67 protein-coding genes, 1 tRNA gene and 2 pseudogenes (1 of these 70 only partly in view) are annotated in these 53,043 nt (G+C 65.3%); 19 read left to right on the top strand and 51 right to left on the bottom strand.

Annotated elements, in window-relative coordinates; translation table 11 throughout:
- A protein-coding gene (locus K3F48_RS17040; protein ID WP_222576630.1) for a LysR family transcriptional regulator crosses the window boundary here: on the bottom strand, positions 1 to 125 show its 5' portion. Its footprint begins 733 nt before the window's first position; only the first 125 of its 858 coding nucleotides appear in the window; the start codon lies at positions 123 to 125; its stop codon lies beyond the left edge, outside the window.
- 95 nt (positions 126 to 220) lie between these two features.
- Here K3F48_RS17040 and K3F48_RS17035 point away from each other — a divergent pair, with 95 nt between their 5' ends.
- The gene (locus K3F48_RS17035; protein WP_222576629.1) at positions 221 to 619 is read left to right on the top strand and encodes a tautomerase family protein; all 399 of its coding nucleotides are present in this window, start codon (positions 221 to 223) and stop codon (positions 617 to 619) included.
- A 186-nt stretch (positions 620 to 805) separates the two neighbouring features.
- Here K3F48_RS17035 and K3F48_RS17030 read toward each other — a convergent pair.
- Positions 806 to 1,528, bottom strand: a pseudogene (locus K3F48_RS17030) (aldo/keto reductase).
- Between the two features lie 36 nt (positions 1,529 to 1,564).
- Positions 1,565 to 1,867 carry a hypothetical protein gene (locus tag K3F48_RS17025; RefSeq protein WP_222576628.1) on the bottom strand — a complete coding sequence of 101 codons (303 nt, stop codon included), beginning with the start codon at positions 1,865 to 1,867 and terminating at the stop codon, positions 1,565 to 1,567.
- On the opposite strand from K3F48_RS17025, the gene K3F48_RS17020 reads away from it, so the two are divergent.
- Positions 1,866 to 2,771, top strand: coding sequence for a LysR family transcriptional regulator (locus K3F48_RS17020; RefSeq protein ID WP_222576627.1), 906 nt, complete (start codon positions 1,866 to 1,868; stop codon positions 2,769 to 2,771). The genes K3F48_RS17025 and K3F48_RS17020 overlap by 2 nt on opposite strands.
- Positions 2,772 to 2,817: 46 nt before the next feature.
- On the opposite strand, the gene K3F48_RS17015 is transcribed toward K3F48_RS17020, so the two are convergent.
- The 6 genes and pseudogenes from K3F48_RS17015 to K3F48_RS16990 form a co-directional block, all read right to left on the bottom strand.
- On the bottom strand, positions 2,818 to 3,213 hold the full coding sequence (locus K3F48_RS17015; protein ID WP_222576626.1) for a DUF2809 domain-containing protein: 396 nt from the start codon (positions 3,211 to 3,213) through the stop codon (positions 2,818 to 2,820).
- Positions 3,210 to 4,835 (bottom strand): ATP-binding protein, encoded by a 1,626-nt coding sequence (locus K3F48_RS17010; RefSeq protein WP_370631442.1) that lies wholly within the window; start codon positions 4,833 to 4,835, stop codon positions 3,210 to 3,212. The genes K3F48_RS17015 and K3F48_RS17010 overlap by 4 nt, the downstream gene beginning before the upstream one ends.
- Positions 4,832 to 5,526 (bottom strand): annotated as a pseudogene (locus tag K3F48_RS17005) (response regulator). Before K3F48_RS17005 ends, K3F48_RS17010 begins: the two are co-directional and overlap by 4 nt.
- A 10-nt stretch (positions 5,527 to 5,536) precedes the next feature.
- The gene (locus K3F48_RS17000) at positions 5,537 to 7,066 is read right to left on the bottom strand and encodes a DUF4153 domain-containing protein (protein ID WP_222576625.1); all 1,530 of its coding nucleotides are present in this window, start codon (positions 7,064 to 7,066) and stop codon (positions 5,537 to 5,539) included.
- A gap of 463 nt (positions 7,067 to 7,529) precedes the next feature.
- The gene (locus K3F48_RS16995; RefSeq protein WP_222576624.1) at positions 7,530 to 7,772 is read right to left on the bottom strand and encodes a hypothetical protein; all 243 of its coding nucleotides are present in this window, start codon (positions 7,770 to 7,772) and stop codon (positions 7,530 to 7,532) included.
- A gap of 50 nt (positions 7,773 to 7,822) precedes the next feature.
- The gene (locus K3F48_RS16990) at positions 7,823 to 8,512 is read right to left on the bottom strand and encodes a hypothetical protein (protein WP_222576623.1); all 690 of its coding nucleotides are present in this window, start codon (positions 8,510 to 8,512) and stop codon (positions 7,823 to 7,825) included.
- 308 nt (positions 8,513 to 8,820) lie between these two features.
- Here K3F48_RS16990 and K3F48_RS16985 point away from each other — a divergent pair, with 308 nt between their 5' ends.
- The 3 genes from K3F48_RS16985 to K3F48_RS16975 all read left to right on the top strand — a co-directional run bounded on the left by K3F48_RS16985 (position 8,821) and on the right by K3F48_RS16975 (position 11,292).
- Positions 8,821 to 10,476: a recombinase family protein gene (locus K3F48_RS16985; RefSeq protein WP_222576622.1), complete on the top strand. Its 1,656-nt coding sequence runs from the start codon at positions 8,821 to 8,823 to the stop codon at positions 10,474 to 10,476.
- Between the two features lie 179 nt (positions 10,477 to 10,655).
- Entirely contained in the window at positions 10,656 to 10,997 is a 342-nt protein-coding gene (locus tag K3F48_RS16980; protein WP_222576621.1) for a hypothetical protein, read from the top strand.
- Positions 10,998 to 11,064: 67 nt separating this feature from the next.
- A complete protein-coding gene (locus K3F48_RS16975; RefSeq protein ID WP_222576620.1) occupies positions 11,065 to 11,292 on the top strand; it encodes a hypothetical protein in 228 nt (75 codons plus the stop codon).
- Between the two features lie 238 nt (positions 11,293 to 11,530).
- Here the strand turns inward: K3F48_RS16975 and K3F48_RS16970 are convergent, their stop codons facing one another.
- From K3F48_RS16970 to K3F48_RS16780, 39 genes are all read right to left on the bottom strand, one after another.
- Entirely contained in the window at positions 11,531 to 11,719 is a 189-nt protein-coding gene (locus tag K3F48_RS16970; RefSeq protein WP_222576619.1) for a hypothetical protein, read from the bottom strand.
- Positions 11,720 to 11,882: 163 nt separating this feature from the next.
- Positions 11,883 to 12,128, bottom strand: coding sequence for a hypothetical protein (locus tag K3F48_RS16965; RefSeq protein ID WP_222576618.1), 246 nt, complete (start codon positions 12,126 to 12,128; stop codon positions 11,883 to 11,885).
- Between the two features lie 9 nt (positions 12,129 to 12,137).
- Positions 12,138 to 12,446, bottom strand: coding sequence for a hypothetical protein (locus tag K3F48_RS16960; RefSeq protein ID WP_222576617.1), 309 nt, complete (start codon positions 12,444 to 12,446; stop codon positions 12,138 to 12,140).
- Positions 12,447 to 12,492: 46 nt separating this feature from the next.
- Complete coding sequence (locus K3F48_RS16955; RefSeq protein WP_222576616.1) at positions 12,493 to 13,524, bottom strand: glycoside hydrolase family 19 protein; 1,032 nt, start codon at positions 13,522 to 13,524, stop codon at positions 12,493 to 12,495.
- Between the two features lie 97 nt (positions 13,525 to 13,621).
- The gene (locus K3F48_RS16950; RefSeq protein WP_222576615.1) at positions 13,622 to 14,254 is read right to left on the bottom strand and encodes a hypothetical protein; all 633 of its coding nucleotides are present in this window, start codon (positions 14,252 to 14,254) and stop codon (positions 13,622 to 13,624) included.
- Between the two features lie 4 nt (positions 14,255 to 14,258).
- Positions 14,259 to 15,914 carry a DUF2793 domain-containing protein gene (locus tag K3F48_RS16945; protein WP_222576614.1) on the bottom strand — a complete coding sequence of 552 codons (1,656 nt, stop codon included), beginning with the start codon at positions 15,912 to 15,914 and terminating at the stop codon, positions 14,259 to 14,261.
- Entirely contained in the window at positions 15,914 to 20,026 is a 4,113-nt protein-coding gene (locus K3F48_RS16940) for a glycoside hydrolase/phage tail family protein (protein WP_222576613.1), read from the bottom strand. The genes K3F48_RS16945 and K3F48_RS16940 overlap by 1 nt, the downstream gene beginning before the upstream one ends.
- Entirely contained in the window at positions 20,026 to 20,463 is a 438-nt protein-coding gene (locus K3F48_RS16935) for an NlpC/P60 family protein (RefSeq protein WP_370631441.1), read from the bottom strand. The genes K3F48_RS16940 and K3F48_RS16935 overlap by 1 nt, the downstream gene beginning before the upstream one ends.
- A gap of 5 nt (positions 20,464 to 20,468) precedes the next feature.
- Entirely contained in the window at positions 20,469 to 21,362 is an 894-nt protein-coding gene (locus tag K3F48_RS16930; protein ID WP_222576612.1) for a DUF2163 domain-containing protein, read from the bottom strand.
- A gap of 4 nt (positions 21,363 to 21,366) precedes the next feature.
- Positions 21,367 to 22,005: a DUF2460 domain-containing protein gene (locus K3F48_RS16925; RefSeq protein WP_222576611.1), complete on the bottom strand. Its 639-nt coding sequence runs from the start codon at positions 22,003 to 22,005 to the stop codon at positions 21,367 to 21,369.
- A 16-nt stretch (positions 22,006 to 22,021) separates the two neighbouring features.
- Positions 22,022 to 24,172 carry a hypothetical protein gene (locus K3F48_RS16920; RefSeq protein WP_222576610.1) on the bottom strand — a complete coding sequence of 717 codons (2,151 nt, stop codon included), beginning with the start codon at positions 24,170 to 24,172 and terminating at the stop codon, positions 22,022 to 22,024.
- A gap of 10 nt (positions 24,173 to 24,182) precedes the next feature.
- On the bottom strand, positions 24,183 to 24,338 hold the full coding sequence (locus K3F48_RS16915; RefSeq protein WP_222576609.1) for a hypothetical protein: 156 nt from the start codon (positions 24,336 to 24,338) through the stop codon (positions 24,183 to 24,185).
- Complete coding sequence (locus tag K3F48_RS16910; protein WP_222576608.1) at positions 24,335 to 24,727, bottom strand: gene transfer agent family protein; 393 nt, start codon at positions 24,725 to 24,727, stop codon at positions 24,335 to 24,337. The genes K3F48_RS16915 and K3F48_RS16910 overlap by 4 nt, the downstream gene beginning before the upstream one ends.
- Positions 24,728 to 24,746: 19 nt before the next feature.
- Positions 24,747 to 25,208 carry a phage tail tube protein gene (locus tag K3F48_RS16905; protein WP_222576607.1) on the bottom strand — a complete coding sequence of 154 codons (462 nt, stop codon included), beginning with the start codon at positions 25,206 to 25,208 and terminating at the stop codon, positions 24,747 to 24,749.
- A gap of 53 nt (positions 25,209 to 25,261) precedes the next feature.
- The gene (locus K3F48_RS16900; protein ID WP_222576606.1) at positions 25,262 to 25,696 is read right to left on the bottom strand and encodes a DUF3168 domain-containing protein; all 435 of its coding nucleotides are present in this window, start codon (positions 25,694 to 25,696) and stop codon (positions 25,262 to 25,264) included.
- Entirely contained in the window at positions 25,693 to 25,905 is a 213-nt protein-coding gene (locus K3F48_RS16895; RefSeq protein ID WP_222576605.1) for a hypothetical protein, read from the bottom strand. The genes K3F48_RS16900 and K3F48_RS16895 overlap by 4 nt, the downstream gene beginning before the upstream one ends.
- A 2-nt stretch (positions 25,906 to 25,907) precedes the next feature.
- Positions 25,908 to 26,438: an HK97 gp10 family phage protein gene (locus tag K3F48_RS16890; RefSeq protein WP_222576604.1), complete on the bottom strand. Its 531-nt coding sequence runs from the start codon at positions 26,436 to 26,438 to the stop codon at positions 25,908 to 25,910.
- A 9-nt stretch (positions 26,439 to 26,447) separates the two neighbouring features.
- On the bottom strand, positions 26,448 to 26,783 hold the full coding sequence (locus tag K3F48_RS16885) for a head-tail adaptor protein (RefSeq protein WP_222576603.1): 336 nt from the start codon (positions 26,781 to 26,783) through the stop codon (positions 26,448 to 26,450).
- Between the two features lie 9 nt (positions 26,784 to 26,792).
- On the bottom strand, positions 26,793 to 27,434 hold the full coding sequence (locus tag K3F48_RS16880) for a head-tail connector protein (protein WP_222576602.1): 642 nt from the start codon (positions 27,432 to 27,434) through the stop codon (positions 26,793 to 26,795).
- A gap of 3 nt (positions 27,435 to 27,437) precedes the next feature.
- The gene (locus K3F48_RS16875) at positions 27,438 to 27,902 is read right to left on the bottom strand and encodes a hypothetical protein (protein WP_222576601.1); all 465 of its coding nucleotides are present in this window, start codon (positions 27,900 to 27,902) and stop codon (positions 27,438 to 27,440) included.
- Between the two features lie 73 nt (positions 27,903 to 27,975).
- Complete coding sequence (locus tag K3F48_RS16870) at positions 27,976 to 29,265, bottom strand: phage major capsid protein (RefSeq protein ID WP_222576600.1); 1,290 nt, start codon at positions 29,263 to 29,265, stop codon at positions 27,976 to 27,978.
- A 72-nt stretch (positions 29,266 to 29,337) separates the two neighbouring features.
- Positions 29,338 to 30,135 (bottom strand): head maturation protease, ClpP-related, encoded by a 798-nt coding sequence (locus K3F48_RS16865; RefSeq protein WP_222576599.1) that lies wholly within the window; start codon positions 30,133 to 30,135, stop codon positions 29,338 to 29,340.
- 5 nt (positions 30,136 to 30,140) lie between these two features.
- Positions 30,141 to 31,541 (bottom strand): phage portal protein, encoded by a 1,401-nt coding sequence (locus K3F48_RS16860; protein ID WP_222576598.1) that lies wholly within the window; start codon positions 31,539 to 31,541, stop codon positions 30,141 to 30,143.
- A gap of 8 nt (positions 31,542 to 31,549) precedes the next feature.
- The gene (locus K3F48_RS16855; RefSeq protein WP_222576597.1) at positions 31,550 to 33,316 is read right to left on the bottom strand and encodes a terminase large subunit; all 1,767 of its coding nucleotides are present in this window, start codon (positions 33,314 to 33,316) and stop codon (positions 31,550 to 31,552) included.
- Positions 33,316 to 33,912, bottom strand: a complete 597-nt coding sequence (locus K3F48_RS16850; protein ID WP_222576596.1) for a P27 family phage terminase small subunit — start codon at positions 33,910 to 33,912, stop codon at positions 33,316 to 33,318. Before K3F48_RS16850 ends, K3F48_RS16855 begins: the two co-directional genes overlap by 1 nt.
- Before the next feature lie 108 nt (positions 33,913 to 34,020).
- On the bottom strand, positions 34,021 to 34,374 hold the full coding sequence (locus K3F48_RS24460; RefSeq protein WP_255609220.1) for an HNH endonuclease: 354 nt from the start codon (positions 34,372 to 34,374) through the stop codon (positions 34,021 to 34,023).
- 63 nt (positions 34,375 to 34,437) lie between these two features.
- Positions 34,438 to 35,073 (bottom strand): transcription termination/antitermination protein NusG, encoded by a 636-nt coding sequence (locus K3F48_RS16840; RefSeq protein WP_222576595.1) that lies wholly within the window; start codon positions 35,071 to 35,073, stop codon positions 34,438 to 34,440.
- A 35-nt stretch (positions 35,074 to 35,108) separates the two neighbouring features.
- Positions 35,109 to 36,158: a helix-turn-helix domain-containing protein gene (locus tag K3F48_RS16835; protein ID WP_222576594.1), complete on the bottom strand. Its 1,050-nt coding sequence runs from the start codon at positions 36,156 to 36,158 to the stop codon at positions 35,109 to 35,111.
- Positions 36,155 to 36,643 carry a hypothetical protein gene (locus K3F48_RS16830; protein ID WP_222576593.1) on the bottom strand — a complete coding sequence of 163 codons (489 nt, stop codon included), beginning with the start codon at positions 36,641 to 36,643 and terminating at the stop codon, positions 36,155 to 36,157. Before K3F48_RS16830 ends, K3F48_RS16835 begins: the two co-directional genes overlap by 4 nt.
- Positions 36,640 to 37,650, bottom strand: coding sequence for an MT-A70 family methyltransferase (locus tag K3F48_RS16825; RefSeq protein WP_370631440.1), 1,011 nt, complete (start codon positions 37,648 to 37,650; stop codon positions 36,640 to 36,642). The genes K3F48_RS16830 and K3F48_RS16825 overlap by 4 nt, the downstream gene beginning before the upstream one ends.
- The gene (locus K3F48_RS16820) at positions 37,647 to 38,015 is read right to left on the bottom strand and encodes a helix-turn-helix domain-containing protein (protein ID WP_222576591.1); all 369 of its coding nucleotides are present in this window, start codon (positions 38,013 to 38,015) and stop codon (positions 37,647 to 37,649) included. Before K3F48_RS16820 ends, K3F48_RS16825 begins: the two co-directional genes overlap by 4 nt.
- A complete protein-coding gene (locus K3F48_RS16815) occupies positions 38,005 to 38,805 on the bottom strand; it encodes a DUF6551 family protein (RefSeq protein ID WP_222576590.1) in 801 nt (266 codons plus the stop codon). The genes K3F48_RS16820 and K3F48_RS16815 overlap by 11 nt, the downstream gene beginning before the upstream one ends.
- Positions 38,806 to 38,915: 110 nt before the next feature.
- Entirely contained in the window at positions 38,916 to 39,122 is a 207-nt protein-coding gene (locus K3F48_RS16810; protein ID WP_222576589.1) for a hypothetical protein, read from the bottom strand.
- Complete coding sequence (locus tag K3F48_RS16805) at positions 39,122 to 39,289, bottom strand: hypothetical protein (protein WP_222576588.1); 168 nt, start codon at positions 39,287 to 39,289, stop codon at positions 39,122 to 39,124. Before K3F48_RS16805 ends, K3F48_RS16810 begins: the two co-directional genes overlap by 1 nt.
- A gap of 73 nt (positions 39,290 to 39,362) precedes the next feature.
- Entirely contained in the window at positions 39,363 to 39,650 is a 288-nt protein-coding gene (locus K3F48_RS16800; RefSeq protein ID WP_222576587.1) for a DUF2312 domain-containing protein, read from the bottom strand.
- On the bottom strand, positions 39,647 to 39,958 hold the full coding sequence (locus K3F48_RS16795) for a hypothetical protein (protein WP_222576586.1): 312 nt from the start codon (positions 39,956 to 39,958) through the stop codon (positions 39,647 to 39,649). Before K3F48_RS16795 ends, K3F48_RS16800 begins: the two co-directional genes overlap by 4 nt.
- Positions 39,959 to 39,990: 32 nt before the next feature.
- On the bottom strand, positions 39,991 to 40,371 hold the full coding sequence (locus K3F48_RS16790) for a hypothetical protein (RefSeq protein ID WP_222576585.1): 381 nt from the start codon (positions 40,369 to 40,371) through the stop codon (positions 39,991 to 39,993).
- Positions 40,372 to 40,728: 357 nt separating this feature from the next.
- Positions 40,729 to 40,944, bottom strand: coding sequence for a hypothetical protein (locus K3F48_RS16785; RefSeq protein WP_222576584.1), 216 nt, complete (start codon positions 40,942 to 40,944; stop codon positions 40,729 to 40,731).
- Positions 40,941 to 41,282 (bottom strand): hypothetical protein, encoded by a 342-nt coding sequence (locus K3F48_RS16780; RefSeq protein WP_222576583.1) that lies wholly within the window; start codon positions 41,280 to 41,282, stop codon positions 40,941 to 40,943. Before K3F48_RS16780 ends, K3F48_RS16785 begins: the two co-directional genes overlap by 4 nt.
- A gap of 104 nt (positions 41,283 to 41,386) precedes the next feature.
- Between K3F48_RS16780 and K3F48_RS16775 the strand changes: the two genes are divergently transcribed.
- The 11 genes from K3F48_RS16775 to K3F48_RS16725 all read left to right on the top strand — a co-directional run bounded on the left by K3F48_RS16775 (position 41,387) and on the right by K3F48_RS16725 (position 49,513).
- The gene (locus tag K3F48_RS16775) at positions 41,387 to 42,043 is read left to right on the top strand and encodes a S24 family peptidase (protein WP_222576582.1); all 657 of its coding nucleotides are present in this window, start codon (positions 41,387 to 41,389) and stop codon (positions 42,041 to 42,043) included.
- Between the two features lie 7 nt (positions 42,044 to 42,050).
- Positions 42,051 to 42,311 carry a hypothetical protein gene (locus tag K3F48_RS16770; RefSeq protein ID WP_222576581.1) on the top strand — a complete coding sequence of 87 codons (261 nt, stop codon included), beginning with the start codon at positions 42,051 to 42,053 and terminating at the stop codon, positions 42,309 to 42,311.
- Between the two features lie 86 nt (positions 42,312 to 42,397).
- Positions 42,398 to 42,784 (top strand): hypothetical protein, encoded by a 387-nt coding sequence (locus K3F48_RS16765; RefSeq protein WP_222576580.1) that lies wholly within the window; start codon positions 42,398 to 42,400, stop codon positions 42,782 to 42,784.
- The gene (locus K3F48_RS16760) at positions 42,781 to 43,020 is read left to right on the top strand and encodes a hypothetical protein (RefSeq protein WP_222576579.1); all 240 of its coding nucleotides are present in this window, start codon (positions 42,781 to 42,783) and stop codon (positions 43,018 to 43,020) included. Before K3F48_RS16765 ends, K3F48_RS16760 begins: the two co-directional genes overlap by 4 nt.
- On the top strand, positions 43,017 to 45,287 hold the full coding sequence (locus K3F48_RS16755; protein ID WP_222576578.1) for a ParB/RepB/Spo0J family partition protein: 2,271 nt from the start codon (positions 43,017 to 43,019) through the stop codon (positions 45,285 to 45,287). The genes K3F48_RS16760 and K3F48_RS16755 overlap by 4 nt, the downstream gene beginning before the upstream one ends.
- 5 nt (positions 45,288 to 45,292) lie before the next feature.
- The gene (locus K3F48_RS16750) at positions 45,293 to 45,796 is read left to right on the top strand and encodes a hypothetical protein (protein WP_222576577.1); all 504 of its coding nucleotides are present in this window, start codon (positions 45,293 to 45,295) and stop codon (positions 45,794 to 45,796) included.
- Positions 45,789 to 46,856, top strand: coding sequence for a DUF5131 family protein (locus K3F48_RS16745; RefSeq protein WP_222576576.1), 1,068 nt, complete (start codon positions 45,789 to 45,791; stop codon positions 46,854 to 46,856). Before K3F48_RS16750 ends, K3F48_RS16745 begins: the two co-directional genes overlap by 8 nt.
- 1 nt (position 46,857) lies before the next feature.
- Entirely contained in the window at positions 46,858 to 47,244 is a 387-nt protein-coding gene (locus K3F48_RS16740) for a hypothetical protein (protein WP_222576575.1), read from the top strand.
- A gap of 1 nt (position 47,245) precedes the next feature.
- Positions 47,246 to 47,707: a hypothetical protein gene (locus K3F48_RS16735; protein WP_222576574.1), complete on the top strand. Its 462-nt coding sequence runs from the start codon at positions 47,246 to 47,248 to the stop codon at positions 47,705 to 47,707.
- Positions 47,704 to 47,883 (top strand): hypothetical protein, encoded by a 180-nt coding sequence (locus K3F48_RS16730; protein ID WP_222576573.1) that lies wholly within the window; start codon positions 47,704 to 47,706, stop codon positions 47,881 to 47,883. Before K3F48_RS16735 ends, K3F48_RS16730 begins: the two co-directional genes overlap by 4 nt.
- Positions 47,801 to 49,513 (top strand): recombinase family protein, encoded by a 1,713-nt coding sequence (locus K3F48_RS16725; RefSeq protein ID WP_370631445.1) that lies wholly within the window; start codon positions 47,801 to 47,803, stop codon positions 49,511 to 49,513. The genes K3F48_RS16730 and K3F48_RS16725 overlap by 83 nt, the downstream gene beginning before the upstream one ends.
- On the opposite strand, the gene K3F48_RS16720 is transcribed toward K3F48_RS16725, so the two are convergent.
- The 3 genes from K3F48_RS16720 to K3F48_RS16710 all read right to left on the bottom strand — a co-directional run bounded on the left by K3F48_RS16720 (position 49,470) and on the right by K3F48_RS16710 (position 51,382).
- A tRNA-Met gene (locus tag K3F48_RS16720) sits at positions 49,470 to 49,546 on the bottom strand. The genes K3F48_RS16725 and K3F48_RS16720 overlap by 44 nt on opposite strands.
- A gap of 616 nt (positions 49,547 to 50,162) precedes the next feature.
- A complete protein-coding gene (locus tag K3F48_RS16715) occupies positions 50,163 to 50,660 on the bottom strand; it encodes a hypothetical protein (RefSeq protein ID WP_222576572.1) in 498 nt (165 codons plus the stop codon).
- Positions 50,661 to 50,671: 11 nt separating this feature from the next.
- On the bottom strand, positions 50,672 to 51,382 hold the full coding sequence (locus K3F48_RS16710) for a LexA family transcriptional regulator (RefSeq protein ID WP_222576571.1): 711 nt from the start codon (positions 51,380 to 51,382) through the stop codon (positions 50,672 to 50,674).
- A gap of 92 nt (positions 51,383 to 51,474) precedes the next feature.
- On the opposite strand from K3F48_RS16710, the gene K3F48_RS24975 reads away from it, so the two are divergent.
- The 3 genes from K3F48_RS24975 to K3F48_RS16695 all read left to right on the top strand — a co-directional run.
- Positions 51,475 to 51,786: a helix-turn-helix domain-containing protein gene (locus K3F48_RS24975; protein WP_222576570.1), complete on the top strand. Its 312-nt coding sequence runs from the start codon at positions 51,475 to 51,477 to the stop codon at positions 51,784 to 51,786.
- A gap of 113 nt (positions 51,787 to 51,899) precedes the next feature.
- Positions 51,900 to 52,700 carry a ParB N-terminal domain-containing protein gene (locus K3F48_RS16700; RefSeq protein WP_255609208.1) on the top strand — a complete coding sequence of 267 codons (801 nt, stop codon included), beginning with the start codon at positions 51,900 to 51,902 and terminating at the stop codon, positions 52,698 to 52,700.
- Positions 52,700 to 53,043 (top strand): DNA-binding protein (locus tag K3F48_RS16695; protein WP_305080295.1); only part of this gene is annotated, 344 nt, incomplete at its 3' end. The genes K3F48_RS16700 and K3F48_RS16695, both read left to right, overlap by 1 nt.

The raw sequence follows: 53,043 nt of genomic DNA, 5'->3' as shown, positions 1-53,043 counted from the left end.
TTCAGCTTCAAGCTGACCGCAGCCTGCGTCGTCCGCATGGCTTCAGCGGCATGCGTAAAACTGCCGAGCTCGGCGATGCGAATGAAAGCCCGGACGGAATCCAAGTCGAGAGGACGCTCGTTCATTTCTGGCCGTTATCGCTGATATATATATCCATAGCATATCAAAATGTTCAGACGACGTTTAATGTCAAGCCAGGACAAAATGGAAAGGACCCGCAATGCCGCTCACTTCCATTTCACTACGCGCCGGAAAGCCGGAAGCCTACCGGCAGGCGATCTTCGACAGCCTTGCCCGCGCCATGTACGAAACATTCGACGTGCCCGAAGACAACCAGTTCATGACCATTACGGAGCATGACACTACAAATTTCCGCTACGGCGCGTCTTATCTCGGCATCGCCCGGAGCGACGATCTCGTGTTCGTCCAGATCACCGCGAACAACACCCGCACCGTGGAACAGAAGAAAGCGCTGTTCCGGCGGATCGCGGAGCTGCTCGGCAAAAGCCCCGGCGTCCGGCCGGAGGACGTGTTCGTGAGCCTCGTCGAGGTCGCGAAAGAGAATTGGTCCCTCGGCCTCGGCCTCGCGCAATACGCGCGACGCAATGCGAGTCGATGACGCGGCTGCGGCGCAGTCGAATGGCCAACGCTGGTCCATCCTGTTCGAGATGGCGATCGCCTCGCGACGGAGCGACGAGAAAATCGAACATTTCCGCCCAGGGGACCGAGTTGCCTTGTTTCACCAGGATGGCCGGCAGGCCGAACCCTCGCCAAAAGGCGCGCAGCGACAGTTCGGCCGCCTCCATCAGCCGATGATCGGCGGATTGCGACGTGCGAAGCCTTCCTGGATTCGATAGGGGAAATGCGGATACGGCGGCATGACGGCGCTCGCCGCGTCGAGCCGGGCGATCTGCTCTCGCGTGAGCGCCCAGCCGACGGCGCCGAGGTTCTGCCGGAGCTGAGCTTCATTACGCGCGCCGATGATGACGGATGCGACCGTCGGACGATGGATCAGCCAGTTGAGCGCGATCTGCGGCACGGCCTTGCCGGTCTCTTCGGTCTGCTCGTCGAGAACGTCGATGACGCGATAGAGGCGTTCCTCGTCGACCGGCGGTCCGAATCGAGCCGTCTCATGCAGTCGGCTTCCTTCCGGCAAGGGCGCGCCACGCCGGATCTTGCCGGTCAGCCGGCCCCAGCCGAGCGGGCTCCAGACGAGGGCGCCGCGACGTTCCGGCGTCGTTCGGCCCGTCGCCCATCGGCAGGCCGGTCTTGGTCGAGATCAGCACGGCGTCGCGCCGGCCCTCGATCGCCGCGCCGAGCACGTCCTCGGATCCGCCATTGGAATAGACATCGGCCGTGTCGAACAGGTTGACGCCGGCCTCGAGGCAGATGTCGACGAGGCGGCGCGCCTCGATGGCGTCGCTCGTGCCCCAATTGCCGAACAGCGGGCCCGTGCCGCCGAAGGTGGCGACGCCGAAGCCGAGGACCGGACCTTCAGCCCCGAGCGGCCGAGAAAGCGCGTTTCCATGGGGTGTCCTTTCGTGGAGTGGGGGGTGAGGCGGCTTCAGCAGGCGACGCGCTTCACGGCGCGATCCTGGCTGACCGCGAGCCCGGCGACGAGGATCGCCGCGAGCGGGAAGAACGCGGCCAACAGCGGCGCCGCCACGCAAGCAAACGAGCACGACGGCGGCCATGGGCAAGGCGAGGCCGGGCGCCATGCGCCATTAGGACCAAAGGCCCCGGCCGTCAGAACATAAAGCGCCAAAGGCATGATCCGTCCCGCGATGGTGTCGGGCCAGAGATAGAGGTTCGGCTTCAGGCGATATAGAATGCTGACAGGAACATCATTTATGAATTGAAAGACCATGGCGCGACCCGAGATCAACCGCTCCGGCGAGATGGATGTCTTCACCCGCGTGGTCGAACAGGGCGGGTTTTCCGCCGCCGCCCGCGTTTGCCGCATGACCCCCTCGGCCGTGAGCAAGCTCGTCGCCCGGCTCGAGGCGCGGCTCGGCGCGCGCCTCGTCAACCGCTCCACGCGCGCCTTCCAGCTCACGCCGGAGGGCTGCGCCTTCTATGAACGGGCGACCCGCATTCTGGCCGACATCGAGGACGCCGAGCGCAATGCCGGCGCCGGCGAGCAGCCGGCCGGGCGCATCCGGCTCAACGCCAGCGCCTCCTACGCCACGCATATCCTCGCGCCGATCCTGCCCGATTTCCTGGAGCGCTACCCCGGCGTGACGCTCGATCTGGCGCAAACCGATGAGATCGTCGATCTCCTGGCGGAACGCACCGATGTGGGGGTGCGCGCGGGTCCGTTGAAGAGCTCGAGCCTCGTCGCCCGCAAGCTCGGCGACACCGCGATGATGATCGTCGCCGCGCCGTCCTATCTCGCGCGTTTCGGCGAGCCGAAGACGATCGAGGATCTCGCCGGTCACCATCGCCTCGGTTTCTGTTACGTCCGTTCGGTCGATGGCTGGCCGTTTAAGAAGGGGAGCGAGACAGTGGTCGTCCCCGTCGCCGGCCGCGTGCAGGCGAGCGATGGCGAGGCGCTGCGGCATCTCGCGCTCGGCGGCGGCGGACTGGCCCGTCTCGCCGCCTTCACGGTGCGCGACGACATCGCCGCCGGCCGTCTCGCGCCCGTGCTCGAACCTCTCGACCCCGGCGATCGCGAAGCCTTTCACGCCATCCACATCGGTCAGGGCGGCCCGTTACCCTCGCGCGTGCGGGCGCTGCTCGATTTCCTCGCAGAGCGTGGAAAGGTCGAATAGGCGGCCGCTCGCTTCAGGGGCGGGAAGCCGCCGTCGATAGAGGCGATCACGCGCGACGCCATCGGCTCTGGGCCGGTCTCGCGCCGGGATCGCATGCGGTCGCCAGCGCGACGCCGGTGGCGTCGGCGAGAATGTTCCAGGCCGAGAAGATGCGGCCGAGGAGCAGGGCGCCGGGAAGCGTCAGGCGGAAGGCGTCGAGCCAGGGCGTGTGATAGAGCCGGAAGGCTTCCACCGCGATCGCGATCGACATCGCCGCCACTGCGTTCCGCCATCGCGGCCGATCGCCTCGCGACAGGGCGACGATGAAATACACCATCGCCGCCCAGAGGATGGAGCCACCATATTTTACAACGACGGCCGGCAGGCCGAGTGCAAGCCCGAAGGCGCGCAGCGAGAGTCCGGCGAGGATGATCGCGGCGCAGATCGCCAGCCGCTTTCTCATGATCGCGCGGCGTTCGATTCCGCGAGCGGAATCGTCAAAACGAGCGTGGCGCCGGCCGGCGAAGCGTCCTCGGCCAGAGCGATGGTTCCGCCATGGGCTTGCAGCAGGGCGCGCACGATTGCGAGGCCCATGCCGGTGCCGCCGCTGTCGCGCCGCGTCGTGAAGAAGTTGTCGAAGATTTTGTCACGATTGGCAGGTGAGACGCCCGCGCCATTGTCCCGGACCGCGACATGCAGCGCGTCGCTCTGTCTCGCGGCCGTGATCGTCAGAAGCGTTGCGCCGTGGCGCGCCGCATTGTCGGCGAGATGGAAGAGCACGATGCGGGCGCTTTCCGCCGACATGCGGATCGGCAGGTCGATATCGCCATTCGTCTCTATGTCCAGAGTCGAAAAGCCCGAGCGCAGATCGGCGAGCGCGTCGGCGATCCTCGTCTGTCCTTCGGTCGGCGCGGCTTCCGCACGGGCGAGCTCGTGCAGCCGTCTCACTACCGCCGTCAGCCGCTCCGTGTCGGATATGATGTTGTCGAGGAAGCGGCGCCGGTGGTCGGCGCTCATGCCGTGGAGCGACGAATCGAGATCGTCGCGCAGCAGCTCCGCCGCGCCCTGTATCGATGTCAGCGGCGATTTCAATTCGTGCGAGACATGGGCGGCGAAGGTGGCGATGAAGTCCGAGCGATTCTGGAGCGTCGCGGCCATGTCGAGAAAGCTCTGCGACAATTGCGCGATCTCCGTCGCGCCGTGATGGGTGAGCGGTCGCAGCGCGCTGCGGTCGCCGCGACCGATCGCGGCCGTGCGGCGCGTCAGCTCGCGCAGCGGCCGCGTGATGGTTCGCAGGAACACGAAGCCGATCAGCAGAGCGAGGCCCGCAATGGTCAGAGCCGCGAGCGCCACCTTCCCGCGCTCCTCATAAAAGCTCTTGAAAATATTGCTCGGCGTGCGCGAGGCGTAGACGACGCCGGCGACGCGGCCGCGCAGGACGACAGGCATGGCGATGAAGATGCGCACCCCCGTCCCACGGCTCGAGGAATAGAGCGGCGGCGGCGCGTGCTTTGAAATCCGCGCGCGCATGACGCTGCGAAACCGCCCCTGAAGCGCGTCGGCGACCTCCTCGACATGGGCGAGCGACAGTCCAATCTCCTCGCGTCTGGCGATCACGACGCCTCGGGGATCGATGAGACGAAAGCCGGCGAGCGTGACCTGCTGGATCGCGACGAGATCGGGCGTGAGGCGCGCGCCGAGCGCGACGAATCCGGCGGTGGCCGGCGTTGCGGCGGGCAGCGCCTCGGGCCTTTGTCCCAGCATATGGTCTGTGGTCAGATCGAGCGTCGGCATGATCGGCGTGTAGCGCTCATCGGAAACACTCGCTGGCGCGGCGATCTCGGCGCCGAGAACGAAATTCTCCGGCGCGCTTTCGATCTCGCGTCGCATCACCGCGGCGAGGGCCGCGCTCTGTCCGATCAGCTCCGACTCCGTCTGGTGAATGAGCTGGTTCTCATAGATGCGGAAGAAGAACAATCCTGCGAGCGGCAGCGCCAAAGCAGCGACCATCACCATCGCCACGATCAGGCCGACGCTCGGGCGCCATTTGCGCGGGACCTCGATGCTCGACGGCCGATCGATCACGCGCTCGCCTCGCAGCGGCCGATGCGGAAGCCGACGCCATGCACTGTCTCGATCGCATTGTCGCAATGGAGAGCGGCGAATTTCGCGCGAATATTGCGGATGTGGCTGTCGATCGTGCGGTCGGCGACATGGATCGCGCCGCCATAGGCGGCATCGAGAATCTGATCGCGCGTGAACACATGCCGGGGCGCGCGAGCAGGGTCTTCAGAATTGCGAATTCGATCGCCGTCAGGGCGAGCGGCTGCATCCGGAAGCGCGCGGCATGCGCGTTCGGTTCGAGGGTGAGATCGCCGCGCGACAGCGGCGCGGTCTCCGGCGAGGGGCGGGCCTGCGTTCGCTTCAATATCGCATTGACGCGCGCCACCAATTCGCGCGGGCTGAATGGCTTGGTGACGTAATCATCGCCGCCGATCTCGAGGCCGATCACCCGGTCGATCTCCTCGTCGCGCGCGGAGAGGAACAGGATCGGCGCATCCGATGTCTTGCGGATTCGCCGGCACACTTCGAGGCCGTCCATCTCGGGCATGCCGATGTCGAGCACGACGAGATCGGGCGCCGCCTCGCCGAAGCGGCGCAGCGCCTCGGCGCCGTCGCAGGCGGAGACCGTCTTCATGCCGGCCTTCTCCAGCGCGAAACAGATGATGTCGCGGATGTGGGAATCATCGTCGGCGACGAGAATGCGTTTGGCCACGGAAGCGCGCCTATTGGTTTTCCGAGGCGCCGTCGCTCATCGGCGTTGCGCCCTGCGGATATGTATCGAAATATCGCTTCAGGCGCCATCCGCGGAAGGTCCAGCTACGCCAGTCGATATCGGTGACAGAGAACCGGGCGAAGGCGCGGTTCGGCAGCTCGCTCCCCGGCGGAAGGCGTCCGCCGTCGGTCCGCTCGGCGTGGAGACGAAGATATTGGTCATAGGCCGGGATCGCCTGCGGCCCGAGCGAGCGAAGATAGTACAGGTCGAGCGCCGGGCCGGCGCCGCTCGTCTCGGCGCAATGCGCGACATTGTAGCTCGCGACGACATGAGGGAAATTGATAAAGCAGCAGGCGTAGAGTGTCGCGGCCGCGGCGAGCGCATTGGCGTCGAGCAGCCATGTGTTGGATTTCCGCAGGACGATCTGGATGACGATCAGAATGAGGCCCACAGTGACCAGCCCCATCCAGATGATCGCCGAAAGGCGCAGCTCGGTGAGGGAATAGGCGTCGACATAAAGAGCGGTGCGAAAGATCGACGACAGCACGAGCAGGACGTTCTGCGCGACGAAGATCAGCATCAGCGGCTTTATGTATCGCGAATCTTCTGCGGGGCCGCCGGGACGCATCGCCACGAGGACGAATCCCGCGGCGAGCAGGGCGGTCGCGAGCAGCGGATAGGCGCCGCGATGCGCATAGGCCGGATAAGTGAGGCCGGTCGGCAATGTCAGCCCACCCCAGAGATAGGCCATATCCAGCGATGTTTGCAGAGCGAACAGGGCATTGAACAGGACCAGCGACCGCAGCACCGCGTCGCGGCCGAGCAGCGCGCCGACATCGCCGCCCTTCCGGCTGGCGAATGCAGGAGTGGGTCGCTGCGGCATCCTGCGCGAACGGCGCAGGTGAAGGAAGGGCCATGTCAGGCAGGCCATCATCAGCCAGAAGAGAATCCGCATCGGCGAGATCAGGTCGAGATTGCGCAGGGGATCGAGCCGCCGCGTCCACTCTTCGATCACAGGATTGGCGACCGCGAAGAGCGACAGGAACACGAGAAGCAGCCCGATCGGCGCGATCCAGGCGACCAAGCTCGCCGCGCGCCGGATCGTCTTGCGCCCGCGCTGCGACAGTTTTCGCACGCGAAGCGTATCGCCGATGAGCCAGAACGGTCCGAGGAACGGCAGGCTGGACGCGCGGCGCAGCTGCGAGGGCCAGACGCCGGCGCCGAAGGTCATGACCTGCGCGAACAGCAGCGTCGCTCCGACCGCGACGAGAACCGACAGCAGGGAAACGTCCTCGACGATCGCCAGAAGCGCGAGAATGAGCGCCGCGGCGGCGGCGATCCGCAGGCGCATGCTCGCGCGGATCGGATTGGCGACGATCGTCGCCAGACCGCCGGCGCCGAGGAATAGAGCGAGCGACAGGCCGAGGGGGAAAGGATCGAAGAACAGCCAATCGGCCAACGCCACAGCCCCCGCGGCGACGGCGAGCCTGCGCGCCAGCCATTGCATGGGAGAGCGGGGGAACAAAGAAAGTTCAATCATCACTGGCTTTCCTTCGGCGACGAGCGATCGGGAATGGAATGACGTTGCAGAGCTGCCGGTTGCGAGCAGGGAGGGGCCTGACGTGAGCAGACGGATGGCGCGCGAGCCACCAGCCATCGTTCACGAGCCGAGGCGGCAGTGGGTGCGGGCGGAGTGGGAGGGAGATGACGTCGGCCATGCTCGGAACATGCGCTGGAACTTTGCAGCGCAATCGAGAGCCGATCTCAGAATTCAAGGATTATCTTGCAGTTTTCGCGCAGCCCTGCGGGAGGGGGCGGCGACGCCGGAGAAGGCCCCTCGCGAATGCTCGGTGGTCCAATACCGTTCGTATCAACTGCCGAATAGCGAGTCGGAGCCGAGTTACGCACGCCTATAGCGAAATGGCGCCAAGCGGACGCGGACCTGACAGTTCCATATTCGTGGGGTAGGCAATTCCGTGTATTCGCGGTAGGAGAACGGTGCGTTACAGTTCCCGTTCGGCCCTCGCCCACAATGTCCGCTCGAGCATCATCGGGTGCTTGTAGTCAAAAATCAGCGTTGCTTCCATTTCAAAGCCCGCGCAATCTTCTTCCCACAAGATCACCTTGTCGGCGTCCTCGAGACCAAGCTCTTCAATCTGCTCCGTCAGGGCGCGACATTTATATTGCAAGACAAAATAGAACCCGTCACCCGGACTGTCCTGGAAGCCCGTTTCGACCCGCAACATCCTGCATCCTCCAGTTCTTGCGCGCGGTCTCAAGCCTCGAGTAATCAGCGTCATCGTTTAGCGAAGAAGCGAGTGTCTGAATTAAGCTCATGTTTGAAATTCGAGCCGGTGCTCTGCTGAATCACGATTGTAAGAGCTTTCCAAATGTCTCTAGGTCTGGCGCCTCCGGCTTGCATGGAAAGTGTTCCGTAGTTCCAAGCAGCGGAGCTGGCCGCAAAATCGCCGAGGCTGTCCGTTCCCTCAGGAATTGTCTTGGGCAGTATAAACGCGGAAATCACAGCGATGATTGCGGAACCGAGAAGCGGGAGCCCGGAACCTGCCCAAAGGGAGAATGCGACGCCGCACGCGACGATAAGCGTCAAAACCATCGCGCTCGCCGGGTGGAGCACGAGGGGGGGAAGCTTCAGGCCCGTCTCTCTCGATAGGTCGTCGTGCAGGCGCGTGGCCCCGTGCTCACGAAAAACGATTCTCAGATCGGTTTTGGAGCTTGCGTGGCGTGCATGCCCCAAACGGCGTAGCGCGGCCCGCAAACGAACGAATGCGAGAGCGGTGGGGCAACCGAGGCCCCGCGCGTCGGATAAGTTCAGCTTGGAGGAAACGATGTGAAAGAGCTCCCCGATCGTTTCACAACGGAGCGCTTCCGCATCGGAAATTTTGACTCCGAAGGCTTCCTCGACGGCGCGAAGCAGTTCGACATCGTCGTCTCCATCCAAATTCAGGCAGTTGATGGCTTTCGTCATTGGAAGCGTCCAGGCATTTCACGGAAAGATAGCAGCTCATCGGCAGGCTATCGCCGACGATGCGCGCCGGCAAGAGATCGAGTCCAGATCGAGTCAGGTCACGCTTGCGCCGGTCGTGTCCCCACCGGTGGTGTAGCAGTTCGGGAGCAAGCCGCTCGCGACGCGCGCTTTTCATAGCGCCGTAGCGAGCGAGCGGCTTGGCGGCCACCGGCGATTCTCCGGTTAGGGTCGGTTTGCGAATCTCAACGCAACCGAGGATCATCGGAAAGCCCGAGAGGTCGAAGAGACCTTATTGCGGAGGCAGGCCGATGAAGCGCGCAGGGATCTACGCCCGTTTTTCGACGGAACTACAGCACGAGCGCTCGATCGAAGACCAAGTGGCGGTGTGCAGAAACTACGCCGAACGCAATGATCTGGAGATCGTCGGCGTCTACGACGATCGAGCGCGTTCGGGCGCTTCGATGTATGGCCGCGATGGATTGATGCGTCTTCTCGATACGGCCCGCGACGGCGCATTCGATGTCATTTTGATCGAAGCGTTGGATCGTATTTCGCGCGACCAGGAAGATCTTGCAGGAATTTGGAAGCGACGCAATTTCCTGGGAGTCGAGCTGCGCGCTGTTCACGAAGGAGTCGCGGATCAGATTCAGATCGGCGTGCGCGGACTTCTCGGGTCGCTTTTTCTGACAGACTTGGCTCATAAGGTTCGACGCGGAATGCAGGGCGTCGTGAGAGACGGGCGCCACGCCGGTGGTCGGGCCTATGGCTATCGGCCTGTGGCCGGCAAGCCGGGCGAATTGGAGATCGTCGAATCCGAAGCTGCGGTCGTTCGTCGTATTTTCCAGGATTATGTGCGCGGGAAGACTCCGCGAGAAATCGCCCACTCGCTGAACAAGGAAGGCGCGAAGCCACCTCGCGGGGGCAATTGGACGCCATCGACGATCAACGGGAACAAGAAGCGGCATCACGGAATCATTCTCAACGAGCTCTATGCCGGCGCCGTCGTGTGGAACCGTGTCCGAATGATCAAGGACCCGGATACGGGTCGACGTGTTTCACGCTCGAACCCGCCGGAGGAATGGAAGCGGTCAGACGCGCCGCACTTGGCGATCATCGCCAAGGACGTGTTCGAGGCAGCGCAGCAGCGCAAGGCTGAGCGGACCTTTGACGCGCCTCAAAAGCAGCGGAAAGCCAAGTTTCTGCTCTCCGGCCTTCTGAAATGCGGGTGCTGCGGCGGCGGGCTATCGATGAAAGATCGCGATCATGGCCGGGTCAGGGTCCATTGTTCGACAATGCGGGAGGCCGGAACCTGCTCGAACCGGAAGATTTTCTATCTCGACGAAATCGAGAAAGCCGTCCTGGCCGGTCTGCAACTGCATCTCAAGGCGCCGAAGCTGCTGAAGGAGTTTGTGCGAACCTACCAGGAAGAGCGCAAGCGGCTGGCGGCGGACAAAGTCCGGCACCGCGGCAAGCTGGAGAGCAGGCTGGCTGAAGTTCAGCGTTCTCTCGACAGGATGTGGTCGGACTATGAGACCGAGCGAGTGCCGGTCGATGTCCTCGGGCCCAGGATGATGAAGGAGGCTCAGGCGCAAAAGCTGGCGCTGATTGCCGAGCTCGAGACACAGCCGGAACCGGAAAAGATCGTAGGCCTGCACCCGGCCGCGCTACGGCACTACGAGGAGTTGGTCGGGCAGCTGGGCGATGTTTTCGGCCGTGGCGTGACCCCGGACAACGAGGAGGCGGCGGAAAAAATCCGCGAGCTGGTTGCGAAGGTGATCGTCAGGCCCTCCGAGGAGGGGCTCAAGATCGAGCTTCAGGGTCACTTGGCTTTGCTGATGGGCGCACCCAACGTTTACCCCAACATGCGGATCGCGGCGTCGGGGGGATCGGTGGTAGCGGAGGCCCGCTACCTGGAAATCCCCCAGTCAAATTTGCAAATATTTCCAGTGCGTTGGCGCTCGTGAATGTGCAAAAACCCTCGCCGAAGGATGGCGGGGCGTGCTGGCGCGGATGGTGACGGGATGATCCACTCGGCGCGGCGACGTCGAAAATGGAGCTTGACGCTCGCGCCGCTGCGTCCTAATATTAGGACATTCGGAAGGGGATGGCCCCGCCGATAACTGGGCAAGGAGGCCCGACGAAAATGACCACGATCATACTTGTCAACGACATCGATACCGTCCACCTCGCCGAGGTCAAAGCCGAGATGGCGAATCTCGGCTCGCCGAAAATTCGCGCCATTGACGGTGGTGATTGCCTGATCGCGATCGAGGGATCGCATCGCCTGCGCGCTGCCGAAGAGCTTGGCCTCTCTGTCGAGATCGAGATCGTGGACGAAGACGGCGAGATCGACCTCGACACGCTCGATTGGGACGACAACAACTGGTTTGACGAGCGCGTTGTGCCGGCTCGCGATTTCATCGAGCGCTTTACCGACCATCCGTTTCCGATGGGCGCGGCGACTGCCGAAATCGAGGTGGCGTGATGAGCAAACGACTTATTCCGATCCGGCGGGAAAGCCTCCCGCCGGGCTCATACGGGGCGGCCTCAGAATGAGCAGCAAACTCCTCCGCGACGCTGGCGAGGCCCTCTATGGGGCCCGCTGGCAATCCGATCTTGCGCGCGATCTCAATGTCGCCGATCGCACGATGAGACGCTGGCTCGCCGGCGCCGACGATCTGCCGCCAGGTGTGGCTCTCGACCTCCTGCGCCTCTGCGAAGAGCGGGCGCAAGCGCTCGACGATCTCGCCGAGCGTCTGAAGGCGGCTGCGACGCCGTGAGGCCCACGGCCGCTCCGATCATACGGCGCCGAGACTTTTTAGGGCCTTTCATGTCCTTTTTTCGCGCGGTGCCCCCGAGCCTATGCCAAATGATTTGTCGCGGAGTGCCATTTGACTGGCGCGCTACAAGACGGGAGGCGCTAGCGCTGGCGCGACTGGTGACGGGCTGACGAAACGCAAAAAGCCCCGCCGGCTTGGAGCTGGCGGGGCTGCGATCTGGCGGACGGCGAAGGATCAGCTACCCGCCGCGCCGCTCATCGACGTCGCGCACGGCCTCGACGAGCGTCTCCCGCGCCATTCGCAAGAAATATTCAGCGAGCGGCGATATCTCGCCGACCTCCGGAAGCATGTAATCTATCATTCCGATGAGCGATCCGCTCGCAGCGGATGGCGATATTGCCGGATTGGCCTCCTTCGAACGCCGCATTTGGTTACCTCACTCGTTTACGAGAAAAACAAACTGCGCATCGGCATTATGTCAGCAGCTCTCACTTCATCCGGCAACGTAGAATTGCTTACGTAGATTCACTGAGACGAAAAACCCCGCCGGCGGAGCCGACGGGCCTGATTGGGTGAGCGCGGTCATCGGCTCAGGCGCGGCCGCGCGCCTCCTCGATGAGCGTCAGGCGCCGGTCCAGTCCATCCATTCGCGCTTCGCCGGCGGAGAGCTGCGCGAGGATGGCCGTCTGTTTGGCGAGTTCGGCCTCGCTCTTGTCGAGCCGCACATTGACGCTGCGCAGGTCGGCGCGCATCTGCGCGAAGACGATGAGGCCGCCGGCGGCGATGGTGACGACTTGGAGCAGGTCGCCGAGGCGCACGCTGAGATCGATCGGCATAGCTCCCCCTTACCGGCACTGGCGCGCGGCGTCGATCGCCGGCTGCAGCAGCCCGCGCCGCCAGTCCCGCTCCGGCGTATCGTCGAGCATAGCTGCTGCGGCGAGATAGGTCGCGAGAGCATCGGACAACGCCGGCGGACGCTCGCGCAGCGCCGGCGCGTGATCGGCGAGCGCGATGCCGGCGACGCTGGCGACAAGACGCCCCGCCGGCGACAGCGGCGCCCAGCCGCCGGTCGCGATCTCCACGATAAGAGGGGTGATGAGCGCGATGGCGACGACGCGCGCCAGCGCGCCGACCGCGAGAGCGGACAGAGTCATGAGGCACCTATTTTCAGTGATGGCCGGGTTCCGCCCGGCGCGGGGATCAGCGGCCGATATTGAGGCCGGAGACGGCGTCGTCGACGCGCGCCGCGGCGACGAGCGAGGCGCCGCGCCAGATGCGCCAGGCCGCGAGCAGCGCGACCAGGATGAGCGCGGCGACAATCAGCGTCGGCGCATGGCCGCGCGTCCAGGCCAGCGCGCCGGCGGCGCTCTGCAAACTGTCCACCGCGCTTTGCGCCTGCCCCGCGACCTCATGGATCTGGGTCGCCATCGCGCTCGCCGCAGTCGCCGCCGTGGCGAGCGTCGCGACGCCCTGCTTGACCTGATCGGCGCCGGCGATCGTGCGCGAGCCGGCGGCACGCAACTCGGCCAGCGTCGCTTGCATAGGCAGCGGCTCGGCGTCGGCGGGCGCCGCTTCGATCGCGGCGACACGCGCCTTGGCGACCTCGGCCGAGAGCGCCTTGATGGCGCGCGACCATGCCGCCTTGCGCTCGTCGAGCGCATTCTTGCCGCCGTTGACGCGCAGCGTCTGCGCCACGACATCACCCGCGTCCGCCGCCGCGCGGACGCCGAGCAGGTTGAAGAGCGCACAGGCACACTCGAGCGCATGATCGGGGTGGACCAACCAAGCCGACGCAACATCGATGGAGACTTTGAGCGCTGCGGCGAGCTTCTCGACGTTCTCGCGCCCCGTGCATTGCCACAGGCCCTTACCGCGGTTGAGCCAGCCGTCATCCGTTCCCGCCCGGTTGCCCATGCGCCCGTTGTAGACCTTGTTCGCAAGCGCGCGCGGATTGTGATCGTAAGGCTGCGCCGATGCGACCGTGGGGAATCGCTTTGGCCACACAACATGCAGCCGTTCGGCCGAATAGTTGAGATTTTCCTCGAGCGTCGTGAAGTTTCCCATCTCGACGCACGCATGCGCGAGGATGCAGGCCTGCCGGCGAATCGTCGTGATTCCGTATCGCGCGAACACGTCGTCCGCGTGATCCGCAATCATCGCGACGATCGCTGGGTCCGGTCGTTTGCCGCGCGGGTCTGCCACCGCGCGGACGATCTTCGTCCAATCGGTCATTTGTCACACCTTCCTGAGAATGCGCGCACGCGCGCGAAAGCGCCCGCCAAGTCGGCGGGCGCTAAATGTCGATCTCGAATGTAGACTGGCTTGGAGTTTAGCCGCCGATCGTGGCGTCACGCTCGGCGAGCGTGGCGAAGATGGCGGATTCGGGCCAGTGGCCGACGCCGCCTTCGGCATAAGCGAGGCGATACACCGTCTCGCCGTCGATCTCTTCGATGGCGAGGACAGTCGCCGCGTTGTCGCCGGAGTCGTGGCGATAGACCGTGTCGCCCATCGAAAAGCGGGGCGTCATTTCGGGCGTCCCCGTCATCGCGGCAAATATCTCGACGACCATGCGGTCATGGTCCCAGGGGCCGTATGTCTTTCCACCGCCCAGCCCTCGCACGAGGGCGCTGACGCCGCGCTCATGGGCGTCCTTGGACATCGCCATCTCGCGACCGTCATCGACGTGGACGCGGACCATATCGGCGGGCGCCTCGCGGGGCTTCTTGCAACTGTCGTCTAGCCACATACCCAGCTCTGTGGCCTGAATCACGATCCTGCGAGCCTCGCTCTGCCCGTTCGGGCGATACTCGATGACGAGCCCGCCGCCTTCAAGGTCCAAATAGCGCGGCGATGCGCCGATGCGCAGGATCGTCGCGCCGATCAGGTCCGGCGGCAAATGGTCGGCCTGCTCTGGATGATAGACGTCCGGGAGTCTAAGGTTTGCTGCGATTTCATCTCTCATTGCATCACCTATATGAGTAGCTGTAAGCAGATTTCGACGTCATCACGCGGTTGCCGGCGCCAGATGCCGCCACAGCCCCGAACAGGCCGAGTTCCGGCGCCCAGTCGACGCCATACCACTGATTGGCCGCCGCAGCCGGCCGCGCTGTCCATGTAACGCCGTCGGGAGACGTCATGACGCGGTTGGTCCCGTCGATGGCGACGGCTACGAGCAGGCCGATTTCAGGCGCCCAGGCGACGCCATACCACTGATTGTCTTCGGCGCTCGTCCGCACGGTCCAAGTGACGCCGTCCGGCGACGTCATGACACGATTGCCCGCGCCGTTACTTGCGACCGCCACGAACAGGCCGAGTTCTCGCGCCCAACATACCGCGCGCCACTGATTAGCCGCCGCGGCCGGCCGCGCTGTCCATGTGACGCCATCGGGAGACGTCATGACGCGGTTGGCCCCGTCGCTGGCGACGGCTACGAGCAGGCCCAACTCAGGCGCCCAAGTGACGCTATACCATGAATTGTCTTCGGCGCTCGTCCGCACGGTCCATGTGATGCCGTCCGGCGACGTCATGACACGATTGCCCGATCCGGTCCCGTTGGCGACCGCCACGAACAGGCCGAGCTCTCTCGCCCAACAGACCGACGTCCATCTCGTTCCGGTTCCCGTGTCGGCGCGAAGAGTCCAATTGACGCCGTCCGGCGAGGTCATAACGCGGTTGCTGGTTCCGCTATTCGCGACAGCGACGAGAAGGCGCCGCTCTCGTGACCAGCACACGCTCCACCATGCGCCATTCACCGCCGGATGAGCCGTCCATGTGACGCCATCGGGAGACGTCATCACATTGTTGCTCGTGGTGTCGACAGACACCGCGACCCACAGGCCGAGCTCTCTCGCCCAACAGACCGCGCGCCAAGTGTAATCAGCTGCGCTCGATGAGGAGAGCCACGCTTGGCTCGTCAACCAATTGCGTTGGACGATATTGGGCCGCACGGGCGCAGTAAACGCCTGCGGAAAATCCACCACGCCAGTCGAACAATAGACCTTCAACGCATCTCGCCATGTCGCCCCGTCAGCGGAAATCTTGATATGAAAATTGTCATCGCCGGTCAGGCCCGTCTCGGCGCGGCCAGACCAATTGGACTGATAGAGCTGAGAGACGGTCTTTGCGCCGCTCGCCTTGTTGAGCGTGAAGCGCATGTCGCCTGTGCCGGGCGTGACGTCGTCATGCGTAAACAGCGCGGCATTGGATTTTACCGACAGTCGATTGGTCGCATCAGCCGTCGAGAGAATCCCAACTCCGGCGAGACCGGCGAGCGTTCCGATTGCGGAGACGAGCGGTACCCATGCGCCGCTGACATAGAGATAGGCGAATGATCGGCTTATGATGAAAGCAAAAAAGCCAGTCCTGGGCGTATAGAAGCTCCACGCGCCATCCTGCCATGCAGCGATCTTGCCGGCTTGTCCCGCCCATGCGCCGGTCGGACTCGCGGCGACGATGTAGCGGTCGCCGTCGACCGGCGAGCCGGGCGGCGCCGTCAGCGCGTCGTCGATGACGGAAAGCTGGACGATCGCATCGAGCTCGCGGATCGCGAGGTTATGCGTGACGTGCTTCTGCGATTGGTTTTGGTCGATATAGGGCAGCGCCAGATTGGGCGAAAAGGACATTAGAGCACCACCGTCTTGCTTGCTGCCTGCCCGCGCCCGATCTGTGCCGATCGCTGATAGACGCAGATCGAATAGCTCGATTGCAGTGCGCCAAAATCGGCGCTCTGCGCCGCGGCCGTGTAGAGAAAGCTCGGCGAGGAGAGCGCGCTCACCGTGCGCGCGACGCTCGACCCGTTCATGATCTCGAGGTCGTAAGACTCGCTCTGCTCGTTGAGCGGCGCGTCAGCCGCCTCCCACGCGTCGCCGCCGTATCGCGTGCGGCGCGCCCATGTGAATGTCACGTCGCCGGAGCCGAGATCGCGCGCGCCGGCGAGCTGCGACGGCGACCATGGCCGCAGCCCGACGCCCTGCGGCGTCACGGTGTAATCGTGATAGGTGGCGTCGCCGCGATCATAGATCGCGGGGCCGGCCCGCAGCGTCATGGCCTGCCCGAGCTGATCGACCGTCATGTCGATCGTCGCGAGCGTCGACGCATTGAGCACGATGACGCGCGCGCCAGCGGCGACCGGGTTGGCCATGCCGGCCTCGGTTCCCAGCTGCCCGCGAAGAAGCTTGGTGAGCTTGTAGGCATTGACGCCAACCAGCTCAGCCGTCGCGAATTGGATGACCTCCCATTGGCCGCTCGCGCCATTCTTCACCGCGATCGCATTGGCGCCCGCAAAGACCTGCGACTCCGTCGCCGACAACAGCGTCGTCGCGCCGTAGAATGAGACATAGACCGCATTGCCGTGATCCCACACGGACCGCGGCCCGCTGTAGAGGTCTTCGGTCAGCTCGCCCATTGGCGTCGACACATTGACGGCGCCGACGAGCGTGTGCGAATCGCCCGTCGAGCGATAGATCGCGACGGCGCCCCATGGTGACGAATAGGCTGCGGCACGCAGCGCATAGGGACTCCGCTCGTCTCCCGTCGCGATCGGAATGTCGAGGATTTCGACGACCGGCGCGCCGATCGTCGTCGCCGGCAATCTGTTGCGGCCGGCGCCACCGACCTCTGGGAACACGCGCGCGAGAGACGGATCGAAGCCGGTGAGCGCGAGCGTGCGGAATTCCGCGATGTCGATCGAGTCGACCCGCATCGTCAGCGCCACGCCGTCCACTGCGAGCGCAATGCAATCGCTCGGATCGAGCGCTGCCGCCTTCGAGGGCGGCAGCTTTATTTGCCCTTTCTCGCGCGCGGCCCAGCGCTGTTGCAACAGCGACCGCGCGACCGAGGCGGCGCGCGGCGGCTCCAGCACCGCAGGCGTCGAGACGGATGCGACATTGTTCGAGCTGCCGACGTCCTTGCGTTCGGTCACCTTGCCCGTCGCGTAGTCTGCGTAGGCGTCCAGAAATGAGAGACTGAGAGCGCCGGGCAAGTCCGTCTCTTGCGCGCGGGTCAGGGAATAGCCGACGTCGGATTCGCTTTCCATCACGAGATCGTCAGCGGAAATCGCCACCGATTCGGCGGTGATGCGCGAGGCGAAGACGAGCTTGCCCCCGCTCTCATGAGCGCCAAACTGAAAGGCGTCGTCCAGTCCCTCGATGATATCGCGCGGCGAGACGACGCCATCGGCCGCCGCGCCGAGAACGAGGGAGTCGGGGCCGAGCAGCTTCGTCGTGTCGAGATCGGAGACGCCGACCAAAGCGCACAGCTCGGCGATGATCCATTGCAGCGGCACTTCGGTCAGGCGCCCGGTCAGCCAATGGCCCAACTCGTAATTATAGCCGTCGCGCCATGTCGACCCTTGCGCGGGAAAGTCCGGAAAAGGGCGCGCGTCCCAGCACCAAGCGAACATATTTTTCGGCTCGACCATCTTGATGGAGCCGATCGTCGGCGCATGGTCGCGCCAATAGGAGAGCATCGCCTCGAGATAGGCGCGCTGCACGGCGTCGTCGCGTGCGCCGCTCGAAAAATAGGGCGTGAAGGACTCGCTCGATTTCGGGTCGACGAAGACGTTCGGCTGGTTCGGTCCTTTGTCGATCGCCGGGGAGCCGAATTCCGCGAACCAAATCGGTTTTGATCCCGGAACCCATGCTGTCGACCACGCGTTCGGGACGCCGCCGGGCCGGCTTTGATGCCAATTCGACCACCAGCCTCGAATATCCTTCTGTCTCCACACCCAATGCTGGCCGTAGTAGTCGACGATCGACGTGCGCGTCTGCGCGACGCGTGCGGCGTCGCTCGCATAATACCAGTCGAAATATTCTCCGCCTTCGATATTGCTGCGCAGATAATCCCGATCGTAGATCGAGCTCCACGTCGCGGCGTCGGCATTGGGCTCGTCGTCGCGCCAATCGCTCAATGGCAAGTAGTTGTCGATTCCGACGAAGTCGATATTCGGATCGCCCCACAAGGGATCGAGGTTGAAGATCACCTCGCCGTATACGTCATTCGGCCGGTGGGCGTGATATTCGGACCAATCGGCCGCATAGCCGATCTTGCACCCGCTCCCGACGATCGCGCGCACGCTCGCGGCGAGATTCTTCAGTGCATTGACCGCGGGATAGTTTCCGTCGCCGGCGCTCGAGCGCACGCTCGTCAGGCCGATCAGCTCGCTGCCGATTATGAATGCGTGGACGCCGCCGGCCTGCACGCAAAGATTGGCATAGTGCAGGATCATATTCGAATACTGCGCGAAGAACGCATCGATCTGAGTCGCTGCCGCCGGTGTCTTGTCGACGGTCCCCGCATAGCCCGGCGCCGGCGAACACGTGATGCGGCCGCGCCATGGAAAAGGCGCTTGTCCAACGGCTGCGGAATAGTCGCTGTAGGGATTCGGCAGCGTATTGCCGGCGGGGATGTCCATCATCACGAAGGGATAGAAGACGCAGCGCAGGCCTCTGCGCTTGATCTCCTGAATCGCCTCGATGACGGTGTTGTCGGATGGCGTGCCGCCGAACGCCGGCACAGGCGTGCCGCTGGCGGTAGGATCGATCAATGACGGATCCACATACGACACGACTTGCGCCGGCGACCCCCACAGCAATTCGACGGCGTCGGGCGTGCCGTAAGGCACGGGACCAGTGAACCAAGGCGGATACGGGAGCAGAATAAACCATGCGGTCCCGCGGCGCGTGTAGCCTGCTACTGACCAGTCCGCCGGCGCTGTATCTTTTGCGGTCGTCTCCACTTTGGGGACGATCTGACAGACGCCCGCGCGCAAATCGGTTCCGAACCAGCTCACGACGAGCGAGACGGCGGCGGGCGCCGAGAGCGCGCCCGCAGCCGCGCGCCAATTGCCTCCGGTCGGCTTATCGGGGATTCCGGACCATGGAATTTCCAGCGGCGCAGTGGGCGGAAACCAGCCCGCGTCGGCGCCTGCTCCGGCGAGCTGATCGAGCGAGATCATCAGGTCCGGCCGGGTGGCCTCTGCGTTTCCATTTTGCGGCCGCCAGCTTCCGGCTGCGGCCGCGGCTCGGTAGATTTGCGTCCCATAAACGAACTCGCCAGAGCCCGGAATCAGGCAGACGGACCGCAGGCTGTTGTTGAGGTCGTTTGCGTCGGCGATAGCCGGACGCCGAATGATCTCGGCTGTGATCTGCGGAATCCTGTTCCCGAATTTCGAGACGTCCATGTTCTCGAAGACGAGATAAGCGATGCCGCGATAGGCGGGGACATTTCCGACGCCCTCGATCGACTCGATATGCGTGTCGGCGACCTGTTGGTCGGAGCCATTATAGAAGCGCCACGTGAATTCGGAGAGGTCCAACTCTTTGCCGTCAGCCCAAACGCGGCCGAGCGTCGTGGTTGCGCCGCCCTCGCAAAACGCCACGGCGCAAGAGATGATGTAGTGGTAGTTCACCGTCCAGTTGACAGTGGTTCCACCACCTCCACCACCGCCGCCGCCCTTGCCCGAACTGGCATTAGGCGAATAGCTCGCGTCCCAAGTCTCGTACTCGGTGAAATTGCTGCACCAGATCACATTGCCGCCGAGGCGCATGCGGCCCCAGAGCTTGCGGATGGCAGCGTCTTCCGAGGAGCCGCTTAGATAGACGTCGTCGACGCGCTGGCCGAAGGTGACACTCGACGTATTGCTTTTCGCTCCGCCGCCGCCGATCAGCCTGCCGACCACGCCGAGGCCAGCGCCGACAACCGTCGAGACGACAGTGCCGATCAGCATTGTCGCCATCAGTCCACGACTCCCGGAAGCGCAAAGGCGGCGACGATGTGTCGCCGCCAATAGGGCGCGAGCGAAATCTCGCGCACGCAATCGCCGGACTGCGCATGGATCATCGTCGACGGGCCGGACAAGATCGCCATATGCTTCGCGATGCGGCGTTCGCGCATGCGGAACACGATGACGTCGCCGCCGCGCATGTCGTCGAGCATAATTTCGGTCATGTTTCGGCGAGCCGCGTCGAGGATATGCTCGACCGCGCCGGCCTCGCCCCAATCCGGCGAATAGGGCGGCGGCGCCTCGGGCTCGACGCCATAGACGTCGCGCCAGACGCCGCGCACGAGTCCGAGGCAGTCGCAGCCGGCGCTGCGGCATGACGCCTGATGGCGATAGGGCGTGCTGATCCAGGCGCGCGCCGCAGTGACAATGTCGTCTCGTGCGAGCGTCATCGTCATCATCCGAAGATCGATCCGCCATTCTGATTGGAGGCTCCGCGCTTGGCGGCCGCCATCACATGATCGGATCCGGGAATATGCGGGAAGCCGCGGAAATTGGCTTGATTGCCGAACTTCGTGCGGCAGGCGGCGAAGCTCTTCGCGCAGCCGGCGGTGACAACCGCCGTATCGCCGATAGACAACGCGAAGGGAGGCGCGGTCCAGAGCTCGAACACGTCTTGTCCGGCCGAGCGCAAATGCTTCTTCACCTCGATCGCAAGTCCTGCATTCGCGCCTGTCGAGAAGGCGGCGCGGCCGTGGGTGAACCAATCGGCCGCGAAAGAGCCGATCCCGGTCACGACGACGCGCCGCACGAGCCCTGCGGTCTGCACGGTCGCCGTCCCGCGCAGTTCCGAGCGCGTGAGATCGATGCGGCACTTCGAATCGCCGAGTGTCGCGCTGCATGTGCGCTGATAGGTCCCGCCGATCTTTTGCCCGAGCCTGGAGGCGAGCGATCGAAATTCGGCCGTGAAGGCGAGGCCCGCGCGCTTGATCTCGCCGATATGGCCGCTCGACACGACGATGAATTGCGTCGGGTCGGCCCAATTGACCCAGAGCAGATCGAGCGCCGCATCGTCATAGCGGCCGGCGAGAATGTCGGTTTCGCTGATCGATCCCGACGACAGGGCGCCGGCGGCGGTGAAATTATCGACCGAGAGGCCGAGGCCCGTTTGAATTTGCGAGGCGGCAAAGCCGCTCGATGCGAGAAAGGTCGTTCCGTCGCAAACGATGTCCTCGTCGTGCTCAGTGAAGCCGAGCACGGTCGAGTCGCGCCGCGTCACGCGCCAGCAATAGGCCATGGTCGTCGCGCCACCGGCGAGATGTGCGGCGAGGGCCGACGAGAGCGTCTTCACCGCATCACACCTTGATTTCAACTACCGGAATATTTGGAATCTGTCCGGCCTTCCATGTCGTGTAGTCGATTTCGAGATAATCGATATCGAAGCGCACCGGCACGTCGAACTGAAAGCCGGCCTTCACGATCGCACCGCTCGCCGGCGCGGCGGCGAATGTGACGATCCCCGTCGTCGTGTCGACGGTCCATCCGCTCGCCTGCGTCACGCCATTCAGCGCGACGACGACAGTTCCCGCGACCGGCTTGCGGATCGGCCGCGCATAGGGCGCGAAGCTCGCGCCATAGGTCTTGACGAGCTGAAACGTCTTCAGCGCGCCGGTCCCCGTGCCGATCTGCTGATCGAGCGGCGTCACGGCGAGGCCGGGCGTCGCGGCCGAGGAGAGGTCGAAGCGATCGCGCCAGCGAAAGCCATAGAGGCGGCCGCGCCGCTCCTCGAAGAATTGCACAACCGCCGCGAATTTGGCGTCGTCTTTATCCCGAAGCCCATAGCCGGCATTATATTTCCGCCTCGAATGCGCCCAGATCGAATTTCGTTCTTCATAACCCGACCGCAGAGTCACGATATCCGTGCGGCGTTCGGGCCCGCCACGGCTCCCGAGCGCGATGTCGAACGGAAAGAGGACTTCGTGGAAGGCGGTCATGCGCGCGCGCGATCGGTCAAAGGTTGCGCTGGCCGCGCGTCAGCGCACGCGACAGCGCCGCGCCGACCTGCGCTTCGGACCGCTGGAAGGATGCGGCGTCCGGCGTCGTGACGTTGAGATTGAGATAATTATGCGTCGTCGACGACGCGCCGCCGCCGCGCGCCGCCGGCGTGGAGCCGAGGACCGAGCGCGCCAGATTGTTCGGCATGACCGAGACCGGCATGGAGCCGGCATAGACCGGCTCGGGCCCGTTCTCGCCGACGATGCCCCAGCCTCCCGCCGGAATCGTGCCGCCCTCGGCGAACAGGCCGGAAAAGAGGCTCGAAATAGCGCTGATGATCGACGAACCGCCCGAGCTGCTCGACGAGCCGCCGCTGACCAGAGATCCGATGAGTCCGCCGACCTGCCCGTCCGAGCCTTTTGTGCCGAACAAAGACGCTAGCGACCCTTCGCCGAGCAGCGCCGCCTTCAGCGCCGCCTGCGCGAGCGACGACACGATCGAGCGCAACACGTCATTGAACGAGGAGCCGGACTCGGTCAGCCGCGTCAAGGCGTCGATCGCGGTGTTGCCGAAGAACTGCATTTGCTCGCGCGCCTCCGCCTCCGCCGTCTTGGTGGCGTCGATCTTCTTGCGCAGATTCGCATGCGCCGCAGCGAGCGCCTCGACCTCGGCGCGCTCCTGTTCCGTGAGCGGCGTTCCGCGCTCGCGCGCCGCCGCCTCCGCCTTGGCGAGATCGACGGCCTTCTCTTTCTCGAGATTGCTCTTGCCCTGCGCGTCGGCCTCGGCCTGCAGCACTTCGACGCTCTTGCGCAGCTGCGCGAGATAACTCTCGACTTGATCGACTTTCGTCGTCGTCGACGACGACGCGGCATGCGACGACTGTGACGGACTGGCGGTCTCCAATTCCGACAGCTTCGGCCGCTTGGGCGGCGCAGGCGCGTGTTGCGCCGCGTCCAGCGCGCCGGCGCTCGGCGTCAGATCATAGCCGTTGAGAATGCTGCGGTTGGGATTGACCAGGGAGAGCGCCGCGCGCCTGTCCGCATCCGTCATCTGGCCGCCGAAGGCGCCAGGATGCGCGAGGCCTGCGCGGGCGATGTTGCCCTCGCGCGTGGCGCGATCCTCGACGATGCCGAGGCGCTCGAGCTGCGGAACGATATAGTTTCCGAAGCTCTCGAGCCCCTTGCCGAGATCGGGAACGAGATCGGCAAGCGATTTGATCGCCTGATAGAGCTTGCCGGCCAGAACGATGACGCGCGCCAGAACTTCCTCGATATCGACCCAGCCGCTTTTGATATCGAGTCCGAGACCGCCGAGGTCCTTGAGGATCGGCAGCATGCCCTCGGCCATGGTCGCCTTGGCCTGGCGCAGACGATCGTCCAGCTCGCCGGCGCGCTGCACCATATTTTCGTCGAAGACGGTTCCGCTGCGCTGCGCCTCGGCCACCAGCTCCGACACGTTCATCTTGCCCGCCCTCACAGCCTCGGTGAGCTTTTCCGCCAGCTCCGGAGCGCCGGTGAGCATTTCGGCGAGATGCAGGGCCTCGATCTCGCGGCCCTTTGCGAGCAGCTCGCGCATCGCCTCGAGAACGGCATTGATCTTCTGCTCATTGCTGTCGGCGGAAAGATAATCGCCGAGCCCCCGGCCTTCGACCCGGCCGCCGCGATAGAGCTCATCGAGATAGCGGCCGATCGAATTGACGCGATCCTTGCCGCTGTCGTCGACGGTCTCGCGCACGGCCTGCTTCGCATGAGTGAGCGCCTGCTCGAGCGTGCGGACCTCGACATTCAGCTCGGCGGCCTGATTGCGCCAGACCTGAAAGAAGGTCGAGGAGACGCCGGCGCCTTCGGAGCCGCGCGCGATATGCTGCAGCTGTTCGACCTGCTCGGCGGCGATTTCGAGCGCGGTTCCGAAGGCGGCGACGCCCGCCGTCGCGGCGAGCATGGCGACCTTATAGACCGCAAAAAACTGCAGGCCTTGCGCCGCCACGCTCGACAGCATCCCGACGCTCTGGCTCGTAGCGTCGAGCGTGCGCGCCGCGCCGATCGCCGAGGTGGCGACGGCCGCGAGCTGCACGCCGGACGTCCGCGCGAGATCCGCGAGCCCGCGCTTGGCGGGCTCGAGATCGGTCGAAAAGCGGAGAACGAGCGCGCGGCTCGGCGAGGCCATGGATCGATCCCTATGCGAGCCCGGCGGCCTGGAATGCCGCCAGAGCTTCGAGATAGTCCGCTTCCGACGGCGCGTCGTCGAGCGAGACGCCACGGGACTTCGCGAAGCCGCGAAGCATAGTGTCGAATTCCGCGAGCGTGAGCCGATCGACCTCGCGCGGACTCATTCGCAGCGCTCCGGCGATTTCGTAGAATGGGGAGAGGTCGCCGGGGCTGCGCTCTCTGCCCCCTCCCCGTGTTCTTTTCCCGGCTCGACGCCCATCACACAGGCGGTGAGCACATCGGCGGCGAGCTGCAGATAGGCGCCCTTGGGCGCCGGATCGAGCGAACGCATGACGATCGCCGTCGCGTCCGGCTCGCTGGCGCCGCCGCCCTGCAGCCCGAGACGGATCGTCTCGCGTATATCGTCATAGCGCCATTGCATGGTCGAAAGGCGCAGCAATATGGCGCCGATCCCCGCCCCGCACAGGCGCTCCAATTCGCCGATCTCGCCGAGCCGCAATTCGAGCTTGCGGCGGCGCCCGGCGAGATCGCGATAGATCGCTGTGTGTCGCATATCCTCGCTCACGAGCGCCTCACGAATTGGCCGTGACGATCGGGATGCCCTGCCCGTGGAACTCGCAGCTGAATTTTACGAGGCCATTGTCCGCCTTCGATTCGGTCCAGTTCGTTACGATGAACGCCTGCTGCTCGATATTGCCGCCAGAAGTTCCCGGAAGATTGCGCATGAGCTGGATATTGAGCGCGTCGCCGTCGCGATAGGCGGCAATGACGCGCTGATAGGGCGTCTTTCGCGGATCGCAGAGGCCCGAGGCGGTCAGATCCCAGGTGAGGCCTTTTACCGAGGACACGCGGCCCGGCAAAATGTCCGGATCGGAGCAGTCCGGCGCCCAGGCGTCTTCGACCTCGGCGCCATGTTTGGAGTCGATCGTCGTCGCGACGCAAAAGAAGGTGAAGGCCTCGGTCGGCGTCGCGCCGTCGCCGACCAGAAGATAGAATTTATTGCCGGGCAATTGTTGCACGGGATTCGCGGTCATGATGTCCTCCTTTGCAGGGGATAGCGAATAGCGAGGCGAAAGCTAATCGCTCGTCATGGATAGGGCGCGGCGTCGCAGAGCTGCGTGCGCAGATCGAGGAAACATTCCTTCGGCGCGAGCCCCGCGATCACATCGCCGCCCGCCATGGCCTTGTAGGGCGTCATCGCGTGGCCGTCCTCGAGGGTGAGCTCGGCGAGGTCGAGAGCGGCGACCATCGCCTCGTGCAGGCGCCAGACCTGCCCGCGGCCGAATGTCGTCGACACGGCATAGATGCGGAGGGCGACGTCATAGCCGGGATTGCAGCCCAGCTCGACGCGGCGCCAGCCGAGCGCGCCGAGATAGACGAAGGGCGCATTGGCGTCCGACGGATCGCCGCGATTGTCGCGTGGCGGCTCGTCATAGATTTTCGCGCCGACGATCGCCGCGACGGCGGCATTGGCCTTCAGCCGTGCGACGGTGGCGACCCGCAGCGCCTCGAATGGGCTCATTGCTCGGCGTCCGTTCGCGGCGTGGACGCCCCGGCGGCCGGAGCCTTCGCCCGCCCGTCGCCGCGCGAGGTGAGCCGCATGCCCTTTCCTTGCCTCACCACATCGACGATATGCGCATCCGGCGCCAGGCGCTCGCCGGGCTGATAGACGATATGCACGCCGGGGCGTGCGACGACGATCGACCTCTCATCGACTCTCATTTTCGGCATGCTCATTGCTCCCAACCGCCGTCTTGCGCCGCATCCGGAATCACATCGTCCATTGCGAGCCCGCGGCGGGCGAGCGCTTCATCGGCGGATGAATAGAAAAAGGGTTGCGGATCGGTTCCCGGATGGCCGCGCCGCGCGCTCTTGCGTCGCCGGGTCGCAAAGGCGCTGGTCGCGCCGGGGCCGGAGTCGTCATGCGGCGCCGTCCCATGCTCGACAAAGACTGCATAATCGGCCGACGGCTTGCCGTTCGCGCGCTCGCGCTGCGCCGAAGCGCGGAATTCGAAATAGGCGTCCGTCTCGAGGCCTTCGATTCCCGCGACGAGCACGCCCGTCCGATTCGGCGCACGCTCTTGCGCGAGCGCGACCATCTCATCGAGAGCGTCGCGGTCGACGCGCTGCGCGTCGAGCGCCATTTTGAGCCCGATGCGCGTGAGAGCGTCGACGACATCGTCGAAGCCGACGACGCCCGTCGCCTGATTCAGCGAATAGAGCGTGAAGGCCGAGCGGGCGATCGTGAAGAGCGGAAGAGCCATGATCTCTCGTCAGCCTCCCATCTTGCGCGCGACGCCGATCTTGATCGAACGCCACATTCGATCCGGGATCGATACCGATTCGATCGACCAGTCGACGCCTTCTATCCGGACGCGATCGGCGACCGTGATGCTGCGATTTTGCGCGCAGTCATAGACAGTGAGCACGCCATGCGCCTGGTCCTCGACGAGACCGGCCTCGGCGGCCTTGAGCGCGGACAATTGCACGAAGGCGGCGCGCGTCGTGAAGGCATCGGCGAAATCGCCGCGCGGGGCGCCGTCGGGATCGTCGGGGAGCAGCTCGCGGCGCCGGATCGTGATGGCATAGCGCATGCGGCCGGCCTGCATTGTCTTTCCTCATGTGTTCGGCGCGCGGAACGGCGCGATGAGCGCCTCGACCCCGAGCGGGGTTTCCTGCAACGCCGCGCCGCCGCCGGTCACCGCCTCGCGATTCTGATAGAGATGCGAGATCATCAGCAGCGCAGCTTGCCGGATCGGCGCCGGCACGAGATCGGGCGTCGCGCCATAGCCCAGCGTCATGGTGATCTTCCACGCCGCCTCATCCGTATCGACACGCGGCCAAGCGACGCCCGTCGCGAGACGCACGAAGGTCAGCTCTTTCGAGATGCGGCGCTTGACCCATTGCCCGGTCGCGAGCGTCTGATAGGCGCCATCCTGCAAATATTCGACGCTGTCGATCGAGACGAGCGGCGCGCGATCGAGCAGGAAGCCGGTCATAGGTGGGAAGCCCCGCAAGCGGGGATCGAAAGGTGGCGCCGATTGCGTCGGCTCGGGCGCCGCATATTCCCAAACCTGAGTGAGCAGCGGCCGGCCGATGATCCCATGCTCGAGGTCGAAATGCATGGTCGCCACATCGAGCAATGCGGTCAGCAACGAATCGTCGTCGACGAAATCGACCGTGTTCGTCTGCTTCTTCGCCTCGGCGAGCGAAATGATCGTCGTCGACGAGCGCGAGACGAGGCTATAGGCGCCGGTCATGACTCAGGCCGCCGCGCCGGCCTTGGCGGCGATCTGCTCCGCCAGGGCCTCGACCTGACGCCGCAGCTCGTCGCGCTCATCCTCGGCGGCTTTGAGCCGCATCGCTGTCGCAACCTTGTGTTTCTCGAAGGTCTCGACGACGGCGTCCGTCTGCTTGCGCGCCGCATCGGCCGCCTTGCGATGGACATCGGCCTCCGCGGTCGCGCCCTGTTTCTCCTTGGAGGCAGCCGCGAGCTTGCCCGAAAGCTCGGTGACCTGCTTGGCAAGGCCGTCACGCTCGGCCGTCGCGCCAGCGAGGGCCTCCGAGAGCTCAGCGACGCGCGCCGAGGCAATATCCGCCTCCGGCGCTTCGATCGCGAGCCCGGCCGCGATCCATTCGCGCGCGACATCATCGGGGCGGTCGACGAGATCGCCCGGGAGATGCGATTCGTTTTCGCCGGCGACGCCGGTCAGCAGCTTTATTCTCATTCGCGTGATTCCTGCGGAAATGGTTGCGCACGGACAATTCGCGCTCGCGCGCACCCGCGCGAGCGCAGGGCCGTCAGGTCGCCGATTGCTGCAGCACGCGGATCGATTCCCACGCCGAGGTGGTGGCGTTCTTCGCGTCGATCATGCGGCCGTCCGCGCGCGCCCAGGCGAGGAACCCGACCTGCGCCTTCTTCGCATAGGCGCTGTCCGTAAAACGCAGGATCAGCACGTCCATCACGTCGCGGATCATATATTTGCTGAAATCGCCGAAGGCGACGCTCTTCGAATTGGCCGCGAGATCGGCCATGTGCTGATTGATGACGATCGGCTTGCCCTCGATCATATAGCCGGTCGCATTGCCGCCGCTGAAGGCAGATTCGAGCGAGGGCAGGAACAGCGGTCGGTTGTTCGCGTCCTTGAGCTTCTTGATCACTTTCCAGGTCTTGTCGTTCATCATCCATGCACAGCTCGCCGAGGCGCGATAGGCCGGATCGACCGAATGATAGAGCTCCTGGAAGAAATCGTAGGAGAGCGAGGTGGTGTTGCCCGCCGGCGCCGTGTAGCCGATTGAGGCCGCGGTGATGACGCCCTGCGGCTGGCCCATGCCCGTGCCGGTCGTGAACTTGCGATTCTGACCGCGGGCGATGCGGGTCGCCAAAGCCCGCAGCACGATCGATTCCACATCGACCGCCGCATCCTGCAGGATCTCCATCGAGACCGGAATCGTCTTCGACGAGAATTTGTAGGCGCCGATGCTGACCGAATCGAAGGCCAGATCGTCGTCGCTCGCCGTGACGCCCTCGGCGACCATCTCGCCTTCGGCGGTCGTGTCGTCGATCGTGCCCCAAGTGAACGGCTGGCCGCCGGCGGTGGCGAGAATCCATGCGACGAGGCGCATTCCGCCATAGGCTTTCAGGAACTCCAGCACGGTCGGCATGACGAGGGTCGGAACAAGCACGCCGCCGGTCGCGGAGGAGCCTTCCGCGACGTTCATGATGCGATGGAGATTCCGCGGATCGGCTGCGGAGACGAGGGCCGCCTCCTCCGGGTTGAGCGCGCCGACGCCGCGCGCCAGCGCCTTCACGAAGGCGGCCCGCGCCTGCTTCACCAGATGCGAATTCTCGTCGACGCTCTTGCCGTTCTCGTTCGCCGCAGCGCGGGCGTTGAATTCGGTGACCTCGTCGGCGGTGAGCCTGGTGAGATTCTGTATTCGGATGATCTGTCCATCGATCAGCTCGATCTCCTTCAGCACATCATCCGCCTTGGCCTCGACCTCCTTGGTGTAATTCGCAGATTCGATGAGCGCCTTATATTCGGTGACCTTGCGGGCGCGATCCTCGCGCAATTGGTTCAATGCGGCCATTGTCAGCTCCTCTTGGGGAGAGTGAACCCCGTGAAGGGGCGAGTTCCCCGAACGGGGAAGGGCGGGAAAGGATCAGGCGCCGAGCTGGAAGAGCTTCAGCATGCGGGCGTGGCGCTCGCGGGAGGCCTGCAGGGCCTCGGCGAAGGGGTCGGATTTCGGAGGCTCCGATTTTGACGGCGATAGCAGCGCTTGCGGCGGACGCTTATAGGCGGAGAAATCGAAGCGCTTGAGATTCTCCGGCTGCGGCGCACGCGCGGCGAGCCGATCGCAGAATTTCATCTCGACGCATTTCTCGGCGTTGAGCCAGGTCTCCGCCCCCATCATGGCGAGCAGCTCATCGACGGCGACGCCCGTCCGCGACGAATATTGCGCCGCGATCGAATCGCGGATGGCGCGCAGCATCTCCGCCGTGCGCACCATCTCCTCATCGTCGCCCCAGGCGAGCGTCGTCGGATTGTGGATCATCACGAAGCCGCCGGGCGCGATCTCGATCTCGTCGCCGGCGAGCATCAGGACCGATGCGGCCGAGCAGGCCTGGCCGTCGACATGGGCGATGACGCGGGCCGGATGCCGCTCGAGCGCCGTCTTGATCGCCTGCGCCTCGAACACCATGCCGCCCGGCGAATGAATGCGCAGGTGAATCGTGCCGACATTCAGCGCGGCAATGCCGCGCACGATGTCCTCGGTCTCCGGCTGATCCCATCCGCCGATGACGCCATAGATGTAGATCGTGGCCTCCTCGCCGTCGCGATCGGGATCGAAGCGCGGGTCGCTGTCGTCGTCGCCATCCCAATCGGGATCGAAGCCCCGGACGATCTTCGGCTTGCGGCCGGGGCCATTGGAGGCGAGCAGTCTCAACAGGCGGCGCATGGGCGTCACGTCCTCGGCTTGCGTTGACGGGAGGGTTTTGCGGGCTTCGCATTCTCAGGCCGCATGTTCTCGGGCTGAGGCTCGGGAGGCGCGCCATCCTCCAGCGGCGGCCCGCCATTCTGTCCCGTCTGCCCCCCGGCGCCGTTCCAACCGACGAGCTCGTCGGCCTTCGGATCGGATGACGGCCCCAGATTGAGCTTTTGTCTCACCTCGTTCGGTGTCATGACGCCGGGGCCGTTGTTCCCGCCGAGCGCGAAGCGGTAGGCCTGCATGCGCGTCGTTAGATCGCCGCGCACGAATCCTTCGCGGTCGAACTCGGCGACCTGGCCGTCTCGGATCAGCTTGTGATTGACCTCGTCCTCGATCGCGCAGAGATGCGGTCCGAGCGTCATGTCGACGAAGGCCTGGGTCTGTTCCTCGAGGCCCTTGCCGAAGCTCGTCGCCTTTTCGGTGAGGCCGACGAGATGCGCCGGCGCGCCGAAGACGCGTGTCGCAATGTCCTCGACCGAGAAGCGGCGCGTATCGAGCAGCTGCGCATCGGCGGCATTAATGCGGATCGATTCGAACTTGCCGCCATTGGTGAACACGGCCGGGCCCGCGAAGCGATTCTCGCCGCCATGCTTCGCCATCCAATGCTTGCGGATTTCGTCGGGCGTGTCCTTGCCCGCGCCGTTCGGAAAAGTGAGATAGCCGTCCGGAGTCGAGCCATTGTCGAAATACGACTTCGCGAAGGCGTCGGCGGAGATGCCGATGCCGACGCTCATCGCGTAGGCGGTGAGCGGCGACATGGCGCGGAAAATTTGCCAAATCGGGCTGCCCGGAATGTGCAGCACGTCGTCTTGCGTCGCGACGACGAGGCGCCCGTCGTCGAGCGTCATCGTGTAGACCTGCATCGCGCGGCCGTCGATGCGATCGAGCCGGATTCCCGTCCTAGCCCAAGGCACATAATGCAGCTCGACCACTTCCAGCGAACGGAATGAGCGGCGCTCGATCCACGCGATGCCATTGCCGTTGAGCAGCATGTCCGACACGATCGAGCGCCAGAACATCGACGCCGAGAGGCGCGAGTTCGGCCGCAGATCGAGCATCTTCGCGAGCGGCGATTTGCGGTCGCGGACGCGATGGCCGTCGGGCTTCTCGTCGAACAGGACAAAGGGCAGCATCGAGATGCAGCCGCCGATGAGCCGGACGCAGGCATAGACGGCGCTGTGTGTGAGCGCTTTGTCGGCCGACACATTATTCGGCTGCGATCCGAACAGCTTCTCGAAAGCCAGCGGATCGGACAACGGATAGGTCGCCGTCGTTCCCGCATTCTGGACGGCGCCGCGCAGCTCCTGCATCTCTTTCTCGAGACGCAAGGTCTCGATCTCACGCTTGAGCCGCGCACGCTTTCCAAAGCCGAACATGAAGGCCTTCAATAGTCGAGGAAGCCGGAGCCGGCGGGTTCGGCGGTGAGTAGCGCCGTGAGGGCGTTCACCGTCGCAGCTATGCCGTCAATCTTGTCTCGGCTGCACTTCTTGTCGGGCACGAAATTCATATTCCGGTCGAAGCGAATGTGCGCGTTCTGCGCCATCCAGCGCAATACAGGATGGCCGCCGTGATCAAAACGGCCGGCGAGCACTTCGACCTCGAGCATCTTGGTCGGCTCGGCGAGCGTGAGGTGGCCCTGGCGCACTTTCAGTAGCCGCTCGGCGCCGAAGCCTTCGTCCTGGAGATCGGCGAGCAGCTTCGTCGCAAACATCGGATCATAGCCGATCATTTTCACGTCGAACATTTCCGCGTCTGCGAGAATGGCGTGCATCACATAATTTTGATCGACCATGTCGCCAGGAGTCGGCGTCAGCGCGCCCATTTTCGCCCAGCGGTCATAGGCGACGCGATCTTCGCGCGAGCGCTGTTCGATCGAATCGGCCGGGCACCAGAATTTCGCAATGACCTCGAATTTTTCTTTCGGCTCGAGCGGCGGGAATAGCCACACCAGGGCCGTGAGGTCCTTGACCGAGGAGAGATCGATCCCGCCATAGCAGGCGCGGCCGCGCAGCCTTTCGGCGCGCGTTTTCCAGCTCTTCTTGTCATCGCAGCAAGCGTCCCAGCGCGCCATGTCGAGCCACTTGACGGCGGCGTCGACATAAATGTTGAGATGATAGCGCTTGAAGACGCTCTCCATGCGCGGATTGCTCTTCGCCTTGGCGTAGACGCCGCGCAAGAACTCAACGGTCGGTGAGATGCCGATATTGGGATTGACCTTCGCCCAGGTCTTTTCATCGCGCCAATCGTCCTCGTCCTCCGCAGCGAATAGCACGGCCAGCGTGCGGGGATCGTAGATCCCTTCGCCGGTGTCGTTCTCTGCGGTCGGCGGATTGATCGGGCCATCAAGAATCTTCTTCGTTTCGAGGAAAAGATTATAGCCGGTCTCTTGCGTTTTGATGCCGGCCGTCGAGGCGTAGAGCTGCACAGGCTGCAACAGCGGGCCCATGCCGCCCTCGAGGAAGTCGGCGAGGTCGCGATCCCGCCACTCATGGATTTCGTCGCCGACGACGACATAGGGCGCGAAGCCGTGCTTGCCCTCGGCCGTGCCGGTGAGGACCTCGAACTTCGCTTGCGCCCGCGCGTTGAACAGAGACAGCGCGAATTGATTGATATCGCGGGCGAGACGCTTGTCGCGCGAGATCATCGCGCGCATTTTGTTGAACACGATCTTCGCTTGCTTGGCGTTGTAGGCGAAGCAATAGCCCTCGCCGCCGGGAAGCGCATCGCCATACCAAAACATTAGCGCGAGCGCGGCGAGGAACTCGGTCTTGCCGTTCTTCCTCGGGATCCAGAGCAGTAAGCGGCGAAACAACCGAACTTCGACTGGTGCGCGCTCCCCCGTCATCGGGTCGTAGGACTGCGCGGGCACGCGCCAGCCGAACAGCATACGCACGATGATCTCTTGCCAGGGCGCAAGACGGAATGGCGCGCCTGCGAATTGCAGATTGGTGAGGCGGAATATTTGCGGCCATCGGGAGACAACAATCTCGGCGAGCGCCTCATCGAACCGCGCGCCAGGGACTGCGGCGGCGCGGCGCCAAGCGACGCTGGCCCAGCGCCACCCGCGGGCCTCGGCCTCGGCGATCCAGCACGGAACGTCGGCTGTTGCCTGCAGGCCGACGGGCCGCGCAAGGGAGACGGCGGCCTGCATCAGTGACGCGCCGACGATCCCCGAGCGACGAATCCCATCAGGTCCTCATCCGCTTCTGTCTCGGTCGGCGCGGGGGTGCCCTGGGTGGGGGCCGCGGGAACGCTGGCATAAGCCGACTGGTAACGGCGCAGATTGAGGCGCGTCAGGGCGGTGAGGCCGTATTCCTTCGCGAAGTCTTTCAGGAAGGCGCCGAGGGTGAGCGCATCCTCGAAGGCCGGGTTACGGATGCGCTTCTTCGCGCCGTGACCTGGCGAGTAATAAATCCAGCGGCCATGGGTTTTGACGTCCTCACGAGCGGCGATCCAATCAGCATAGTGGATGCAGTAGAGCGCGAGCGAATAACGGTCGAGTCGCGAGAGAACGTGCGTCGCATCGAGTTGCGGGGTGAGGTCTCTCCAAATGGCGAGAGCAGCGAGCTCGCCGAGTTGCTCAATGAACATCGGAGGTGCAAGCGGTCCGCCGGACTCCATCGGCGCATCGGCCAGCGCGCGCGCACGAGCCTGTTCTTCGGCCGCGCGACGCGCCGCCTTCGTCATGCGCTTGCTGGGCGCGCCCTTGGCGGCCTGCATTTCTGGACTGTCTTTCAGGCGAGCCATGTCAGAGCCAAAAAAAAATCTTTCCAGAATTTCGCGGAATTTTTGCGCCGATTAAGCAACCGGTCGCGGCGGGGGGCCGGTGAGGTTTTGCCGCCCCCCTGGGGCCCGTCAGAGGCGGCGCGCGGCGGCGGCTTCCTCGCGCTGTTTGGCGCGATTGTGGTGCCACTCGCACAGGCTCTGCAGCGCGCCGTTCCAGAACTTCTCCGGGTCGCCGCGATGCGGTTCGATGTGATCGGCGACGGTCGCCGCCGTCACCACGCCCTCGGCCTGGCACATCCGACACAGCGGCTCGGCTGCCAGCTGCGCCTTGCTCTTGGCGCGCCATCGGCGCAGCCCATACCAGGAGCGCCAGGGCGCGGCGTCGCGGCGGCGGCGCTCATAGTCCGCATCGCTCTGCGGACGCGCGCCTTCGGCGATCGGCGGCGCGCCCGGACGGCGGGCGAGCTTGGGGGCTTTGGCCAAAGGAGTCGAGAGCCTATTGCTGGAAGCTCATAGCTTCGCACTTCCCGTCTTTTGACGGGTCCGTCACGCTTGCCCCTCGGACGCCTGCGGCATAGCACCAGGGCTCGCGTCTCCGGCTTTCATGCGCATGGGCGCCGGAGAACCATCTCGTTCGGATCGTGTCTCCCGCCCCATCGGACGCACGTCGCTCATCGCGCAGCGTTGCACCAGGGGATCGAGATAGCTCGACTCGATCGCCAAGCATCCGAATGAATCGAGTCCTATCTTCACGACGCGCCCGTCGTCAACAGACTTCACGACGCCTTCGCGTCCGGCGAGCGGACCGGCATTGACGCGAACGCGCATGCCGCTCTCGAACGCGAGCCCGCGCCGATCGACGATCGGCTTGCCGAACATCAGGAATTCCATCCATTCGTCGGGCACGATCGCCGGCTCGTCATCGCCCGCGCGCTTCAGAAACCCACGCACGCCGGTCTCTGTGGATATCGCGAAGCGCATGCTCGCCGTGAGTTCGACGCGCAGGAACAAGTAGCGCCCGAAGCGCGGTACGGAACGATAGCGCCGCCCGCGCAGTCCGCCGTCGCGAAGCGTCGTCGTCACCTTCCGCATCGGCCGCCACACGTCATAGCCGACATGGGCGAGCTTGCGGCAAACATCGAAATCCTTTCCCGGATAGCATTCCACGACATACCAGCTCATCGTATCCCCGCCGCTCGCAGCCTCGCCCTCCCCATTCACGCCGCCGCGTCGTCCGGCCCGTCGCGCGCTCCCTCGCCGGCCTCGGCGGCGGCGGACGGCGGGAAGCGCGAGGGCCGCACATAGCCGTGACCCAGCGGAAAGCTTCGCATCTCGCGCCGGCAGTCCACGCCCCGCGCCGTGTCGTAGCGCCGCCACGCCGCGTGCTGGCGCCGCCCCATCTCGCTGTCCGGATAAATGATCACGCCGCCGTATTTCGCCCGTTCGCGCTCGGCGCGCTCGGCGTAGCTCCGCTCGACCCGCTCGCGCGCCGCAGTCGCCTCGCGCTCCTGATCGAGGAACCCGCTCCAATCCCGATCGGCGAGCCAATTGCCCGGATGCTTGCGCCGCTTGCCTTCCGTCGCGGCGAGGTAGCGGGGCGCGAAACGGATAGCGTGCTCACGGTCCTCGGCCGAGAGCGCGAAGAACGCGCTCCGCGCCTTTCCCGGCGAGGCCGCGGGTTCGAAGGGCCAAAGGTCCTTGAACGCCTTCCAGCGCCCCTCGGCCGCCTGCGCCTCTTCCCGAAGCGAAGCGACCTCCACGCCGCCCCGCGCAGCGGGGGTAGGGGTTGGTTGAATGTCGGTTAATTGTTGGTTCTTTTTGGGGGTCGCAACAGTGCGACCACCCCCTTGCAGTTTCGGGAGGGGGTGGTCGCAATCTGCGATCACCCCCTCGCAATCTGCTAGGGGCTCTATTCCGGGCGTTTCCGCGCGATCCGCCTCTTCGCCGGTAGAACCCTCGGCGCTCCAACCGAGCGCTTCGGCATAGGCCCGCGTCTCATCATCCATCAGCAGGATGACGACATCGCTCGATCGCGAGCCGTCGCCGCGCAGCCGTGCGATGCGCGCGACCATGCGCGCATCCTGCAGCTCGCCGAGCCGGCGCCGCACGGAATCGACCGAGACCTGCATGTCGGCGGCGATCTCGGCGAGCGGGTAGAAGCTCTCGCCTTTCTTGCCGGCATAGTTCGCCAGCATGATCAGCAGATATTTCGCGCCGGAGCTCGGCGCGGCGATCTTCTTCGCCCAGGTGAGCGCTTCGAGACTCATGCGGCGGGCCTCGCATCGCCATCGTCCGCGCAGCGCCGCCATGCTTGGAACTCCGCCTCGAGATCGCGCCAGCGCGCCCGCGCCGCGGCGTCGCGATCGAAGTCCTTGCGGCTCGCCACTCCGCAGCGACGGCGCACCGCCTCCGCCGCGCCCTCGGCGGTGTCGGCGCCCAGGAATTTCTGAAACGCGCGTTCGGCACAGCGCATCGCCGCGCGCCGAGCGAGCGGGAACTCGCAAGGCTTGCCCCGCTCGGCTGCGGCCGCCGGCGCCGGCGCGGACGCGCTCCCCGCGACGGCCGTGCGGATCTCGCCTTCATGCTGGCGCACCCAGCGCAGCGTGCGCACGGCCGCGGCGAGAATATCGCCCCCATATTCGCGCTCGGCCGCCCGCGCCGGCGGACGCTCGCGCCCCGTCGCCACGCGCGCCGCCGCCTCGACGCCCCTGATCTGCTCGGCGAGCGAAAACAACCGCACCCGATCGTTCACGGCGCGCCCTCCGCCTCGGCCTCGTTCCCCCAGGCGTCCCAGCCAGTCCGCGGCGGCCCGCGGCGGTTCAATTCGATTTTCGGCAAAGACGGGAAATAGAACTCGATCATTTCGGCGAAGACATCGGGCTTCGCCGAATGCTCGCCGACAGGCGCTTCGATCGACGAGGGAAATTGCAGCCCCATCGCCGGCGCCGGCACATCGCCGCGCACGCCGAGCAGCAACAGCTCGTGCTTGCCCCGCCACCAATAGCCCGTGCCGATCCGATCCTTGATCCATACGCAATGCGATTTATAGCCGAAGCCCCAGGCCGCCAGCGTCGCGAGGCCCTGCGGAAGCATGGGCGCCGTCGCCCAACAGAACAGCACGCAGTCGTCCGCGGCGATCGAGGCCACATCGCGCGCGAGGATCGTCGCGAGATCGGAGGTCGGATAATGATTGTCCGGCGCGCGATCCATTCCCGTCTCGCGCGACCACGCCTCGAAACGCCATTCAGGATCGGCATAGATCACGCCATAGCGCCGATCGGGAAGCGCGCGCTGCTTTGCGCCGAGTTCCGCCTCGCGCCGCTCGCGCGCCTCTTTCTTTGCCGTCTGGCGCTCTTCGCGCGTCGCGACGAGCAACCGCTCGGCCTCGCGCGCGGCGGCGACGACGCGCCTCTCGAAATCATCGCCGTCGAGACGCGCCAATTCCTGCCATCGCATTGATTCCTTGGCGGACACGCCGAGATCGGCGAGCTTCAAAATTCCGTCGCGGCATTTTGATTTCCGATCGCCCCCACGCGCCTCTCTCTCGCCGGCGCGTTCCATCACGATCAGCAGCTCGCCGGCGCGCCGCTCGGCGCGCTTGCGCACTTCGATCGCATGGCCGATCAGCTCGCCATCCTTGGCCTGCCTCGCATAGGCTTCGAGCGCCAGCGCCTTGTCGCGTATCTTCTTCACTTCGTCGATGCGCGCCAGCTCGGCGAGCGCGGCGCCGGCGACGTCATAGAGCGCGAGCGCGGTCACGACGCGCCGCCTTTCCGCCATTCGCCTCGGCTTTTCGCATCGAGCCGATAGCCCTGGCCCCAATCGGTCGCAATCTCGACGCCGAACGGCTTGAGCTTCTTGCGCAGCTTGCAGATGAACACATCGACAATCTTTTCTTCGGCCTCGTCTCGGCCGTCATCGACATAGAGTGCAGCCATCATCGCGTCCTTGGTCGCGAGCTCGCGATTGACGAGCACGCCGAAGATGCGCGCCTCCGATGCGGTGAGGCGCCATTCGAGGGGCAGCACGCGCGTATCCATCAGCGCCGCCTCGAGCATGGCGACGCGCTCGCGCAGCCGATCGCTTTCGGCCTCGATGATCGAGAGCATTCGTTCAGCGTCCATTGCGCGGCTTCCGAGTGGCGCGGAACCAGGTCACGACGAGACCTTTCCAGAGCGGCAAATCATGCTCGGCGCAGAATTTTGCCGCTTCACGCTCGGCTCCCGGCCCCATTGCACGAATTGTCATGGCGATATCCTCCGGCTCGCGCGCGCCGGCATAGGATTCGCCGAAGAGCAATTCCTCGACGGCCTTCAGCGCTGCCGCCGAAATGGGCGCGAGCTGTCCTTTGACGCAGATTTCGAGCACGCGCCGCGCGCCGAGCGCGTGACGCCGCGAGACGAGCCCGGAGAGCGAGCCGACGGCCATCACGTCGCCGGGCTTGTAGCGACCTTGGCTCGGCGGCGCTTTCAGGACGCGCGCGCCCGCCCGTTCGCACACCTCTCTGATCGTCTGCGCCGTCTCATCTCCGGCCGCGAGCAGCGCATAATGCAACTGGTTCGGGGTGACATGAATGCGGTCGCGATTGTGCCGCACGAAGGCGAGCGCACGATCCTCCACCTTTCCGGCGGGCACGATCATCACCGGAATGCAGTCGATCTCCGGATGAGAAGCCGCCGCGATCGCCGTATGCTGCCCATCGATCACATGCAGCGCATCGCCGATCTCGACGCAGATCGGCGGCTTGAACGCGCGCCAGCTCCAGCCGCCGACGATCTTGCGAATCAAGGTGACAGACTTTTCGGCGAGATTGCGCTGATAGCTCTCGTCGACGAGCAGCGTTCGCGGATCGACATCGCGAAATTCTGGCCGGGCAGCATCGATCTGCGCCGGCTCGATTCCGGGAACACTCATCGGCTCTACAGGTCGTAGCCGTGCATCTTCATTGCTCATGCCGCCTCCCAGACGAGCCGCTGAAATGCGTCGAGAAACTCGCGTTCCGCGCGTCGCGGCGACTTCTGCAGTCACAAAGTCCCGGCGAGCTTGCGCAGCCGCCACGCCAGCGAAGTCGGGTCGCGCCCCATGATCTTGCCGATGGCGCCCAGCCCGCCGGCATTCGCGCAATGGACGCCCTTCTCCGGCCTGCAGCCCGGATATCGTCCGCGCAGCTCGAGCAGCCGCGCATCTTCCTCCGGCGTGAACCTGCGATGCGTTCGTGGCTTGCGCATCATCACATCAGCTCCTCGAAATGCGTCTTGCACGCGAAAACGATTTTTCCGCCGCGTAGCAGCGATCCGAAGGCGAGGCCGGTCGACACGCCGCAGCGAAAGCATTTGTGCGCGCGCGGCGATTTGAGATCGACGACGCCGAAGCGCGCGACGATTTCCGCGCGCGTCATCGGCGATGTCGGTTTTTCCGCCCTACTCGGAGGGCGCGAATCTCGACTTGGCGACGCCGGCGCGCCGAAGAGATCAGGCATCGTCGCGCTCCGCCGCCGCGCCGAGCGGCGTATCGAAAAAATCGCCGAGTGCATCGGTATAGAGCCCGAGCAGCTCGGCCTCTTCCTCGCGCTTCTTCTTGTCCTGGCGGCGCAGCGCGACGATCTTGCGCATGATCTTCGGATCGAAGCCCTGCGCCTTGGCCTCGCCATAGACATCCTTGATGTCGTCGCCGATCGCGCCGCGCTCTTCCGCGAGCTTTTCGATCCGCTCGACGAAGGCGCGCAGCGCTTCGCCGTCGACGGTGAGCAGCGCGCTCATTTTCGCGACCGCTCCCGCGCAAGCCACTCCCGCCCTTCAGCGGAGAGATCGATCCCGCAGAACACGCCGCGGACGGCGTGAAACCCGCGCGGCGGCGCCGGCCAGGTGAACGCCCGCCCCCACCATCCGAACATGATATCGCGGAACGGCGCCGTTTCGCCGCGCGCGTGCCGCTCACAAGCGAGCGCGAGCCGATCAAACCCCCGCGCCACGGCAAGGCAGCATGTGCAAACGGCATAGGCGCAGGCAGATAAAAGGTCGCGCGAAAGCGACGCGGCGAGCGCCGCGCGCAGCCAGAACTTGCGCATGAAGCTCTCTTCGTTCGAGTGTCGGAACTCGGCTACCGACTGGACAGAGACTCGAACTCTTCCTCGAGCTTCTTCACGCTCTCGAGGTAACGCGCACGCCGCTCGACGAGCGCCGCCTCGAGCAGACTCTCGGGCGCGTCGCCGATCACAAAGACGAGGAAATCCGCGCCATAGGCGCGAATGAGATGAAGCAGAGCGAAAAAGTCGGGCGCCGCATCGCCGGTGAGCCATTTGCGCACGCGCATGGCGGAGACGGCGCCGCCCGTGCGATCCTCGACCCACTCGCCTGTTTTCAACGGATGCGCCCGGCGCAGGAAATCGCTGACGCGGTCGCGCGCGGCGGAATCGAGCGCCCGGGAAATGCGGCGCGCATTGCGTGAAAACTTTCCACCCCTCGACGAATCTTTTCTCACCGATCTCTCCGATGCTGCATGCATCGGAGGGCTCGCGGAGAGGGTGAAATCGTCGACGAGACGCATGCGTGGAGAGACCCTAGATCGCCGCCGCGGCGTTGGCGCGCCGCATCGGCCTCGATTTGGAACGGGAACGAGATCGGCACGTTGGCGCGCGCCGAGGGAACGCAATGAACGCAGACGCAAAAGACCCCGAGACCGAAGCCTCGGGGAAGTCAGGGAGGAAACGCCCAAGGAGGGCCGCAGCGCGAGAGCGCCGCTTGCCGCTTACGGCGGCCAGTCGCAACGCGCGGCGAAGAGCAGGCGAGCCGCGCGAAGAGGGATGCGCCGAGGCGCGAAGAGAGCGGCGCCGTCATTTCACGCGCCCTCGCTTTCGCGCTTGACGGACGAACGCAGGGCGCGGCCATCGGCGACATGGCCCACGGCCTCGAGCAGGGCGCGCGCATCGGCGATCGAAAGGCGGAGCGCCAGCTTCTCGCCGCCCTCGACACGGAAGGCGAGCAGAACGGATTGCAGAGCGCCGCGCTCGACGGAGACCAATTCGCTACTTAATGGCGACATTTCGGCGATCATGCGTCCCTCTCGGTGGGAAAAGGGGAGACGGCCGACACGTCGACGCGGAGCCTGCGGACGGCGCGAGCGCGCGGGGCGTCATCGCGCGCCCGCGCCGCGCAATCCGCCGCTTCGGCGGCTCGGGCCTGCGGCAGAAAATCGGCGGGCGTCAGCTCTTTGCCGTTCTGGCGTGCGAACTCCAAAAGCGCCGGATGGTGCTTTTGGGGAATGAGGCCGCCCGTGCCGCCCTTGTCGACGGGATGTTGCCAGCGGTAGGGCGCGGTGTAGGCCGTGCCGGTCGCGCGCGACACGGCAGCCTCGCCGCCGAGGCGCTTGATGATCGTGTAAGCCGGTTCCATTCGCGTCTTCATGCCACGAAGTTCTGAAAATCAAAATTTTTTGTCAAGTTATTTTCTGAAAATCGTGATTGCTAGTTTTTTCTGGTTCACAGAAAACGAGAGACATGAACATCATCGAATGGATCGAGAACGGGCTGAAGAAGGAAGGAAAGTCCAGAAAAGGGCTCGCTTCCGCGATCGGCCGCTCGCCTTCGGCCGTGACCGAGCTGCTACGCGGCAAGCGTAAGCTTCAGATTGACGAAATCAGCAAGATTGCCAAATACCTAGAGGAAGCCGTTCCGACGTTTGGAGCGGCGAAGCCCGAGCGGACGTCCATCGTCCATGTCCCCGTGAGGGGAGAAGCGGCCCCGGATTTATGGCGCGGTCCTACGTATATTTATGATGATTCGCCCGCTCAAATTCCTATTGTGCTGGGCGAGTTCACCATGAGCGAACAGTTTGCGTTTCGCGTAATCGGCAACCAGTTGGACAAGCGCAAAATCCATTCTGGCGACTACTTGATTTGCGTCCCCTATTTCCTCGCGCGAGATCGATATTGCACCGGCGATATCGTGGTCGTGGAGCGCCAGGATCACGACCTCATCGAAACGACATGCCGAGAGCTTGTCGTCGCCGGCCGCGGCCTCGAACTTTGGTTTCGCTCGACCGACCCGAGGCTTCAAGACCGGATCGACATTCCAGATTTCGAGACGATGCGCTCGGGCGACGGAACGGAAGTGCGGATCATCGGGAAGGTCATCGCCCGGTTTTCCCCCTTATGAGGCTCGCTTGTTATCGCTTTTCCGCAAATGGCGCCGGGCGCGGCGACTGAGACAGGCCCTCGTCGAATATGATGCGCACGATCTGATCGCGCGTTTCGGCGACGAGGGCGCCCATTTCGAGGCGGTCACGCGCTACATGGACGAAATGCGGAACGTGGCGATCGACGGCAACCGGCCGCCGGATCATTGGTCGGCGGTCGCGGTAGAGATCGCCAAGCTCACAAATCGGCGCCAGCCGAAGGATTGGAGCGGTTACTCGCCCGAATGAAATTCTGAAATTCAAAAATCAAGATTGACAGATTTCTGATTTAAGAAAATTATCAGCTCCGTCTTCGCTTCGCGATGGAGCCCGCAATGCCCCCCCGCCGCCCCTTCCCCTTGGCCGACAATCCCGCCGACATTCTGTTGCATGCCGCCGCGCTGCCCGCGACGGCCGATCTCGACGACGAGCCGCATCTCCTCGAGGAGATGATCCGCAATGGCCTCGCCTGGCGCGACGCGCTGCGGCTCTATCCGCGCATCATCGCCGCGGCCCGCGCGCTGCGCGCCGCCGGGCTCGGCGCGGCGCTGGCCTGCGTCGCCGGCGAGGCCGCCGCCTGGTCGGGCGCCGCCGCCGCGGGCGATGATTCGCTGTCGACCTTCGCGCCCGCCGCATTCGCCGTGTTTTTCGGCCTCGCCTCGGCCTGCGCGGCGCTCGTCGTCGCGACCATCGCCGACCGGATCGACAGGAGCGGACAATGACGACGCGCGACGATTTCACCCGCGCGCCTCGGCGCCAGACGCCGCGCGAGCGTCTCGCCCCGACCCTGCGCCGCGGCCGCGAGCGCGAAACCTCTCACGAGCGCCGCGCCGTCCCGCCGATCGAGTCGATCCGCGTCGAGCGCGTCGACTGCAACTACATGGGCAGCGGCGTCGCGCCGACGATGGTCGCTCTCTCCCTGCCCCGCGTGCGATTTCTGGAAAGGCCGGAGATATGAGCAGCATCAAGGACGCAGAAATCGAGCTGTCGCTGATCACGGCGCTGTCGCCGCTCAATCCGCGCCAGGACATGACGAGCGACGTCTCGACGCTCGCCGCGACCATCCGCGCGCGCGGGCTGTTGCATCCGATCCTCGTCACGCCGGTCTCGCGCGATGACGACGGCCTTTTCGACTATCACGTGCTCGCCGGCGGCCGCCGCTGGCGCGCGCTGCGCTCGCTCGGCGACGATGATCGCGTCATCGAGGTCCGCATTTTCGCCGGCACGGACGCCGAGGCGCGCGAGGCGGCGCTCGCCGAATCGGTGACCCAGGTGCCGCTGCATCCGGTCGACGAATTCGAGGCCTTCGCGGCGCTCGAGCGCGACGGCTTCGACATCGCCACCATCGCCCGCGACTTCGCTCTCTCCGAAAAGCATGTGCGCCAGCGCCTCGCGCTCGGCCGCCTGTCCCCGCGCGTGCGCGAGATGTGGCGCAAGGGCGATATCAATCGCGACATCGCGCAGGCCTTCACGGCGGGCCCGATCGAGGCGCAAGAGGCCGTGCTCGACGAGCATGAGAGGCGCGGCGGCTTCGCGCTGTCGAGCTATGCGATCCACCGCGCCATGCGCCGCGACACCGTCTCCGACAGTGAGGCGCTCGGCAAATTCCTGCTCGGCGACGAGGCGCGCCGCGCCGCCTATGTGGCCGCTGGCGGGCGCGTCGAGGACGATGATCTCTTTTCTGAGCAGATCATCCTGCTCGACGGCGCCATCGCCCGCCGCGTCGCCGATGCGCTGCTGCTCGCCGAGGCCGAGCGCATCGCCGAGGCCGAGGGCTGGGGGCGGGCGTCGATAGCCGACGCCGTCGACGACGAGGAGCCTGAGGACATCACGCCGGACTATACCAAGGCCGAGCGGAAACGGCTCGACGACGCCGATCTGCCCGACGCCGAGCGCGACGAGATCGAAACGCGTGGACTGCTTCGCGCGATCCCGAAGAAGCGGCGCGCCACGCTCGGCGTGACGGCCGATTTCGACAGCACGGGCGCGCTGGTGATCACCCGCGCCGTGCCGCTGGCGCCGCCGAAAGAGGAGCCCGAGGACGCGCCGCCGCCAACACCCGGCAAGAGCGAGCGCAAGCCGGCTCCGGCGCCGCGCGAACCGCGCCAGGAAGAGCCCGAGGAGCCTGCCATTCCGCCGCCTGCCGGCGGGAAGGAGGCGGAGGAAATTCTGGCATGCGCCATCGGCGGGGCGCTCGCCGCGGCGACGGCCCGCAGCCTCAATTTGGCGATGGCGCTCACCGTGGCGACGCTCGGCTGTTCACATGGACAGTTCGGCCTGACGCTCGACGCCGAGACTCTGACCTATGAGCCTCGCTCCGAGTTGCTCGCGCGCATCGATCACATGCGCTTCGAGACAGCGCTGGCGATCGTCGCGACGGCGCCGCTCGCCGATCTCACTGCGGCCTTCGCCGAGCTGATCGGCCACACCATCGATCCGAGCGAGCTGAGGCTCACTCGCGCGCACAATCTCGTCGCGCTCGCCGAGCGTCATGTGTCGCTGCGCGCCGATGTCGCCGCCGCGCTCGACTACAAGGCGCTGTTTCTGGCCTCCCCGCGCGAGGAGGCCGAGGAGGCCATTCGCGCGCTGGACGGCGAGGCGGCGGCGGCCGAGGCCGGCAAGCTGCGCAAGCCGAAGCTGATCGAGCGCGCGGCGCTGCTGGCGAAGGACCGCGCCTGGCTCCCCGAGACGCTGACGGCGCTACTCGCCGCCGCGCCACAGGACACGCGCTCGACCGCCGAGGCGATGGTCGAGGCGATCGAGAGCGATGACCAGAAAAGGAGCAACAGCGATGCGCTGGCATTGGCCGAAGATCGACCCGAGGACGGAACTGCGGCTGAAACAGATCGCGAGGCGATGGACGGCGACGCGCCCGGCGCTGCGCGTGACGCGGCTGGCGAATTTCCTGCGGTCGAAGAAAAAGCCGCAGCGAGCGCCTGGGGCGACAACCTCGAACAGACGTGCATGGCCGCCGGCCATCTCGGCTATGCGACCTTCCTGCGCGCCCATGCGGCGCCCGCGCCCGGCCGCCATGTCGGCGTCGACGCGCTCGATGCGGCCTTCGAAGCCTATCGCGCGCCGCGCGCGCTGAAGAAGGTCTCGAAGGGCTCGCAAGCCGCGATGCTGACCGAGCTCGGCTTCACGAAGAAGAAGATCGACGGCGCCCTCAGCTGGCAGGGCCTCGCCCTGCACGCCGACGCCGAGGCGCGGCTGGCAGCGGAGTGAGCGCGATGAATGATCTTCCCCTCATCGATACGCCGCCCTTTCATCGGCCGATCGAGCCGCATGAAATTGCGCTCGTCGTCAAACCGAATGCAGAGCCTATGCCGCCGACCGCGCTCGAGATCGGTGCCGGATGGGCATTGTCGTTTTTCTCATTCTCGAAACAGCAAGGACGCGCCGCCACCTGGGGATGGGTCAAAGGCGCATTCGCCGTCGACGAAGCCTTTTTCCAATTCGATATGGTGGAGCGGCATGTCTATGCGGCCAGGCTGATCTATCTGCCGAATGGCTGTCGCATCGCAGTGTTCGACACGGCCGAGGATGCGACGGACGCCGCCGCCATCCTGTCGCGTGAGCTCGATTGGTCGGACCAATCGCTGCAGGCCCTGCAAGCGCAGGAAAAGCGCGCCCTGGCGGCGCTGCAATCGCATTTCGACGAACGCGACGACACGCACCCCTTGCGCGTTTGGCGCGCGCGTTTCGACGACGAGCTTGCGAGGGCGCATGGCTGAGACGAGCGCGATCGAATGGACGGATGCGACATGGAATATCGTGACGGGTTGCAGCCTCGTCTCTCCGGCTTGCACGCACTGCTACGCGATGCGCCTCGCCGGCACACGGTTGAAGCACCACCCCTCGCGCGCGGGCCTCACGCGCGAGGTCAATGGCAAGCCGGTATGGACGGGCGAGGTCCGGATCAATTGGGATTGGCTCGAGCAGCCGCTCCAATGGACGCGCGCGCGCAAGATCTTCGTCGCCGCGCATGGCGATCTCTTTCACGAGAAGCTCGCCGCATCCGAGATCGCGACGATCTTCGCCGTGATGATCGCCGCCCATCACCTTCATGACCATATCCTGCAGGTCCTGACGAAGCGCGCGCGGCGCATGCGCGAGCTGTTGAGCGATCCCAGCTTTTGGGAGCAGGTCAACGCCGAGGCCGAAGCTCACGTCATGGAGCGCACGGACCCGCTCGAGCGCCGTCGCGACGATGCACGCGCGACGCTCGGCGAATATGGCGCCGACAATCCGCCGCCGGGAATTTGGATCGGCGTGACGGCCGAACGTCAACCCGAATGGGATGAGCGAACGGAACATCTGCGCCGGACGCCGGCCTCGTTTCGCTTCGTCAGCATCGAGCCGACGCTCGGCGTCATCTCGATGCGCCTTGTCGAGACGCTGATCCTTGCCGGCGAGTCGGGACCAATGCACATCGCGCCGCTTCCGACTTGGCTCGACCTCGTCATCGCAGGCGGCGAGAGCGGCCCAGGCGCGCGGCCGACGCCGATCGCGCTCTTCCGCTCGCTGCGCGACCAATGCGCGGCGGCGGGAGTCGCCTTCGACTTCAAGCAATGGGGCGAATGGATCGACGCGGATGAGTTCTCGCGCATGGTCGCGCCGGAGCGCATTGCGGCCGGGCCGCTCACCTTTGCCGGCGCGACGAAGCTCGGCGTCGATTGTCTCGCTCCGTGTGAGCATCATTCCGATGGCTCGACTTCGCTTCGCGTCGGTAAGCGCCGCGCCGGGCGCTTGCTCGACGGCAGAGAACACAATGGCGCGAGGGAGGCGGCGTGAGATGGCGCAGAAGCGCGTGACCGAGGTCGACAAGCAGACGATCGTCGAGCTGCGGTCGCAGGGAATGAGCTACGGCAAGATCGGAGCGATAATCGGCATCTCCGAAAAGGCGGTCGGCTGGTATTGCTTGGCGCTCGCCGTCGAGCCGCCGACGCCCGGCAAGAGCTGGGAGGGGATCAAGGGTCCGGCGGTGGTGCAGCGCGGCGGCCATATGGTCCGACGCTTCACGGCCGCAGAGGACAGCGCGCTGCTCGATCTCGAAAGCCGAGGCGCGACGCTCGCGGAGATGGCGCGAGCGCTCGGCCGGGCGTCGAATTCCATCCGCGGCCGCCTCATGACCTTGGCGCGCCGCGACGAGCGGCGCGAGCAGCACGGGGAGGCGGCGTGAGATGACGCAATCCTCTCTCCCCGAGGTGCTCGCCGCCTATCGTGGCTCGAGCGCCGATCTCACGCGCGCGCTGTTCGCGCGGCTGGAGCCGATCGGCGCCGCCGGCGCCGTCGCGATCGATCTCTATCGCGCGCAGAAGGCCAGCGAGCGAGCGAAGATCTATCGTCGCGGCTATGTCCGCGTCGCCTACGACAAAAAGCAATGGGCGATGGACAATCTCTGCTGCGCCCTGGCGCAGCACGCGCCGGCGCTCGGCCTCGAATGGGGCTGGGGACTCGATCCGCAGACGATCAATTTTCCGCATGTCCTCTATGTCGAGCTGCCGACCGGACAGGCGAGCTTTCACACCGCCGAGCGCCTCGCCGGTCCCGACCACGCCAAGCCGTGGGACGGCGCGCCGGGCCAGAGCGCCGACCGCATCTGCCGCTATATCGCGCATGTGTTGGACAATCGACCCGCATGAACAGGGCGGATCAGCCACGCCCGCGCTCCGGGCCGCCCGACCCCGCTCTGGTGGAGCTGGTGAGGGCGCTTGCGCGCAAGGCCGCGCGCCGCGATGATGCGGCGGAGCGGGCGCAGCGAGCCCGCAAGCGGGAGGGCGGCGACAGCGATGACCGGCCAGCGTCCATCGGCGTCTAGGCGCGCCGCGATCTATGCGCGCTTCTCCACCGAGCTGCAGCGCGACCAATCTATCGAGGATCAGCTCGTCTTGTGCCGGACCGCGGCGCATCGCGACGGGCTGTCCGTCGTCGCGACCTATGAGGACCGGGCGCGGTCCGGCGCGTCCCTGCTCGGCCGGCCGGGGCTCGAAAAGCTGCTCGCCGCCGCCGAGACGCGGGCCTTCGACGTGGTGGTCGTCGAGGCGCTCGACCGCCTCTCGCGCGACATGGCCGACCTCGCCGGCGTTCACCGCCGGCTGACGTTTTTGGGGATCGAAATCCGCGCCGTGCATGACGGCGTCGCCGATACGGTGACGGTCGGGCTGCGCGGCCTGGTCGGGCAGCTGTTCCGCGAGGATGGCGTCAAGAAAATCCGCCGCGGCATGGCCGGCGTGATCCGCGAGGGCCGCTACGCCGGCGGCCGCTCCTATGGCTATCGGCCGACGCCGGGCGAGCCGGGTCGGCCGCAGATCGTCGAGGAGGAGGCGGCGATCGTGCGGCGCATCTTCGCCGAATATGCAGACGGCCGCTCGCCCCGCGACATCGCCGGCGAGCTCAATCGCGAGGGTGTCGCCCCGCCGCGCGGCGCCGCCTGGAACGCCTCGACAATCAACGGCAATGGCGAGCGCGGCAACGGGATCATCCAGAACCCGCTCTATAGCGGCGAGATCATCTGGAATCGGGTGCGCATGGTAAAGGACCCCTCGACCGGCAAGCGCATCTCGCGGCCCAATCCGGCGGCGGACTGGCAGCGCGCGGCGGCGGCGCATCTGGCGATCGTCGATCCGGACACATGGGAGCGGGCGCGGGCGCGCAAGCGCGCGAGCCTCGCCCAGGGACCGGAGCCGCGCGGGCCTCGGCGATATCAGCGCTCGCTTTTGTCCGGCCTGTTGCGCTGCGGCGCCTGCGGATCAGGCATGGCCAAGCACGACAACGCCAACGGGCGGCCGCGCATCCGCTGCAGCCGGGCGACCGAGAGCGGCAGCTGCACCAATCGCCGCTCCTATTACCTCGGCCCGGTCGAGGCCGGCGTCGTCGAGTCGCTGCGCGCGCAACTCGACCAGCCGCAGCTGATCGCCGAATTCGTGAAGACCTATCACGAGGAGCGGCGCCGCCTCGCCGGCGCCGACCGGAACGCTCGCGCCAAATCGGAGCGCCGGCTCGCCGAGATCGACGGCCAGATCAGCCGCATGGTGGAGGCGATCGCCCAGGGCGGCGCAGCCTTCGCCCAGCTGCGCCTCAAGCTCGAGGATCTGGACCGGGAGCGCCGCGACTTGGCGGCGTCGCTGGCGGCCGCCGCGGCGCCGGCGAATGTCGTCGCCTTGCATCCGCATGCGGTGGCCAGCTTTCAAAAGATGCTCGAGGCGCTGGCGGCCGAACTGGACGCCGGAGCCTCGCCGATCGAGCACGCGGCCTTCCGCCAGCTCGTCGAAACGATCATCGTCCACCCGGCTGCCAGAGGCGAGGAGCCGCGCGTCGAGATCGTCGGCAAGCTCGCGGCGATCCTCGATCTTTCCGGCCTCGGCGCGCCGGCGGCCGACCGCAACGGAACGAATGGGGGTTTTTTGGTAGCGGAGGAGGGACTCGAACCCCCGACACAAGGATTATGATTCCTCTGCTCTAGCCGACTGAGCTACTCCGCCCCGGCGTTCTCGCGCGCGGCGAGAGCGATATAGGCGCGGTCGACGCTTTGCGTCAAGCGGGGTTCCCGTCTGTGCGCGGCTGTGACGCGACAAATCAGATGGCACAGGCGGGAGTTGCCGGGAATGGCCGGGATTACGTGGGATGGCCCTAGAGAAACTGGGCGAGTCCGGGCGGCGGCGTGATCATCATGGCCGATCGGCCGCGACAGATCAAATGGCACTCGCAAAGGTGGCCCATGGCGTGCGCCAAGCGGCAAGGCGCTGAAAATCGGAGTGGCGGTCCTCGGCGAGGATGCGGAACTCGGAAGCGGAAACGCCATCGCGCCGGAAGAGCGCAGAATGGCCGAATGCCACGGAACTGTAGGAGCTAGGCGGGGCCAAACAATCGTCTACTGTACCAGTGAACTCGGAACCGGCGAAGACTTCCCGGAGCCTCCCGAAGCCCCTTCGAAGCGGCAGCGGGATGTGGGCGGCTGACCGCATTTGCGATCGAGGTCGCGCCACCCGACGCAGCGTCCATCGCGATAGCCGGGACCGCCACGGCAGCCGCAGCCGCAGCAGCTCTGACCCCAAGCGCTGGTGAAAAGAAGCGTCGTCAGAACGGCGACGCTCAATCTCAACACAGCTTTCGCCCCCCAGACCCGTTTTCAGTGCACCTACTTTTGTATTCTTCATCGATAAATCGAAGCAACGTGTCTCTGCCTTCGATTATCGCCTCAGAAGGAAGCATAAAGCCAGTATCATTAGACGGGACGGATACATAAAAAACAGACGCTTTGCGCTTTACACCAAAGAACGCGGTCCATTCGTCGACATCAGAGCGCTTCAGCCCTATATAATATCCGATAATTATGCCATCTGGCTCGCCGGATGCCCCATTATAGCCGACCTCGAAATGACCGATCTTGAATTCATTCGGTCGCATCCGCTCGGCGAAGTGTAGTGCTTCAATCACACTTGATCCGTCCATTGTCTTGCGGTTCTTCACCGCCTCGACCCATCTCTCGGCTTCGGCTGGCGCCAACTCGTGGGCCTTCCAGCCATGCGGCGGCGTGGCATGCGCAGAGATGGCGATCATCATGGCGAGAGCCGCGGACGGCCAGACGTATTTCATGAAACCAACTCCTACAAACGATTATCCCACCATATCACTCGACCGCAGATTTCCAGCCGTTTCAAATCGGCCTTCAACAGGACTTCCGGCCCATAGGCGGAGTTGTCGCTGGAGACCACGATCGAGCCGCGCCCGGCGCGCCTCAAGCGCTTCACGCGCAGCTCCCCATCGAGCAGGAATACGTAGATATCCGTCTGGTCCCAGGAGCTTCGTGGCTTTGGAGGCCGATCTGGCAAGAGCCGGTCGGCTTCGTCCTCGCTCACCAGCAATAGAGCTCCGTCGCCGATCGTCGGCTCCATGCTGTCGCCCTGTCCGCGCAGGAAGGAGAGCCTGGCACCGGCGGCCGCGAGTCGACGCAGCATCCATTTGGGGAAAGCGAGCGTCTCCTCTGTCGCAAACATGTGATTGACCGCGCCAGCGCCCGCCGCCGCGCATATGTCGAGGCGCTTCACGCGCTCGACGACGTCGACGACGTCTCGCCCACCTTTCATGGTGGCGGGCGGCTCCGGCTCATCGGAAAGCCCCAGCAGATAATCCAGAGAGACGCCGAACTTTTCTGACAACGCCAGCAGCAGCGGCGACCGCGGCTCGTGCTCGCCCGAGCAGGCGTTCCGCAGCGACTGCTCGGGAATCCCGGTGAATCGCGCGGCCTCGGCCAGCGAGTCGAACCGTCCGACGAGCGCCCTGACGCGCTCCCCGAATTGCCGAGTGTCCTCTCGCACAGGCTTTTTCACCGCATGTCACCATACAAGGTTGACAGAAGCGGAGCCGCACGCTCATATCCACCATACAAGGTTGATTTCGGGAGTCTCGATTGTCCGCCAGCCCCCAAATCTGGGACCGCCATGCGATCGTCGCGGAGCTGCGCCGTCACAGGTCCAGCCTCGCGGCGGTCGGCCGGACGGTCGGTCTCTCACGCCAATCGATGTATTGGGCGCTCTTCAAGCCCCACCGCCGCGCGAACATGGCCATCGCTGCCGCCCTCGGCGTGCGCGTCTGCGAGCTATGGCCCGAGTGGTTCGATGCGGACGGCAAGCTGATCTCCTGCGCGCCACGGCTCAGGCGCAGCTCGAAACCTATCCCGCGTTCAGTGCGTGCGTCGAGTGAACGGAGCGCCGCCGCCTGAAAAATCAGGAGCAGGCGGCCGGTCTTCACCGCTTTCCACCAGCCAGAGGCGAGAACATGCACACCATCCGCATCGATGACATCGACGTCAGCGACCGGCTCCGGCCGGTCGATATGGCGCATGTCCAACTGATTGCGGCGTCGATCGAGCAGAAGGAGCTGACGCAGCCGATCGTCGTCCGCGAACGCACGGAAGAAGACGGCGAAGGACTCCCCTACAAGCTGGTCGTCGGCGGTCATCGCACCGCCGCTTTTCGGCTGCTCGGCTGGACGGAGCTGACGATCGGCAGGCATGTGAACATTCGCCAGATGAGCCGCCTCGAGGCGCGGCTGGTCGAGATCGACGAGAATATCGCCCGCCACGAACTGAACGCGCTGGATCGCGCGCTCTTCCTGCTCGAGCGCAAGCAGGTCTACGAGCGGATGCGCGTCGCCGCGCTCGGCCGGGGCGGAGATCGCAAGAGCGCGAAATTTCAGGAAAAAATCAATTCGGAAAGTTTCCGAATTGATTTTTCCGAGCGCTTCACGGAGGACGCCGCCAAGCGCACCGGCTATTCCGAAAGCTCAGTTCAAAAGGCGATCGCGCTCGCTCGCCGCCTCGACGACGAGGCGATCCGGGCTATTCGCGGCACGCCGCTCGAGGATAATCAGGCCGAGCTGTTCCAGCTCGCCGACCTCTCCGACGACCATCAGCGCAAGGTCGCCGAGCGCATCCAGTCCGGCGAGGCCAGGACCGTGGCGCAAGCCAAGATCGCGGCCGGGCTGGCGCGGCCGCAGACGGTCGATCCACAGGCGCGCATCCATGCGCAGCTGCTCGAAAGCTGGAACAAAGCCAGCAAGCAGACGCGCGCGGCCTTTCTGAAAGCCATCGGCGCCGAAATCGCCCAGAAGCGCGCCGAGGCGCTGGGCGACTGATGCGCGACTGGCTCTCCGCCCCCGAGCTCGCGGCGCTCGCTCTCCCCGGAATGCCGGGGACGGAGCGCGGCTGGCGCGACTATGCCGAGCGCGAGGGCTGGCTCCTGCGCACGGATAAGGTTCGGCTACGTAGGGGCAGAGGCGGAGGCCTCGAATATTCGATCGATCTGCTGCCGGCGGCGGCGCTCGCCGCCTATGCCGCCCGCGCCATCGGCGCGGTGGCGCTGCCGGCCGAGGACGCCGCCGCCGCGGCCGTCGAAGAGCAAAAGAAGCAGCTCACGCTCATCGCGCTCGACAATCGCGACGCGCGCCTCACGCTGCTCGCCGCCGCCGATCGCTATGC

Source organism: Methylosinus sp. Sm6, from assembly GCF_019802345.1.
GTDB lineage: Bacteria > Pseudomonadota > Alphaproteobacteria > Rhizobiales > Beijerinckiaceae > Methylosinus.
This window is presented reverse-complemented; position numbering and strand designations above follow the sequence as displayed.

Excerpts from the sequence above, each read along its gene's own strand:
- K3F48_RS17035 (WP_222576629.1), top strand. The coding sequence starts at position 221 with ATGCCGCTCACTTCCATTTCACTACGCGCCGGAAAGCCGGAAGCCTAC.
- K3F48_RS17020 (WP_222576627.1), top strand. The coding sequence starts at position 1,866 with ATGGCGCGACCCGAGATCAACCGCTCCGGCGAGATGGATGTCTTCACC.
- K3F48_RS17025 (WP_222576628.1), bottom strand. The coding sequence starts at position 1,867 with ATGGTCTTTCAATTCATAAATGATGTTCCTGTCAGCATTCTATATCGC.
- K3F48_RS17015 (WP_222576626.1), bottom strand. The coding sequence starts at position 3,213 with ATGAGAAAGCGGCTGGCGATCTGCGCCGCGATCATCCTCGCCGGACTC.
- K3F48_RS17000 (WP_222576625.1), bottom strand. The coding sequence starts at position 7,066 with ATGATTGAACTTTCTTTGTTCCCCCGCTCTCCCATGCAATGGCTGGCG.
- K3F48_RS16995 (WP_222576624.1), bottom strand. The coding sequence starts at position 7,772 with ATGTTGCGGGTCGAAACGGGCTTCCAGGACAGTCCGGGTGACGGGTTC.
- K3F48_RS16990 (WP_222576623.1), bottom strand. The coding sequence starts at position 8,512 with ATGACGAAAGCCATCAACTGCCTGAATTTGGATGGAGACGACGATGTC.
- K3F48_RS16985 (WP_222576622.1), top strand. The coding sequence starts at position 8,821 with ATGAAGCGCGCAGGGATCTACGCCCGTTTTTCGACGGAACTACAGCAC.
- K3F48_RS16980 (WP_222576621.1), top strand. The coding sequence starts at position 10,656 with ATGACCACGATCATACTTGTCAACGACATCGATACCGTCCACCTCGCC.
- K3F48_RS16975 (WP_222576620.1), top strand. The coding sequence starts at position 11,065 with ATGAGCAGCAAACTCCTCCGCGACGCTGGCGAGGCCCTCTATGGGGCC.
- K3F48_RS16970 (WP_222576619.1), bottom strand. The coding sequence starts at position 11,719 with ATGCGGCGTTCGAAGGAGGCCAATCCGGCAATATCGCCATCCGCTGCG.
- K3F48_RS16965 (WP_222576618.1), bottom strand. The coding sequence starts at position 12,128 with ATGCCGATCGATCTCAGCGTGCGCCTCGGCGACCTGCTCCAAGTCGTC.
- K3F48_RS16960 (WP_222576617.1), bottom strand. The coding sequence starts at position 12,446 with ATGACTCTGTCCGCTCTCGCGGTCGGCGCGCTGGCGCGCGTCGTCGCC.
- K3F48_RS16955 (WP_222576616.1), bottom strand. The coding sequence starts at position 13,524 with ATGACCGATTGGACGAAGATCGTCCGCGCGGTGGCAGACCCGCGCGGC.
- K3F48_RS16950 (WP_222576615.1), bottom strand. The coding sequence starts at position 14,254 with ATGAGAGATGAAATCGCAGCAAACCTTAGACTCCCGGACGTCTATCAT.
- K3F48_RS16945 (WP_222576614.1), bottom strand. The coding sequence starts at position 15,914 with ATGTCCTTTTCGCCCAATCTGGCGCTGCCCTATATCGACCAAAACCAA.
- K3F48_RS16940 (WP_222576613.1), bottom strand. The coding sequence starts at position 20,026 with ATGGCGACAATGCTGATCGGCACTGTCGTCTCGACGGTTGTCGGCGCT.
- K3F48_RS16935 (WP_370631441.1), bottom strand. The coding sequence starts at position 20,463 with ATGACGCTCGCACGAGACGACATTGTCACTGCGGCGCGCGCCTGGATC.
- K3F48_RS16925 (WP_222576611.1), bottom strand. The coding sequence starts at position 22,005 with ATGACCGCCTTCCACGAAGTCCTCTTTCCGTTCGACATCGCGCTCGGG.
- K3F48_RS16920 (WP_222576610.1), bottom strand. The coding sequence starts at position 24,172 with ATGGCCTCGCCGAGCCGCGCGCTCGTTCTCCGCTTTTCGACCGATCTC.
- K3F48_RS16915 (WP_222576609.1), bottom strand. The coding sequence starts at position 24,338 with ATGAGTCCGCGCGAGGTCGATCGGCTCACGCTCGCGGAATTCGACACT.
- K3F48_RS16910 (WP_222576608.1), bottom strand. The coding sequence starts at position 24,727 with ATGCGACACACAGCGATCTATCGCGATCTCGCCGGGCGCCGCCGCAAG.
- K3F48_RS16905 (WP_222576607.1), bottom strand. The coding sequence starts at position 25,208 with ATGACCGCGAATCCCGTGCAACAATTGCCCGGCAATAAATTCTATCTT.
- K3F48_RS16900 (WP_222576606.1), bottom strand. The coding sequence starts at position 25,696 with ATGAGCCCATTCGAGGCGCTGCGGGTCGCCACCGTCGCACGGCTGAAG.
- K3F48_RS16895 (WP_222576605.1), bottom strand. The coding sequence starts at position 25,905 with ATGCCGAAAATGAGAGTCGATGAGAGGTCGATCGTCGTCGCACGCCCC.
- K3F48_RS16890 (WP_222576604.1), bottom strand. The coding sequence starts at position 26,438 with ATGGCTCTTCCGCTCTTCACGATCGCCCGCTCGGCCTTCACGCTCTAT.
- K3F48_RS16885 (WP_222576603.1), bottom strand. The coding sequence starts at position 26,783 with ATGCAGGCCGGCCGCATGCGCTATGCCATCACGATCCGGCGCCGCGAG.
- K3F48_RS16880 (WP_222576602.1), bottom strand. The coding sequence starts at position 27,434 with ATGACCGGCGCCTATAGCCTCGTCTCGCGCTCGTCGACGACGATCATT.
- K3F48_RS16875 (WP_222576601.1), bottom strand. The coding sequence starts at position 27,902 with ATGAGAATAAAGCTGCTGACCGGCGTCGCCGGCGAAAACGAATCGCAT.
- K3F48_RS16870 (WP_222576600.1), bottom strand. The coding sequence starts at position 29,265 with ATGGCCGCATTGAACCAATTGCGCGAGGATCGCGCCCGCAAGGTCACC.
- K3F48_RS16865 (WP_222576599.1), bottom strand. The coding sequence starts at position 30,135 with ATGCGCCGCCTGTTGAGACTGCTCGCCTCCAATGGCCCCGGCCGCAAG.
- K3F48_RS16860 (WP_222576598.1), bottom strand. The coding sequence starts at position 31,541 with ATGTTCGGCTTTGGAAAGCGTGCGCGGCTCAAGCGTGAGATCGAGACC.
- K3F48_RS16855 (WP_222576597.1), bottom strand. The coding sequence starts at position 33,316 with ATGCAGGCCGCCGTCTCCCTTGCGCGGCCCGTCGGCCTGCAGGCAACA.
- K3F48_RS16850 (WP_222576596.1), bottom strand. The coding sequence starts at position 33,912 with ATGGCTCGCCTGAAAGACAGTCCAGAAATGCAGGCCGCCAAGGGCGCG.
- K3F48_RS16840 (WP_222576595.1), bottom strand. The coding sequence starts at position 35,073 with ATGAGCTGGTATGTCGTGGAATGCTATCCGGGAAAGGATTTCGATGTT.
- K3F48_RS16835 (WP_222576594.1), bottom strand. The coding sequence starts at position 36,158 with ATGAGTCTCGAAGCGCTCACCTGGGCGAAGAAGATCGCCGCGCCGAGC.
- K3F48_RS16820 (WP_222576591.1), bottom strand. The coding sequence starts at position 38,015 with ATGGACGCTGAACGAATGCTCTCGATCATCGAGGCCGAAAGCGATCGG.
- K3F48_RS16815 (WP_222576590.1), bottom strand. The coding sequence starts at position 38,805 with ATGAGTGTTCCCGGAATCGAGCCGGCGCAGATCGATGCTGCCCGGCCA.
- K3F48_RS16810 (WP_222576589.1), bottom strand. The coding sequence starts at position 39,122 with ATGATGCGCAAGCCACGAACGCATCGCAGGTTCACGCCGGAGGAAGAT.
- K3F48_RS16805 (WP_222576588.1), bottom strand. The coding sequence starts at position 39,289 with ATGACGCGCGCGGAAATCGTCGCGCGCTTCGGCGTCGTCGATCTCAAA.
- K3F48_RS16800 (WP_222576587.1), bottom strand. The coding sequence starts at position 39,650 with ATGAGCGCGCTGCTCACCGTCGACGGCGAAGCGCTGCGCGCCTTCGTC.
- K3F48_RS16795 (WP_222576586.1), bottom strand. The coding sequence starts at position 39,958 with ATGCGCAAGTTCTGGCTGCGCGCGGCGCTCGCCGCGTCGCTTTCGCGC.
- K3F48_RS16785 (WP_222576584.1), bottom strand. The coding sequence starts at position 40,944 with ATGATCGCCGAAATGTCGCCATTAAGTAGCGAATTGGTCTCCGTCGAG.
- K3F48_RS16780 (WP_222576583.1), bottom strand. The coding sequence starts at position 41,282 with ATGGAACCGGCTTACACGATCATCAAGCGCCTCGGCGGCGAGGCTGCC.
- K3F48_RS16775 (WP_222576582.1), top strand. The coding sequence starts at position 41,387 with ATGAACATCATCGAATGGATCGAGAACGGGCTGAAGAAGGAAGGAAAG.
- K3F48_RS16765 (WP_222576580.1), top strand. The coding sequence starts at position 42,398 with ATGCCCCCCCGCCGCCCCTTCCCCTTGGCCGACAATCCCGCCGACATT.
- K3F48_RS16760 (WP_222576579.1), top strand. The coding sequence starts at position 42,781 with ATGACGACGCGCGACGATTTCACCCGCGCGCCTCGGCGCCAGACGCCG.
- K3F48_RS16755 (WP_222576578.1), top strand. The coding sequence starts at position 43,017 with ATGAGCAGCATCAAGGACGCAGAAATCGAGCTGTCGCTGATCACGGCG.
- K3F48_RS16750 (WP_222576577.1), top strand. The coding sequence starts at position 45,293 with ATGAATGATCTTCCCCTCATCGATACGCCGCCCTTTCATCGGCCGATC.
- K3F48_RS16745 (WP_222576576.1), top strand. The coding sequence starts at position 45,789 with ATGGCTGAGACGAGCGCGATCGAATGGACGGATGCGACATGGAATATC.
- K3F48_RS16740 (WP_222576575.1), top strand. The coding sequence starts at position 46,858 with ATGGCGCAGAAGCGCGTGACCGAGGTCGACAAGCAGACGATCGTCGAG.
- K3F48_RS16735 (WP_222576574.1), top strand. The coding sequence starts at position 47,246 with ATGACGCAATCCTCTCTCCCCGAGGTGCTCGCCGCCTATCGTGGCTCG.
- K3F48_RS16730 (WP_222576573.1), top strand. The coding sequence starts at position 47,704 with ATGAACAGGGCGGATCAGCCACGCCCGCGCTCCGGGCCGCCCGACCCC.
- K3F48_RS16725 (WP_370631445.1), top strand. The coding sequence starts at position 47,801 with ATGATGCGGCGGAGCGGGCGCAGCGAGCCCGCAAGCGGGAGGGCGGCG.
- K3F48_RS16715 (WP_222576572.1), bottom strand. The coding sequence starts at position 50,660 with ATGAAATACGTCTGGCCGTCCGCGGCTCTCGCCATGATGATCGCCATC.
- K3F48_RS16700 (WP_255609208.1), top strand. The coding sequence starts at position 51,900 with ATGGCGCATGTCCAACTGATTGCGGCGTCGATCGAGCAGAAGGAGCTG.